Source organism: Colwellia psychrerythraea (genome assembly GCF_000764225.1).
Classification (GTDB): domain Bacteria; phylum Pseudomonadota; class Gammaproteobacteria; order Enterobacterales; family Alteromonadaceae; genus Colwellia; species Colwellia psychrerythraea_D.
The window spans coordinates 57,672-115,342 of record NZ_JQED01000029.1; the positions used below are offsets into that span (position 1 = coordinate 57,672).

Consider the following 57,671-nt stretch of genomic DNA (forward strand, 5'->3'; position numbering starts at 1 on the left):
GGCTTGCTTGCAGCAACGTGCATTGCAATGTGCTTAAGTGATTCAGCATCACCTTCACCAGCAACAACAACACCAATAGTAGCACCATGCTTGTAAGAAGCTAACGTAGTACCTTCAACATAAGCTACACGACGAACATTGATGTTTTCACCAATTTTAGTCACTAAAGCAATACGCTCTTCTTCAAACTTAGCTTGTAAGTCTTCGATAGAAAGCTTTTCAGCTGCAGCAACATCAGCAACTTTGTTAGCAAATGCTAAGAAGTTGTCATCTTTTGCTACGAAGTCAGTTTGACAGTTAACTTCAACTAATGTGCCATCTTTAATGATGATTTGACCTTCAGCAGCGATGTTACCTGCTTTTTTAGCCGCTTTAGCTTGACCGTTCTTACGCATATTTTCAATCGCAAGTTCCATGTCGCCGCCAGCTTCTACTAGAGCATTTTTACAATCCATCATGCCCGCAGCTGTGCGGTCACGTAGTTCTTTAACCATTGCAGCAGTAATTGCCATGAGTTAATTCCTCGGTGTTCAGTTATCCCCAATTCAGAATTTTCAAAAATTAGCACTGGGCATAAGTATTAAATAAGTTGCCACAAAAGCGTACTTTTGTGGCAATAGAAAATAAACGTGTTATAAACTGAAGTTATTCAGCTTCAACAAAACCGTCTTTTTCAGCTTGTACTACGATGTTTTGCTCACGACCACTTGTTACAGCGTTAGCAACAGCATCACAGTATAAAGTTACTGCGCGGATAGCATCATCGTTACCTGGAACAACGTAATCAACGCCATCAGGGTTTGAGTTAGTATCAACAACAGAAATTACTGGGATACCAAGGTTGTTTGCTTCTTTAATAGCAATGTGCTCGTGATCAGCATCAATGATAAATAAAACGTCAGGTAAACCACCCATGTTTTTGATACCACCTAAGCTTTTATCAAGCTTTTCCATTTCACGAGTACGCATTAACGCTTCTTTCTTAGTTAAAGCTTCGAAAGTACCGTCAGTGCTTTGAGATTCTAAATCTTTTAAACGTTTGATAGATTGACGAACTGTTTTCCAGTTAGTCAACATACCACCTAACCAGCGGTGGTTAACGTAAAATTGGTCAGACTTAATAGCAGCATCTTTGATTGCATCACTTGCAGCACGTTTAGTACCAACAAATAATACTTTACCTTTTTTCGATGAAACATTGTTTACAAAAGCAAGTGCTTCATTGAACATAGGAACTGTTTGTTCAAGGTTAATGATATGAACTTTATCGCGAGCACCAAAAATGAATTGCTTCATTTTAGGATTCCAGTAACGAGTTTTGTGACCGAAGTGAACACCTGCTTTAAGCATATCGCGCATTGAAACGTTTGACATTTTTCTTTTCCTTTATGGGGTTAAGCGTTCATACACCCAATATACACGACCCTTTTGTTTCGACTTCAAAGCCAAAAGCTGAGCACCCCGGTATACCTTTAATAGATGTATGTGAGTTTATAATAATGACTTATAATCCCAAAAACTAAAAAAGTCTTTGCAAAAACAGTCGATTTAAATTGTCACTTAACCAAGCTAAACAGCCTTTATCGTTTATAAAAAAGACAAAAACGGCTAACTAAAAATTAAGCGCCGCATTTTATACCATAAAAAAGATTATTTTGCGAGACAAAAATGATTTATCATCTAATGTCGATTTATAGTGGGATAATCTGACAAGGCAAGTTAAAATCAGCTGATATTTAAAGTCTTTGATCAAAATCATCAACATTTATAGAGTAAGTAATGGCAGCAGAATTATTTTTCATTTATGACAGTCACTGTCCTTGGAGTTATGCTACAACTCCTTTAGTGAATGCGGTAAACCAATCATTACCCGAAGTATCTCTGAACTTATGGCACTGTGCCTACTTTTCAGATGCCGACGGCGAAAATACAATCACTAAGCAACAAATACTACAAGTTAAAGAGTTATCTTCAGTGAGTTTTTCTCCTGATTATATGGCCAAATTATCACTTGGTAAAGATTCGACCCTTTGTGCAAACTTAATGACTTGGGCTGTAGGTAAAACACCTGAACTAGCATTACAGTTATTAAATGCCCTGCAAGCAGCTCACTTTTCAGCAGGTAACGCGCTCAGTGAGCAAGCTGAAATAGAAGACATCATCGAAGCATTCAAACTTTCTGTTCCAGCCAAGGTCTTTAATAAAACTAAATTAACAACTGATGCTGCCGCTCAAGTACATGAGATTTCTGCACTTCAAGAAATAATAGGCACTCAAGCAATACCCGCTTTATTACTTGCCATAGATGATAATCTTATTTTGCTTAACCACAACTTTTACTTACAAGAACCAAGTGCCATCATTGATGCGATAAAATTAGAGTTAAATAATCACGGTTAACTTGCTATCTTATTGGCAAGTTATTCATCTAATACGATGGAATTACAATTAATTGAAAGCTTAGTCGCAATGTTACTGCTGCTAGCGCAAACTTAAAAGAGAAAGAACAAGATGGCCATCACCATAAAAAGCCAAGATGAAATAGCAAAAATGCGTATTGCTGGACAGTTAGCTGCAGACGTTTTAGAAATGATAGCTCCACATGTAAAAGCCGGCATAAGTACTGATGAGCTTAATACCTTATGTGCTGACTATACTGAAAAGGTGCAAAACGCGATATCCGCCCCACTTAATTATCATCATTTTCCAAAGTCTATCTGTACTTCAGTAAATCATGTCGTTTGTCATGGTATACCTGATGACTCAGTATTAGCCGATGGTGATATTATTAATATTGATATAACCGTAATTAAAGATGGTTATCATGGTGATACTAGTAAAATGTTTATTATTGGTGAAGCTTCAGCTGAAGATAATCGTTTATGTCGTATTACCCAAGAGTCACTCTATTTAGCACTTAAAAAAGTAAAACCGGGCGCCACATTTGGTGAAATTGGGGCAACAATACAAAAGTTCATTAAAAAGTCGGGGCGTTACTCTATTGTTAAAGATTACTGTGGTCATGGGATTGGTAAAGAGTTTCATGAAGAACCACAAATTATGCACTACAAAAACAATGACAAAACTAAAATGGAAGTAGGCATGTGTTTTACCATTGAACCTATGGTAAATCTCGGCCGCGCTGGCACTGTTTTAGATAAAACAGATAATTGGACTGTTTATACTGTCGATGGTAAAAGATCTGCACAGTGGGAACACACCATTGTCGTTACTAAGACAGGTTGTGAGATTTTAACATTACGTAAAGAAGAAACAATTGCGCGTATATTACATAATTAGTATCGATTCCCGTGACTAATCTAGTTGCAAAAATTTCATCGGAATTAAATCTATTGTATATAAAGGCTATATACATAACCCTTTATGACTGGGTTATTTATCGCAATAGATATAGATTTTTTTCCTTTGATAAAGCGTTTAGGTAACACGTCTTCATCTTCACTGTGTTTGATAATAGAATAATCATTCGTTCATCACAGTGTGTTAAAGTGAAGTGATAAAAGCCCTATAAAATATGCACATGGATTATTGTTAGGTAAAAATATTTCGACACACAGATTATTCGCTATAGATAAAAGGTAAGCTCTTGACTAGTCATCCCGTATCCGTACATATAGTTCCGCCACACTTCATTGATAAGTTAGCCATCAGTGCTGACTTTTTATCTACCCGAGATATCTGCCAATTAAGCCAATCTTTTAACACCTGGTTAAAAGACGTTTTTATTGATAACGATATAAATGATTTACTCTCTGCACGAGCTGTTTTTGTTGATGCTATCTTGAAGAAACTTTGGTGCCAGCATCACCTTGATGAGTTTCAAATCACTTTAATTGCTGTAGGCGGATATGGCCGGGGTGAATTACACCCTCAATCTGATGTTGATATATTATTATTGACACAAGAAGAAGTAGATCTTGAACTTGAAGAGAAAATATCTAGCTTTATTACTCAACTTTGGGACATTAAACTTGATATTGGCCATAGCGTTCGCTCCATTAAAGAGTGTTTAAAACAAGCGGTCAATGAAGTAACCGTAGCCACAAATTTGATGGAAATGCGGCAAATAACCGGAAACGAAACACTTACCCAGCAGTTAACACCTTTATTAAGTGAAGATGTCTTTTGGACCTCTGAGAAGTTCTTTATTGCTAAATGCAAAGAACAAGAAGATAGGCACCAACAGTACCGAGGCGCAGCATATACGCTTGAGCCTAATTTAAAAGCAAACCCTGGCGGTTTACGTGATATTCAAACCATCGCTTGGGTAGCTAAACGCCACTTTTCAGCTGACTCCTTGGAAGAATTGGTAGAGCATAACTATCTCTACCCAAATGAATTTTTTGAATTGTTAGAGTCGCAAGATTATTTATGGCGTATGCGTTTTGCCTTGCATTTCGTTGCTGGCCGTAGCGAAAACCGACTTTTATTTGATTATCAAGCTGATGTTGCAAAAATGATGGGCTTTGGTGATGAAGGCAAAGCGCCAGTAGAACGAATGATGAAACGTTTCTTTCGTATCATTGCCCGCGTTACAGAATTAAATACCATGCTGTTGCAGCATTTTGAGCAGGCTATTATTAAAAAGCCTGAACTGAGCAGTATTAGTATTATTAACCAAGATTTTGAGCTGGTTGATAAACTAATCAATACCAGAAATGATCGTATATTTATGCGACCAGTCAAAATGATTGAAATGTTTTTAATCATTGCTCAAGAACCTGGTATTAAAGGTATACACTCACATACAATGCGACTATTGCGTAACGCGCGTAGACGACTAATTTCCGGGTTAATTGACTATGCTGAGTGTCGTCGAATGTTTATGGCTATTATTCGTCATCCGCGTGGTTTAGGACTAGCATTAACCTTGATGCACCGACATAGCATAATAAGTTCATACCTACCGCTATGGCGCAATATTGCGGGCCAAATGCAATTTGATCTATTTCATGCCTACTCAGTAGATGAACATAGCTATCGCGTCATCAAAAATTTACATCAATTTAGTCAAAAAGAACATAACCACAAATTCCCATTGTGTAGCAAAATAGTACAAAAAATTCGTAAACCCGAAGTACTTTACCTAGCAGGATTTTTCCATGATATTGGTAAAGGTCGTGGTGGTGATCATGCTAAATTAGGAGCGGTTGATGCGTTAACTTTCTGTATGTCACATCAATTAAGCAAACATGATAGTAATATGGTGGCCTGGCTTGTTGAACACCACTTATTAATGTCTGTTACCGCCCAACGTCGTGATATTAACGATGAAAATGTTATCAGAACTTTTGGCGAAATAGTACGAGATGAAGCCCATTTAAATTACCTCTATTGTTTAACAGTTGCCGACATGCGTGGTACCAATGAAAGCCTCTGGAATAATTGGAAAGCCAATCTACTTGAAGAGCTCTACTTTAATACCTTAAGTGCTTTTAGACATGGCTTAGAAAAACCCGTAGAAGTTCGTTCTAAAATCCGAGAAAATCAACAACAAGCTTTAAGTTTACTTAGCAAAAATAATGTTAATGAGCAAAGTATTAAAGCGTTATGGCGTGAATTTAGAATTGACTATTTTTTACGTTATTCACCTGAGCAAATCGCTCGGCAATGTGAAAACATTATCGAACACAACAGAGAGAAGCCATTAGTATTAATTAGCCCTATTCCTTATAGAGGTGGTACAGAAGTTTTTATTTTTACCAAAGAAAAGAATAATACTTTCGCCAATACCGTTTCATTTTTGGTCACAAAAAAGCTGTCCATCCATGATGCAAAAATTATCACAACGAAAACGGGGTACACGGTAAATACCTTTGTTGTGCTCGACAGCCGTAATAAGCCGTTAAGAGAACGTTTCTATACCAAGGAAATGAGTCAAACCTTAGTTGATAGACTGCAGCAAATAGATATTTGTGATCTTCCTGAGCCTAAATTAGCGAGACACATGAAAAAATTTAAGGTACCGCTACGCGTTAACTTTATTAAAATTCATGCGAAAAATAGAACCATGATAGAAATAATAGCCTTAGATAGACCGGGATTATTATCCAATATTAGCCAAGTTTTTCTAGAGGCAAAGGTTAATATCCACTCAGCAAAGATAACTACCTTTGGTGAAAAGGCTGATGATGTTTTTACCATTTCTACCGAAAAAGATGATGCACTAACCAACGAAGAGCAAGAGGCTTTAGCCCTGCGGTTAACGCAAGAAATTGATTGATTAACACACAGTCTTATAACATTTATAAATTTCAAATAGGAACACCTAATGACAGATTTAAAACATTTAGCCAGCGTAATTGAGCAAGCCTTTGAAGACAGAGCCAGCATTTCCCCAGCAACCGTTTCAAGTGATATAAAAAACGCCGTACTTGATGCTTTGGCAGCATTGAATAATGGTAGTGCCCGTGTTGCAGAGAAAGTAGATGGTAGCTGGCAGGTGAACCAATGGCTTAAAAAGGCGGTATTACTTTCTTTTCGTATATGGGATAACCAAGTAATTGACGGCGCAGAAAGTACCTTTTTTGACAAAGTCCCAATGAAATATGACGGTTACACACAAGCAATGTTTGAAGCCGATGGTGTACGTGTCGTGCCGGGTGCAAGTGTACGTACGGGCAGCTTTATTGGAAAGAATGTTGTCGTAATGCCAAGCTTTGTCAATATTGGTGCTTTTGTCGATGAAGGCTGTATGGTAGATGCTTGGGCGACAGTAGGATCTTGTGCGCAAATTGGCAAGAATGTTCATTTATCTGGTGGTGTTGGTATTGGTGGTGTACTGGAGCCGTTACAAGCTGGACCGACAATCATTGAAGACAACTGTTTTATTGGCGCGCGTTCTGAAATTGTAGAAGGCGTTATAGTAGAAGAAGGTGCAGTCATTTCAATGGGTGTTTACATTGGTCAAAGTACGCGTATTTTTGACCGCGAAACGGGTGAGACTCATTATGGACGAGTACCAGCTGGCTCTGTAGTAGTACCTGGTAACTTACCTTCAGCTTGCGGTACATACAGTTTGTATGCTGCTATTATCGTGAAGAAAGTTGATGCAAAAACGTTAGCAAAAGTTGGGATTAACGAATTATTACGCGCTGTTTCAGAAGAGTAATTATTATACGAATAATGAATAGCTAAAAAATTGACGCTATTTACTATTATCAAGCTCATTCAATCCTTATTCTTCTAAAAATAGGTATTGAATGAGTTTTTTTATGGAAAATGAAAATTTATTTTTTATTTTACTAGTTCATTTTAGTAGCATTTTCATACTATTATAATTTATAAAGTCCCTTTAATTATTGACACCTATTTTCTGGCATAACACTTGCCCTATTGATAGTAATCCAAACATATTACTCATCATCAGGTTTGTTATGACAGTATCTAAAATAGCAGTCAGTTTACTTTTTTGTCTCTTACTTGGAGCTTGTTCTAATTCCATGCAAGGAAAGTTCAATACTGAAAACGATCACTACTTTGCGAATGAATTTAGTCATAATGAATTTACAAACTATCAAAAAGACTCCATTAAGAAACCAGCATCTACTGATCAACAACTTCTGCTTTTACTACTTAACAGACCAATGCCTGAAGATCAGCGAATGATGTTAGCCTTTGCACAACGCCAAGCAAACTATTTTCCTGATAGCTCACCGATTGGTGTACAAATTAAAGGGGAAAAAGAGAGCCAGGCAAGTAATATAAGAGCAATATCACCATACGCTCAGGCAATTGCACAAGATAGCAATTCTGTTTCAATCAGTGCAATGCCAAAGTAAATTACTATTCGCTTTTATTTCTTACCTTGTATGCATAAAGGCTATTGAGTATAGGGCCTTTTTCTATTCATTCTGACGATTTGTTTCTCAATGAAGTATTAACGAATCCTTCCATTATTCACAGGTCACAACATTTCGTAAAACAAACGGTCATTGTTGTAACTAACCTTTAACTATAAGAATATTTTAGTGTTATAATTGCCCTTTAGCGCCCTTTAATACCAATCGAACTAATTTATTGATCACTTAGCGAGAATTAAAAGGCTTAGAGGCAAGGCATTAATTGAAGAGAATTGTTATTCACTTGTCAAAATTAATAACGCTGCATGTAAGCCTTTTAAACTCGCCCTTTGGGAGCTCATTAGCAAACTGATAACATCACAAAATGAATGAAATATAGACTAACTATGTTTAACTCGTTTTCTTGTTTTAAGCTCGCTAAAGTAACTCTAAGCTGACCAATAAATTAGTCTGTTTGGTATAAGGCTTATTGATACTCACTTTACTATTACCCACTGATATCCCTTTAAACGATAATAGTTTGGTAACAAGGCAAATAACATGACTCAAGATGAAATGAAAAACGCAGCCGCCATCAAGGCATTAGAATTCATTGAAAATGACACTATCGTTGGTGTTGGTACAGGCTCAACAGTTAACTTTTTCATTGATGCTTTAGCGTCTATGAAAGATAACATAACAGGTGCGGTTTCCAGCTCAGAAGAGTCTACCAAACGATTAAAAGCACACGGTATTGAGGTGTTTGATTTAAACAGCGTAGATGACCTAGATGTGTATATTGATGGCGCTGATGAAATTACGCAACACATGGCAATGATCAAAGGCGGTGGCGCCGCCTTAACCCGTGAAAAAATTGTTGCAGCTGTCGCCAAGAAATTTATTTGTATTGCAGATAATTCAAAACAAGTAAAGGTACTGGGCAACTTTCCATTACCTGTTGAAGTAATACCTATGGCGCGAAGTTATGTCGCACGTGAATTAGTAAAATTAGGTGGAGATCCAGTCTACCGTCAAGGAGTAACAACAGATAATGGTAATGTCATTCTTGATGTATACAACCTCGAAATCCTTGAACCTAAAGCACTAGAAACTCAAATTAACGCTATTGTTGGCGTTGTGACAAATGGCTTATTTGCACTTAGAGGAGCAGACATCTTAGTACTAGGTAGCCAAGAGGGTATTCAAGTTATCCAATAATTTATAAGTCACGCCTGTTTTTAAGTAAAAAATCAGATTTTGAGCATATTTATTCTATAAAGTGCTCAATAAACCCTTTAGAGTTTATACACTATATGATATGTTAAACCTCTATTTAGATATCTAGCCATCTAAACGAAAGAATATTTAGCCGTTTAATTTTGATAAGTGAAGCCAATTTATGATCATTGCCAACCAAAACTCATTAGCAAAAAGTAAGATTAAAATTTTATTACTTGAAGGCTTGCATCCAAGCTCTCTCGAAGAATTGAAGCTGAAAGGCTATACAAACATTGAATCACTTAAGACCTCACTTTCTGAAAGTGAGTTAATTGAAAAAATTGCAGATGTTCATTTTATTGGCATTCGTTCACGTACACAGTTAACAGAAAAAGTACTGAGTCATGCAAAAAAATTGGTTGCTATTGGTTGTTTTTGTATTGGTACCAACCAAGTTAATTTAACTGCTGCTCAAACTCGCGGTATACCTGTTTTTAATGCCCCCTTCTCAAATACTCGTTCAGTTGCTGAACTTGTTCTTGGTGAAACGTTATTATTACTGCGTGGTATTCCTGAGAAAAGTGCAAAGGCTCATCGTGGTGAATGGTTTAAATCAGCCGTTGGTTCAGTAGAAGCCCGTGGTAAAGTACTCGGTATTATTGGTTACGGTCATATTGGTATGCAGCTAGGTATTTTGGCTGAAACGCTAGGTATGAAAGTTCGTTTTTACGACGTAGAAACTAAATTACCACTAGGTAATGCAAGTCAAGCGCCATCGTTAGATGCATTACTTGGTGAAGCCGATGTAGTTAGCTTGCATGTACCCGAAACCGTGCAAACTCAAAATATGATTTCAACAGCCCAATTCACAGCAATGAAAGAAGGAGCTATTTTAATTAATGCTTCTCGTGGAACAGTTGTTGATATCCCTGCTTTAGCAGAAGCTTTGGATAGTAAGAAATTAGCTGGCGCGGCGATTGATGTATTCCCTGTTGAGCCTAAAAGCAATGATGAAGAGTTTATTTCGGCTTTACGCGGATTTGATAATGTTATCTTAACTCCGCACATTGGTGGTAGTACTAAAGAAGCACAAGCCAATATAGGTTTAGAAGTTGCGACAAAATTGGCTAAATATTCAGATAATGGTTCAAGTTTATCTGCAGTAAACTTCCCTGAAGTGTCTTTACCTGATCACGCTTTCCCAGGTCAAAAGAACACCAGCCGCTTATTGCATATTCACCATAACCAACCCGGTGTTTTAACACAAATAAACCAAGCATTTGCTGAACACAATATAAACATTGCAGCACAATACTTACAAACAGATGACAAGATTGGTTATGTTGTTATTGATCTTGACTCAGAAGACAGTACATTAGCATTAGAACAGTTAAAACATGTTGACGGCACTATACGCGCTAGAATATTACACTAATTGCTTACGGGGAAAGTTATCCTTCAGATTCGATTAAAAGCATAAAATAAAGCCCCGTTTATAACTATATAAACGGGGCTTTTTGTATTATCTAAGTGATTAATGACTTTCGTAAATACTATTTTAAATCACGGCTAATGCAATCCTTAGTTAAACTTACTCTTATCAACCAACAATAACTTAAGATTTCATCAATATATCTTGTCTAAATAAAGTTGATAGTTTTCGATTGCATTAACATTACCTTTATTACGCTGACAGACACTTTTTTGATATTGAAAATTGAATACATCAAACCATAAATCCAACAGATGAGCATTAGTCGCTTCACCATGCATATCTAAAACTCTAGCTGCCACCTCAGCGGTTGAAAATTGATGTTCGAGCTCAGTTTTTCTTACCGTATAGCGAGAATCCAAACCTACAGGTGATAACTGCCCATTGTTTTCATTTTGACAATGACCACTTACAGCTTCAACAGCCGTTTTAGCATCAAATGAAACCAGTGGAAATTTAGTTAAATAAGGGCTTTTTCGAAACATCTTTTTCGCTTCACGCCAACTGCCATCAAGCATGACAAACAAAGGTCTTTTACCATCAGGACAAATAACTTTATTAGTAAACACTTTTCGCCCATCATCAGCATATTCTTGTGGAAAAACAACAAGAGGAAACCATTTATCATCATTAAGCACATCAAGTAATTCAAGATTTTCCTGTGTTCTTGACCATAAAAAGGCAAAAGTATCAGGAATAAGGTCTGCAATGAGCTTTCCTGTATTACTCGGTTTTAAAACCTCAGTATCATACATTAATAACAAAAATCCTGCAGTGCTCTGCACTTGTGCTTTATCTGGTGATATTCCACAAATACAAAACTGTTTCGCAAGTTGGCATAACGGACAACGAATGACTCGTTGCCCCCGTGCTTTGTAGGTTGTTGTACTTATACTTTTACGGTATTGGTGTAATTGATGAACTGCGTGCATATATAACAAAATATAAAGATAAAAAAGACCCCGCAATTATAACAGTGCGAGGCCAGTGTGTTGAACAATATTCCCAGTTTTCACTCATAAGAGTAATTAACAAGGCTAAACACCCCTATGTCTGAAGCTATCAATATAAGGGTTACATTTTTGTCGGCTTAGGCTTTTCTTCATGGTGTGTCTGTGTCACGGTAAAAACATTAATTCGGGCGAGTGGTTCAATTGCACGTTTTAGTTGCTCTTCTAGTACATCAACCTCAACAATACTGCTACATAGCGCTTCTGCTTTCTTTTCAATTACAGCAGATCGGGTCGTCATTTCATGTTCGATATTTTCACCAAAATTTTCCATGCGCGTTTCAAAGTTTTCCTGATCACCTCCTGAAGCCATCATTTGTTGGCCCATAGCGATTAAGATACTGCCCATAGAGTTCAATACTGCTTTTTCAACTACCGACTCAATACGTTTATCAAAGTCTTTTCCAAGCAAGCCTTCACTTTCCAGACCTTCCACACCAACAGAAACGCCATTTTCAATGGATAAGTTAGTGGCGACTTGTTCTCGAATCAATGTTAACTCTGTCGTTAAATCTGCTGCAACTGCATTGCCCTCACCAAGTAAACCATTGAACGCAAGATTTACACCTTCAATAGCTAGATCAACACCTTCAATAGCTACATTTTTAACCTGAGGTACTAAGTGACGAATTTGCTCATCATATTTTTTTACAAGAGTTTGTTGCTCATCAGACAGTTTAACCTCTTGATTATTAACCAATAGTTTTTTACCATCATGGATACTATATAAACGACGTTCTTGTGTACCATCCTCTCCCTCAGCTTGTAAAAATTCAATCGAATTAGTTTGAATTGCAAAACCCGCCGATAAATTTACATTACATGATGTATTTGCGAAGACAACCGGTGATGCAAATGATACTGAAAGAATACTAGCGATTATTGTTGGGTGAAAAGAAGTCATGTTCTAATCCTTAAGTTGTATATTATTATTTGTCATTGAGTCAATGATTGCAATGAATGAACGTTATTACAAAAGCTAACTTACCTGTGTTGTAACTAAGAAAGTCAAACGCGTTATCATGTCAACGTTATAAGACTAGCTATGATTAACATAAAGGTTACAAGCATAATGCCAACTTTATTTATCATTATTTTTCAATAGGATAATGATTTCATGCAGTTTGGTGAATATGATATAAGCCACTAATTTAGTCAATTTGACGAGTTAATGATACTTTGTACAACCCCTTAACTTTGCTGCATTTCGATTAATCGCGACTGACAGCGCTCAAATTCAAAGCTGAGTTGTTGTCCTTGATAAAGTTCAAAAATGTCAACTTGAGCACTAACAATTAATTTAATGTTTTGATCGTAAAACTCATCAACTAACGCAATAAAACGTCTCGCTTCATCATCGAGTTGTTGCAACTCTCCCATTAAAACGCCACTGCGTTGATAACTATCCTCAACTCCTGAAAACACTGCTGGTACTAAGTCACCAGAAAACTTAGGCACATTTTCAATACAAACAATATCGAACTCTTTAGCAATGGCCATATAGTCTCGCTGACTTCGAGGGCCAGAGCACAAAGCAAAAAATTCAAAATATATAACTTTACCATGCTTAGCTATATAGCTTATTTGTCGATGATTAACTTTAATCTCACCGGCGGCTAACTCATCTGTGTTAGTCAAGGCTTGAAAACGTTCAATTAACTTTGTATTGCCATGGTTATTAAGCAAATAATAATTATTATAACAATTGCTTTTTATAAATTTTGCCCGTCGATGATCAACGTCACCATCAATAGAAACAACCTGACAATATTGATTGATTAATGCAATAGTGGGTAAGAAACGTTCTCTTTGCAAACCATTCCGGTACAGTTGTTCCGGTAGACAATTTGAAGTAGCAACAAGCGTAATACCTTGGGCAAAGAGTGCAGAAAATAGCCCACTCAATAACATAGCATCGCCAATATCATTTACATAAAACTCATCAAAGCATAATAAGTCAATATTTTTCGACCACTCAGCAGCTATATGACTAAGAGGCTCAGCTTGCCCGGTTAACTGTGCTAATTGTTGATGCACACTTTCCATAAAGTGATGGAAGTGAATACGTTTTTTGTTTTTGATGGCTAAGTGCTGATAGAACAGATCCATCAACATTGTTTTACCTCGACCGACCCTGCCATGAAAATATAAGCCAGGGATATTTTCTTTGAATTTTTCCGGCAACGCTTGCTGGGCTAACAATTGCTCAGATAACAACATTAAAGCATCTATAGCTTGAGTTTGCGCATTATCAAAATCAAGCTGCTTGTTAGCGAGCAGCTTTTGGTAGGCATGTTTCATCGATATATTTATTAAGTCATGGAATGAATCAAGGAACTAATTAGTTAAATGGCGAGCATTGAACGTACGACCTTTCATTTTACCTTTTGATAGTTTTTTCAAAGCTAAGTTTAAAGCGGCTTTAGTTACAGCAACATAAGCTTTGTTATCAAGAACGGAGATTTTTCCTACCTGCGATCCTTGTATTCCATTATTACCAGTTAGTGCACCTAGAATATCTCCTGGTCTTACTTTTTGCTTCTTACCGCCATCAATTTGAATAGTCGCCATTTTGGCTTGATGACGGTCATTTGAAAGCACAGCTAATGATGGCAGTGATTCAGGTGTTATAACAGCTTCAAGATAGTCTTCCAATAACCCTACTTTATAGCTTTCTTTGTCACTAAACAGTGAAAAAGCTATACCAGTGCTACCTGCTCTACCAGTACGGCCAATTCGATGTACATGTACTTCACTATCGCGAGCAATATGATAATTAATAACTAAATCTAAACTATCAATATCTAAGCCACGAGCTGCAACGTCGGTTGCAACAAGAATAGACGCACTTTTGTTAGCAAAGCGTAATAATGTTTGGTCTCTATCACGTTGCTCTAAGTCGCCATGTAAAGCTAATACGCTAAAGCCATCAAAATGTAAGCTTTCTGCGACTTGTTGAGTTTCTTTTTTGGTGTTACAAAAAATAGCAGTCGATTCAACGGGGTTATCTAATAACAATAAACGCAGTGCATCGAGACGTTCTTCATCATTGTTAACTTTAAAAAATTTCTGGCTAATCGTCGATTTATTTTCATTTGAGGCAACTTTAACCAACACGGGGTCTGTCATGATACTATCACTAATAGCCTTAATCTGCTCAGGGAAAGTAGCACTGAAGAGTAATGTTTGACGATCAAGTGGTGTACGCCCTACGATATTATCAAGTGCAGCTTGAAAGCCCATTTCTAACATACGGTCAGCTTCATCTAGCACTAATAAGTTCAAGTTTTCTAACGGCAAAGTGCCTTTAATAACATGCTCTTCGATACGACCTGGCGTACCTACAATAATATGTGCGCCATGCTCTAATGAGCCTATTTGCGGCCCAAATGGTGTTCCACCACAAAGTGTTAATATTTTTATATTATGAATACCACGCGCTAATTTTCGCAATTCTTTTGCTACTTGATCAGCCAGCTCACGAGTCGGACATAACACCATAGACTGAATTCTAAAGCGTTTAACTTCAAGTTTGTTCAGCAAAGCTAATCCAAAGGCAGCTGTTTTACCTGAGCCAGTTTTGGCTTCACCAATAACATCTTTTCCGTTAAGCAATTCAGGTAGCGTTTTAGCTTGAATGGGGGTCATTTGCTCATAGCCAAGCGATGATAAGTTTTTAACTAAATCTTGTTTCAAGCCCAACGAAGTAAAAGCTAATGATGAAGTAGTTGTATTTGTACTCAAAATAAACGCCTCTGAATTAAAGCGGCTTAGTAAAAACTAAACCAAAAAGAAGAAAGCTATCAAGAGAAAGGTAAGAAAACTTTCATGAGATAGATAATGCGCGCATAATAACAGTAATTATTGTACAACCCCAGTATATTCAAACCTATGATTACAGATTCAAAACAGTTATTAGTAGAGCAATGGCATACTTTACATAACAACCATGAAACTTATGAAAATTATGCCTTAATTATCAAGCTTGTTGCGACAATAGTCACTTTAATTGCTTTTACTTTTTCAGTTACAACTTTTGTTACACTATCCATATTAGCTATACTATGGTTACAAGAGGCTATATGGAAAACCTTTCAGCAAAGAACAGCAAATGCAATATTAACAATTGAAGATAAATTAGCACTACCTGAAGAAGAGCAGATACATGAGTCAAATAAACCGTATCTAGTTTATAAGCACTGGCGAGAAAATCGCCCTAAGACTAACGAGCTTATTACTGAGTATCTTCGAAGTTCAATAAAGCCAACGGTGATATACCCGTATCTTCCTTTGATGCTTTTGACGCTTATTTTTTAATGGTCTACAACCAAAACAATTTTAGTTTTGATACCGAGATAAACACATGAACAGAAAAAAGAAAATTAACAGCATTTTGAAAAAGAAAGCTAAAAAAGCGAATTCAAAATTACATAGCAGTAATAAACCTAAGTATGTCTCAAAAGCTGAAAGAGCTAAACTTGCTGAAGAAGAGAGCAAGCCAGATCAAGAATAAGCTATAAGCTTTAAAACCAATAACTAGCTTGGTTAGATATGAAAGTGAGCATGGTGAAAGGTAATCATTCCATGTTATATCTCCTTCATAATTATGATAAAGCAAAGAAATAAAAAGGGCACATATTATGTGCCCTTTTTTATTGTGCTTTCAGTCAACACTCTCTTAAGTGACGTCAGTTTGTCCTTTAAACTTCTCTCTCATTCGTTGTATCAATAGGTAGAAGTAAGGTACGAGTAAAGTTCCAAACAGGGTTGCAGCTATCATACCTGCGAGTACTGTGATACCCAAAGAAACACGACTTCCAGCCCCTGCCCCCGTTGCAAAAACAAGCGGTAAAACACCTAATATGAACGAGAAGGCAGTCATTAATACCGCTCGAAAACGCATTCTAGCGGCATTGAGTGCTGCATTCATTATCGTTTCACCAGCTGCTCTTTGCTCCATGGCAAATTCAACGATTAGAATCGCAGTTTTAGTCGAAAGCCCTATTAATAAAACCAAGCCAACTTGTGCATAGATATTATTAGCCATACCAACAGTGTATAGTGCTAACATGGCGCCAAATAATGCTAAAGGCACTGCGGCAATAACGGAGAATGGTATTGTCCAGCTTTCATACTGAGCCACTAAGAAAAGGTAAACAAAGATAATCGCTAAACCAAATAATATAGGAGCTAAATTACCCGCTTCAAGCTCTTGTTTCGACTGCCCTGACCATTCATAAATATAACCTTGAGGCAATGTGCTAGCTAACTCCTCCATGACGTCAATAGATTGACCTGAAGAGAATCCAGGAGCAGCATTACCTGTGATACTAGCACTACGATATAAATTAAAGTGACTTATTGTTGTTGGTCCTAAGATGGGTTTAACACTTGCTAAAGTCGTTAGTGGTACCATCTCGTCGTCTTTATTACGAACGAAGTAATATCGAAGATCTGAAGGCTCAGCTCTATACTTACTTTCTGCCTGAATCGTCACACGATACGTACGACCAAACTGACTAAAGTCATTAATATATAAGGAGCCTAACTGTGCTTGTAAAGTAGCAAAAATATCAGATAGTGCGACACCTTGTGCTTTAGCTTTATTGCGATCTACTTCTAAAAAGTATTGCGGTACATTGGCACGATAAGTACTAAAAACACGGGATAACTCAGGTCGTTGATTGGCTTCATAAATAAGGCCGTTCATCACTTGAGCTAATTCTGCCGGATCGCGACCTTCACTATCTTGCAACTTAAAATCAAAGCCTGAACTATTACCCAAACCAGGAATAGGTGGTGGATTAAAGACCATAATTTGAGCATCTGGCATAGTCCATAATTGCCCCATCAAACGAGGAATTATCTGCCTCAAGCCCAGCTCTGGTGTCGTTCTTTCTTCCCAATCTTTGAGGAGAATGATGGCAAGACCATTATTTGAGCCAGCACCACCAAGTAATGAGAAACCTGATACAGTGATAATATCATCTACGGCAGCATCATTTAAAATAGTGGGGGTTATTTTGTCTAATACAGCTTGAGTACGATTACTTGAAGCAGCATCTGGTAACTGAATATCGACAAAAAGATAACCTTGATCTTCTCCAGGTAAAAATGCCGTAGGAACAGCAGTGGTTAACCAACCGGCACCAATAAAAATTAAACCAACAAAAAGTCCAACTCGGGTAAGTCGTTTAAGCATAAAACCAACGGTCTTACTATAAACCCCTGTTGACTTAGTTATAAGGCTTTCAAATGGTACTAACCACTTGATTGGTTTCATTTTTTCAGCACTCAAAAGCACTGTACATAATGCAGGGCTTAAGGTTAGAGCATTTAATGAGGAAATCAGTACGGCAAAAGAAATAGTCACAGAGAACTGTTTATACAGTTCACCTGTTATGCCAGGCATAAAGGCAACAGGCACAAATACAGCTAATAAAACAAGAGTCGTCGCAATGATAGGACCAGAGACTTGATCCATTGCTTTGGTTACTGCATCTTTAATCGGCAATTGTTCTTCTTTTAATATACGTTCAACATTCTCAATAACAATAATAGCGTCATCAACAACAATACCGATAGCAAGCACTAAACCAAATAAAGTAATTGTGTTTATTGAATAGCCCATCAAGATCATAAAAGCAAAAGTACCGATAAGGGATACTGGAATTGCTAAGGTGGGAATAATAGTCGCTCGCCAATTTTGTAGGAATAAAAAGACCACTAAGATAACTAAAATAATTGCTTGAAATAAAGTAACAACCACTTCTTCAATTGAGCGATCTATAAATTTAGTAGTATCGTAGGGAATGACATATTCTAAACCGTCAGGAAAGCGTTCAGAGAGTTTTACCATTTCCGCTTTAACTAAAGAAGCAACTTCAGTCGCATTGGCATCAGGTAGTTGATAAATAACAAGAAAGGCCGTTTCTTTACCATTTAGTCTTGCTTGTGTTGAATAGTCTTCCGCGCCTAGCTCTAGACGTGCAATGTCACTTAACCTGATAAAGTTACCATTGCGCTGAGCTCGAATTATCGTTTGACCAAATTCTTCAGGTGTCTGTAATCGACCTTTAGCTTGGATGGAGTATTCAAATTGCTGATTTGGCAGGGCTGGGCTAGCGCCTAACTTACCCGCAGCAACAATCATGTTTTGTTCTTGCAGTGCTTGTTGCACTTCAGTAACCGTAATACTAAGTGATGACATCCGTTCTGGGTTTAGCCAAGCTCTCATGCTGTAGGTCATTTCCCCCATCACTTCAGCTGAAGCAACACCTTTAATCCGTCCAAGCGGCTCCGTTAGGTAGTTAGTTGCATAGTTACTTAAGAAGAGTTGATTGATACCTTCTTGCTCAGCAAACAAGTTAATACCTAACAACATAGAGCTAGATTTTTTCTTTACATCAACCCCTTGACGCGTTACCTCTGATGGTAATGAACTCGTAGCCAGCGCGACCCTATTTTGCACATTTACCTGTGCAATATCACCATCGGTACCAACTTTAAAGAAAACTGTAATTACAGCACTACCATTATTAGAAGCAGAAGATTCAATGTACATCATATCTTCAACACCATTGATTTGTTCCTCAATAGGCCGAATCACTGATTCTTCTACAATTTGGGCGCTTGCTCCAGGATAGACAGCTGATATTTGAACTTGGGGTGGTGTTATTTCAGGATACATGTTGACCGGAAGCACACTCATGGCGATTAAACCAGCGAGCGTAATAACGATAGATATTACAAAGGCAAATTTAGGCCGATTGATAAAAGTTTTACTGATCATAAAATCGTCCTTGATTACTTATCCGTTGTAGCACTAGGGTTAATTACTGGCTCAGTCACTTTTGAAGAGTCTACTGATTTATCATCAATATCTGATATGGTACCGACGAGTGGGTCAACATGTTTCTCAATGCCTCTAACTTCAATGCCGGGACGAACTTTTTGCAATCCTTCGATGATGACTTTTTCACCAATTGAAACCCCTTTTTCAGCAACCCACATAGCATTAATTCTTCTACCTAGCACTACATGACGTTGTTTTACTTTATTCTTTTCATCTACAATTAAAACAAACTTTCCTTGCTGACCTTCTTGTACTGCTGCTTGTGGAATTAATGCCATGTCTTCTTTACTTTTATTTTCAAGAATCAAGGTAACAAATAAACCCGGTATAATAATATTGTTAGGGTTAGGGAATACAGTTCTCAGCTCAACAGTACCCATGCCCTCTGAGATCTTAGTATCGGCAAAATCTAGTTCTCCACTTTCTGGATATTCTGAATTGTTTGGCAAACGTAAAGAAATATCAAACTCCCCTCCTTCTTCACTTGTCACTCCTTGATGGGATTGTTGATATGAAACATAGGTGCTTTCTTCTACTTGAAAACTAACAAAAATTGGGTCACGAACAATAAGAGTAGCTAAAGCTTCACTTGTAGGACTCACTATATTTCCCACGTTGTAATTTACTTTACCTATGAGCCCACTAAAAGGTGCGGTAATTGTGGTATAGCTTAAATTAAGTTCAGCTTGTTCAAGGGCAGCTTCTGCAGACTTTACTGCAGATCGTGCTTGTGATTCTTCTGTTGTTAATTTGTCAAAATCTGATTGAGAAATGTAACCATCATTAATAAGATCATTTGCTCGCTTTAAATTACGCTTGGCATTTTCTTCGCCAGATCTCTTAGAATTTAAATCCGCCTTTGCCGAGGTCAAGGCTGCTTCATAGGCGGCTGGATCTATTCTTAATAACACTTGTCCCTTTTCTACATAACTACCTTCACGAAAGCGACGCTCAAGTAACTCACCTTCAACTCTTGCACGTAAATTAGCTTCTTTCGAAGCTTCCGTACGTGCAACAAATTCACGATACCCACCGACAGACTTTGATTGAATTGAATAAACAGACACTGCTGGTGCTGGTGGTTTCGTTTGTATCTCTTCCTTACCACACGCGGCAAGTGTCAGAGATAAAAATCCAAGAAGAATAAATTTACTTGAAGTAGAATTAGATCGGGTAGTTTTTACTAAAAAGCGCTTGAGCATCAAATTATTCCTTTTAAGGTTAATGCCTTTATTATGATTACGTTGATTATTACACAGAGAGCATTTAATACAGTAATTATTTGTACTTAATAGAGAATAGTATAAATTTTTTGAAAAAAAAAAGCTGCGAACAAAGTTCAACAGCTTTTATATTATTAACACTTTCTAGCTTTAAGCTAAGTTCATTTCTTGAACTTTCTCATGAGCAATTTCAGGTGTCGTAGGATCCGGCTTAGTATGTAGATTGGCTTTTAGTTGACCTTTTCTATGCTTAAGCGCCGCGTCTAGTTTCTTTGCTGCACTAGCAATAGCTGGATACATTACAGCATCGGTGCCTGTGGCGGAAATTCGGCCCCCTTCATAAGTTGTAGTTAATTCAACTTGATGTTTATTGTGTTCTTTAGAAATAATTACGTCTAAGGCAATTAGCGTTGGAAAGTGGTTAGCTATTTTAGAGAATTTTTCTTCGATATGCTCTTTGATTGAATCAGTAACTTCTACATGATGACCAGAAAGATTTATTTTCATAGGTATTCCTTTTTTACTATTACATAAAGACTAACTTACCTAAATGACACTTCATTAAAACCATGTCACTTAAGAATAGACCTGAGGGCAAGTTTTGCTAAAACAAGTCGATGCGAAAAATATTTATAATATACTCACAACAACCGATTAGGGAGCATCACAAATCACCTAGCATTAAAAGTAGCGCAAATATGGCTAAAATACTATTGATCTAAAGTAAAGAAGTAAAGAAAACTGCAATGAAGAGTGAACTAGGAGCAACGGCTCTTTTAAGTGGCGTATGAATTCTAAGTAAAATAGATTTAAATTAACACGTAACTCAATGTTTATTGAGGGTTATCAGTCAGAACACTCACTTTTATATAGGAATTGTAGACTTGATAAGATCAGTTCGTTAGAAAATAACATGCATAATAGCGAGTGAAAATAGTCCTGCTAACACATCATCAAACATTATACCAAAGCCACCCGTCAGCTTTTTATCTGCAACAGATATCGGCCATGGCTTAGCTATATCAAACAGTCGAAATAAAGCAAAGCCAACTAAGACGCTCTGCCAACTGACTGGTATCATAAACATTGTTATAAAGAAACCAGCAAACTCATCCCAAACAATTGCACCATGATCGTGAACACCAACATCACTCGCCGCCTTACCACAAATATAAATCCCTGACAGACATATAACTACAACGAGCAAACCATAAAATAAAGGAGGCAAAGTACTCATTAGTAAAAACAATGGCACGGCGGCAAGGGTTCCAAAAGTACCCGGCGCTTTGGGTGCCAATCCACTACCAAAACCTAGTGCCAAAAACTGAATAGGACTAGCAAGGTTAAAGTTAACTTTTGTATTTTTACCCGACATATTGTAATTGCTTATTAATTAGTAAACTGTAATGAAGCTACTCGGAAAAGTGTTCAAAACCGACGGTATTAATTGGAATTGGCTTATTATTTAATGTAGTTGAGATAGTCTGAGATGCATTCAACTGCCCGATACAAGTTACCTTAGTACCAGCATGCGACATAGCTGTTTCCATGCCTACTTTATTATCTTCATTCACGGTAAATAACAGCTCATAGTCATCACCACCAGATAATGCCAAGGTAATAGCATCATCTGCAAGTAAACTATCACGCATAATAGTAGAGAGAGGGAGAGCATCCAAAACAATATTCGCACCTACATTTGACGCTTGACAAATATGTCCCAAATCAGCAATTAAACCATCAGAAAGATCAATTGCAGCAGAGGCATATTCACGGAGCGTTTGTCCTGCTAAAACGCGAGGTTTTGGGTAATCAAGTTTATTCTTTATAATATCAATAAACTGGGATTCGATTTCCACTTTTCCGGTTATTTGCTGTAAAGCCAATGCGGCATCGCCAAGTTCACCCGTTACATAAAGCCAGTCACCTGATTTGGCGCCTGAACGTGATAAATAACTGCCTTCAGGCGTAAGCCCTTGAGCAGTAATCGTTATACTTAAAGGCCCTTGTGTCGTGTCTCCACCAATGAGTTCTACATTATAAAACTCACAAAGTTCAAAGACACCTTCACAAAACTCAATTAACCAGGCTTCATCAATATTAGGTAACGTTATTGCTAGCGATAACCAACTTGGCTTAGCGCCCATTGCAGCAATATCAGATAAATTAACAGCAACAGCTTTGTGACCTATCGCTCTAGGGCTAGTCTCAAATGGAAAGTGTACTCCAGCAACTAATGTATCGGTAGTTACCACAATATTTTGATTCTCAATAGGTGATAAAACCGCACAGTCGTCACCAATACCACGCACAACATCTTTCCGTTTAACGGCCTGTTTGGTAAAGAAATGCTTTATCAACTCGAACTCTTTCATGCTAAACCTTTATATACTAATACTTTGATAATAGTAGGTTATTCTTCAGGGCGAATTAATTTAACAGCTTTATCTAAAACACCGTTAACAAATTTATGGCTATCATCTGCAGCGAACGATTTAGCTAACTCAATCGCCTCATTAATCACTACACGATAAGGCACATCTGTACAATCTTTCAGTTCAAACACTGCCACGCGCAAGATAGCCTTTTCCACTTGGTCAATATCATCAAGAGGACGGTCTACATAAGGAATAATAGCGTCATCTATTGAACCAACATTGGCGGTTACACCACGAAATAATAATTGAAAGTATTCAATATCAAAACGACGTTTACTGTTGTCTGTGATAAAGTTGACTTCAACATCATTTATAGGATTTTTACTAACTTGCCATGAATAAACAGCTTGTACTGCAAGTTCACGGGCTTTTCTTCTAGGAGAAGGTTTCACAATATGTTTCCACTTTTCTTAAGTTTAGAAATTAAATTTTATCTAATACATTAACCATTTCTAATGCACCAAGAGCAGCTTCAGCACCCTTATTACCAGCTTTAGTACCAGCACGCTCAATGGCTTGCTCAATAGAGTCGGTTGTGATCACACCAAAAGAAACTGGAATCTCAGCGTCTAAACAAACTTGTGCTAGACCTTTATTTGATTCACCAGCAACAAAATCAAAGTGTGGAGTACCACCACGAATAACGGCGCCAATAGCAATAATTGCATCAGACTCACCTTTTTTAGCAATTTTTTTCGCTACTAGAGGTAACTCGTAAGCACCCGGTACGCGAACGACAGTAATATCTTCGTCATTAACATTACCATGACGTTTAAGCGCATCGATCGCACCTTCTAATAAACTATCAACAATAAAGTGGTTAAAACGTGATACAACGATAGCAAACTTCTTACCTTTTGCTTCAAACGAACCTTCAATAATATTCATTTAATAATTCCAATATGGTGTGTATAAAAAATTGCCGCAATTCTAACAAATAGTTATCGGCATAGGTACTCGTTTATTCTAAAATTAGTCGATATCATCAAATTCATCGAGAAATGCATCTATTTCAGCTTCTTCAGCTTCATCAATGATGATGGGTGGATTGCCATCATAGAGTTTATAATTCATGTTTTGAAAATAGGCATTTTTAATAAATTCATAAGGATCTTCTGACTCGACAACTAATTGCTCTTGATCTCGCACTGCTGCTCTGCCTTCTAAGGCGAGTATTCCGAGACGGGCAATATTCGGCCAAAAATCAATAACCGCTAAAGGCCAATAAAGACGGTCCACATAGTCACCAACCTCTTCACGAACAGAGCTTGGTCCTAAACCAGGAACGACTAAATACGGTCCATCGCCAACGCCATATGTTCCCAAAACTTCACCAAATTCTTCTTGTTCACCTGACCAATCAAAATCACTAGCAGGATCATAAAAGCCGAATAAACCAATAGTAGAGTTCAGCACAAACCTGCCGGTACTCTTTGCTGCGGCTGTAAACTTTAATTGAAGAGCATTATTAATAATGCTTGCGGGTTCATTTAAATTTAGTGCCATATTATACAAACCGGTACGTAAAAACGGGGGAGTATAAGTGGTGTATACCTCAGATGCAGGTTTCGCGATATATTTATCTACATAGTCCCATGTAAACGTCCAAAATGGTCTATTGATCACTTCAAAGGGATCTCTTGGGTCACTGACATCAGTCGATTGAGTCACCTCTGATTGGGTCTGCTCTTCGGGTGTGGTAGAACACCCAGAAAGAATGAGAATAAAAACTAATATAATAAGTCGAAAGTATAGCGTTATAGCTGAGCTCACAGGGCTTAAATCCTTGCCGTTATATAAATGCGCAATAAAAAAGATGGCACTTTAACATATAATGCATAGTTGCGTGAATAACGTTTAACTACAGTTTCACTTAATTCATTACAATACATATTACTGGACGATCTTACTTGGACCTGGCACGTTGTTGGTAGACAGACATTAGCATTTCAACTTCTGCTCTAGGTAACTCGCATTCACTCATAATTTCTTCAATATCAGCCCCTTTCGCCGCCAATTTAAAAGCACGATTATAAAATTTATCCTGCCCTTGACTATCTTGCCATTGCGCTAACAATTGCTGTTGTTCGATAGATTGATTTTGTAAGCTTTTAATACGATGTTCTAACTGTTTTGATACTTGCTCATTTTCTGTAGCAAGCCGTTCATTTCGGCTCACCACTTCATCCAGTTCTTGTTGCAATTTATTATTCAGTGTTTGTAAATCATCCACCAATAAAGAAGTGCTTTGCATTTGTACATTTAGCATTTCCATTTTAGTCTTGAGCTTACTTAAATAAACAAATAGCAGTGTACTCGTGAGTAACACAAGAAAAAGGGCTAACACTGCAATAATTGGAACCGCTAATAATGACATTAAGAACTGTTGCCTTAAATAAAACTAAATAAATAATTACACTACGGCAAAAAACAAAGCCCGAAAATAGACTTTCGGTCGATAATTACAGAGCCGAAGCTATAGAATTAGAACTGTTTAAGCTCATCCCACTCATCATCAGAAAGTAACTTGTCTAGGTCAACCAAAATGAGTAACTCACCTTCACGATTCGACACCCCCTGAATAAACTGAGCGCTTTCTTCATTTCCAACATTAGGGGCTACATCAATTTCTGATGATTTTAAGTAAACAACCTCAGCAACACTATCAACAAGAATACCTATAACTTGCTTTTCTGATTCTATTACTACTACACGGGTATTATCTGTAATATCACATGGCTCTAAACCAAAACGAGAGCGAGTATCGATAACAGTAACGACATTTCCACGTAAGTTAATAATACCAAGCACATAAAGTGGTGCGCCTGGGACTGGAGCTATTTCACTATAACGTAAAACTTCTTGAACCTGCATCACGTTGATACCGTAGGTTTCATTTTCTAATTTAAAGGTTACCCATTGCAATACCTCATCATTAGCTTCAACTTTATCACTTGCACTTCGTCTTTCATTTGACATATCTTTTGCCTCTCAAATAACTTATTTTATAAGTTCCCTACAATCTAAATAGGGATAATTTACTATTTTTGATTGATATCACTACCTTTATTAAGTAATTCAATCAAAGCACTTACATCGAGTAAGGCACACATTTTTTCTTTAACTAAACCAGCCAACCACGGACGTTTTTCATTAGAGTCTAACCATTTAACTTCATCTTGTGACAAAACGACAGTATCAACTAACTGTTCAGCCATCAGCCCCCAAGAACTATCATTTAGCATAATAATATATTGGTAATTTAATGAGTCTTTTAATGCTTGATCACATTTCTCTGGCATAACCCATAAAGCAGTATCGACAACATTAATTTTTTCATCTCGATAAAGCATTACCCCTTTAAACCAATCAGGTTTACCCATTAAACTATTAGTTTTATCAACTTTATGAATGCCGCCCAACTCAATTAAGGGGACAGCAATAGTTAAACCTGCGACTTCAAAAAACATAGCTTGGAAGTCACCTTGTCGATAACTTTTCTTTGGTAACTTTGATACTAGCGAAAGATTTTCTTCAGAAGAAGTTGGTAATAGCTCAACCTCAGTTGAGTCGTTGATAGTAACTTCTTTTGTAATCTCAGCTTGTTTGGGCTCACTTACCGTTTTTAATAAACTTTCTAAAGAATGGTTTTCTTTTTGCGCTAAAGGCCTAGTGATTGTTTTCTTAACACTCCTTTGTTGAGGCAATTCTACAGCTACCTCCGGCTCTGATAGTAGTTCAGATAAGTAATTTTTCATTATCTTTTTACTAGCCGTTAATGATTTACCCATTTAGCGTCCAACCTCTTTGTACTGCATACTTTTCTTAACCAAATAGTTTAATAAACTTTTATAAGCTAATGTACCACGTGAATTAGCAGCATAATGTGACGGAACTTTTTGCTCACAACTTGCGTTTCTAAAATTGGTATCAATTGGAATCACACCAGGCCATATCTTATTAGTATAAACTTCCTGTAGTTTTTTAAACGCCAGTATGGAGGCTTTTGTTCTTTTATCAAACATCGTTGGTACTATTGTATATTGAAAAGGAGTATCTTGTTCACCTTGCATTATTTCCAAGGTTCTTATCATTCGATCTAACCCCTTTAACGCCAAAAATTCTGTTTGAACTGGAATAATAATTCGATCAGCTGCAGCTAAAGCATTTACCATAAGTACACCGAGTACGGGTGGACAATCCATTAAGACATAATCATAACTTTCTGCAACTTTTTGTATTGCTTTTTTTAACACTAAACCCATACCACCTTTACTACCCAAAGAACGGTCTAGGGTAGCTAAGCCCATCGTAGCTGGTAAAATATCAATATTGGGGTATTGAGTTGGACATAACGTTTGTAGAATTTGCTCCCGGGACGATAGCTGTGTAAACAATTCATAAACACTCAGATCCAAATCTTCAGACTCAATACCAAAATAATAACTTAACGAAGCATGGGGGTCAGTATCAACTAATAACACCCGATGCCCCTGTTCAGCTAAAACACCAGCAAGTGCTATCGTGGTGGTCGTTTTACCAACACCACCTTTTTGATTTGCAACTGTCCACACTACCAAGAGCACTACTCACTTATTATTAATTAATTATTCTGAATTGTTTTACTACTATTTGCTCTTTAACTAAATCTCGACATCACAGTACGTTTTTATTCCAGATCATCAACAGTATTATTTTCATTTCGAGTTGTGATACGAATACCACCATTTTTCAATCTAATGACTTTAATACTATTAGTTGCATCTGTTTCTTCTACAGCTGTTGCCCCTTCTAACTTAACTTTTTCAACATCTTCGACAGTAATAGTGGGCGCTTGCAGTAGATTGGCTTTTTCAAGACCATACTTTGAGATAGCCACAACGACTTTTCTGTTTTTTGCTCTTCCTTCAGGCGTTAAATTATCGGCACTAGGATAATATTGTCCATAACCTTCAATGGCCATACGAGCAGGGTTTAGTCCCAGCTTTTCCAAAACCCGCAAGATAGCTGTAGCTCGAAAAACAGAAAGTTCCCAATTTGAAGAATATATCTCGGTATTAATAACTTGGTTATCTGTATAACCTCTTATTCGGATGAAGTTACTTGCTTGACCAATCACATCATAAATCACTGTCAAAATAGCTTCAGCAGAGAGGGTGGCTGATGATGAACCACTAGGAAATAACAAACCACTATTTAATTCAATTTCTAACCAGTCGCCATCGACTTGAAGCTGAGCAAAACCAGACTCAACAAGATCATACAATGCAGTGTGGAGTTCTTTTTCCAACGAACTTAAATTGCTACCCACTTTTGAATCAGAGATATTAGACAAGTTTTTTTCGTTATCAACTAACTCTGGACCAGCAACATCTAGGATACCATTACCATATAACTTCACATTCGTCTTACTGGTATTAACCATTAAAACACTATCGCCATGACCACGATTTTTAGTTTCCTCTTCTGATGCTTGAAATACTCGCCCAAAAGACTCTGTAATACTGTCAAAAGGTTTTTCGTTTACCATTGCCATGGCGTATAACACAACGAAAAGAGCAAACATCAGTGTCATATAATCTGCATAAGAGACTAACCAGCGATGAATATTATCATGCTCTACCGCGGCTCTTCTGTTACGCAAACGGTTCATTGTTCTAACCTAAAAGCTGATAATTTATTCTCTATCGCATGGGGGTTCTCTCCATGGGCAATTGAAACTAATCCTTCACAAATCATTTCGCGATACATGGTTTGTTCGTGGACTATTGCTCTAATTTTATTCGCAATAGGCAAGTAAAATAAGTTGGCAAAACCAACGCCGTATATTGTTGCAATAAACGCGGTCGCTATACCCTGCCCCAATAATGCAGGTTCTGTTAAATTGCTCATTGCATGAATTAAACCAAGTACTGCACCTAGAATGCCGATAGTAGGACTATAACCTCCCATCGCTTCATAAACATTAGCAGAACGTAAATTATGTTCGCGATATATATCTAAATCTAACTCTAAAGCGACTCTAAAATTCTCCAGTTCAATACCATCAACAAGTAGATTTAAACCTTTTTGAGTATAACTATCCTCAATTTCTAATGCTGTATCTTCTAATGCTAAGTAGCCTTTTTCTCTTGCCTTAGTCGACCAAACAACAATCTCGCTAATGCCTTGTTCAATATCATATTTAGGCGGTAAAAAAACCCACTTAAGCAATGACATTGCATGGGTAAATTGTCCTATGGAAGATTGCAGCATAACGGCACCTAAGGTGCCGCCAAAAACAATAATAAACGCTGGCAGTTCAAATAAAGCTGATAAATGGCCTCCATCTAAACTAAACCCGACATATACAGCGAGGATAGCAATGGCAAGACCCGCAATACTCAGCTTATCCACAACTGACTTCCTTTACCACTGAAGCAGCCATAGCATCTAATGAAAGCGATAATTCAGATATGCCTGCTTTATCAACAGCCTGAGGCATACCATAAACGACACAAGACTGCTCGTCTTGTGACCAAATAGTTGACCCTTTAGCTTTGAGCATTCTTGCTCCTTCTTTACCATCAGAGCCCATTCCCGTTAAAATAACCCCAAGAACTTTACCTGTAAATGTCTTTGCTGCTGAGCCAAAACTAATATCAACACTCGGTTTAAAAGTTATCTTAGGTGAGTCGTCATCGATAACTTTGAGTTTTGCTGCATTCTCACTTCCTGTGATGATCATTTGCCGTCCGCCTGGAGCTAAATAAGCACAGCCAGGTTTCAATACATCGCCATCAGCAGCTTCCTTAATAGATATTTTACATAGAGAGTTTAAACGACTTGCAAATGCTGCTGTAAAGGCTGCCGGCATATGCTGCACGATTATAATAGGTAACGGAAAGTCAGCCTCAAGTTGTACCAATATTTTTTGTAGTGCTACGGGGCCACCTGTAGAAGTACCTATGGCCAATAGCTTATAGTGTTTTCCAGATTTTCGAGCAATCGAAGTTACAGGTCTTCTCTCTTGCGTGACTGTAGACGTTGATAATGTCGATGCCTTAGTTTGCTCTGCAATCAATCTTGATGGTTTTGGGCTAATGTTACTCGCTGTAGGACGAATACGTGTTCGCGGCCTAGCGTGTTCAGATTGTCTTGCTATTTCAATAACTCTCTGACGTAATAAACTGCCGGCTTCATCGCTATTTTTAGCTATTTCACTAAACTTCTTAGGTAAAAAGTCCAATGCCCCCGCGTCAAGAGCCTCTAACGTTGCTTTTGCTCCTTGATGAGTTAAAGAAGAAAACATTAATATCGATGTCGGAGAGCGGGCCATAATTTTTCTAACAGCCTCAATGCCATTAAGAATTGGCATTTCGATATCCATCGTAATGACATCAGGTTTAAGCAACAGAGCTTTATCTACAGCTTCTTGGCCATTAACAGCCACATCAATAACATCTAACTTTGGATCTTTATTAAGGATGTCGGTGACTCTACGTCTAAAAAAACTAGAATCATCAACAACAAGTACCTTGTAGGCCATTTAATCTCTCTGCTTATACTATTTATTTTCACACCAACTATTCACACTATTGTCATATATTTACGTCTTTTAATTGTGAGTAACTAATTTCGTAATCTTTTATTAACGGGTGACTTTTTCGCATAAAACTTAAGCATGTTTGCTATATCTAAAATTAAGGCAATACCGCCATCACTTGTAATAGTAGCGCCTGCCATCCCTGGTGTTCCATGCAATAACCTATCAAGAGGTTTAATAACAACTTCTTCTTGGCCAATTAAACTATCAACGACAAAACCAACTTGTTGATTGCCTAGCTGTACGATAACTACATGACCTTTATCACGAGATTTTTCAACAAAATCACGCACTAACCATTCATCTAAATAAAACAACGGAATTGCTTTTTCTCGAACAATAATAGTTAATTGTCCATCAACACTATTGGTATTAGATAAATCTAGATGGAAGATTTCATTAACTGAGGCCAAAGGTAAAGCAAAAGTTTGCTTGCCAACAACAACCATTAATGTAGGTAATATTGCTAAGGTTAATGGAACTTTAATTTCGAGAATTGTGCCAACACCAAGCTCAGAATCAATATTTACCGTACCATTAAGCTGTGTAATTTTGGTTTTGACAACATCCATGCCAACACCACGCCCTGATACTTCTGAAATCTCAGTTTTGGTAGAAAATCCAGGAGCAAAAATAAGGCTGTAGGCTTCTTTATCGGACATTCGAGCTGCAGATTCTTCATCAAGTACACCACGATCAATCGCAATGCTCTTAAGTTTTTCAGCATCCATTCCAGCACCATCATCTTTGATGGTTAACAGGATATGGTCACCTTCTTGCGAAGCTGATAAAAGTACCGTACCTTCCCTTGTTTTCCCCATTGCTTCTCGTGTATCAGGGGCTTCAATACCATGATCTACTGAGTTTCTGACTAAATGTACCAAAGGATCCGCGAGTGCTTCGACTAGATTTTTATCTAAATCGGTATCTTCCCCTTCTAATACCAATGAAATATCTTTATTCAAGCTACGAGCTAAATCACGAACAACACGAGGAAAGCGGCCAAATACTTTTTTAATCGGCTGCATTCGGGTCTGCATGACAGCACCTTGAAGGTCTGTCGTTACCGCATCTAAATTGGTAACCGCCTTGCTTAGATCTTCATCGTCAGATACTAATCCTAAACTTGTTAATCTATTTCTTACTAAAACGAGTTCTCCGACCATATTCATAATTTGATCTAATCGTTTTGTATCAACTCGTACTGTTGTTTCACCTTGAGGTGCAGGGGCTGGAACGGCTTTTTTCGCTGCTGTTTTGTCAGGCTCGACTCTTGCTTTTTTCTCACTTGTTTTTTTCGGAGCAGCTGCCGTTGGTTGTACTTTCTTCTCAGGGGGAGGCGTTGGAATGCTAGCACTCTCAGTGACTATAGTCTTTTCAACAGCTTTAGGTGCATTACCCTTACCATGTAGTTCATCTAATAGCTTTTCAAACTCCAAGTCATCAATATCATCACTGGCTGTATTTAAAGCACTGTTTTCTGTCGCGGTGGCGTCAACTGAAAAGGCGCCTTGTCCGTGTAGCTCATCTAACAAAGATTCAAATTCATCATCCGATATTTCATCACTTGAACCATCAGTGATCGAATTTGCAGGTGCCTCAGATACTTTTTCTATAGGAGGTGTAACTGCTGCCACACTACCAGAACCATGCAATTCGTCTAATAATCTTTCAAATTCATCTTCACTCATTTCATCGTTTGAGTTTGAGTCTTCATCTTTATCAATAGGTTGCTCAACCACTTCACTAATAACTGGGCTTGCTATCTCAGGAGTACTGAGTCGGGCAAGTTCAGCCAGCAGGTTAGGATCTGCAGGCTCAAGTGGCTCTTTATTTTGTACCAACACAAACATATCATTAACAGTATCTAGTGCTGATAAAATGGTATCCATGAGCTCAGCATTAACTGAGCGCTTTCCTGTACGCAATAAGTCGAATATATTCTCTGCACCATGACAGACATCAACCAACTCACTGAGACTTAAAAACCCTGCTCCACCTTTTACCGTATGAAAACCACGGAAAATGGAATTCAGTAGTTCATCATTATCTACATCATTTTCAAGTTCGACTAATTCCTCTGAAAGCGATTCTAAGATTTCACCCGCTTCAACTAAAAAGTCCTGTAAAATTTCTTCATCTGCTTCAAAAGACATGCAGTAATTCCCCTTAAAATCCTAAACTTGATAAAAGATCATCGACATCATCTTGATCTTCTACTACATCATCTCTGTTTTCTGCATTTACAATTGGTCCTTCAACAAGGTTCTCACCTACTTTAGGGATTTGTTGTCCTTGCACTTTTTCTGCAGACAGACCAAAAGCTGTCAGCATATTAATTAAACTTTCTTCTACTTCTCTAACTAAATCAATGACTTTACGAATGACTTGACCTGTTAAATCTTGAAAGTCTTGTGCCATTAACACATCTGTCATTAAGCTATGGATATGCTGAGTTTCTTTGCCTGTATTCTTTAACAAGGTATCTATATCAAGACATAAAGATTTAAACTCTTTCAAGTCCAAATCGTTATTCATTAACTTAGTCCAGGAAGGATTAACAGTCGCTACCTGCTCCGCAATAGTATCTACGACAGGAAATATTGCTTCGACGGCGTCCATGGTCTTATTGGCAGCTTCTTCTGTACTTGTAATAACAAAATTCAAACGCTCTTTAGCATCGGGAATATCTGTTGTAGCGAGATCATTCAGCCTAGGGTCCACTTGAAAATTTGTCAAAGAATCATGGAGTTGTCGAGTTAACTTACCAATTTCTGCAAATAATTCTGAATTGATTGGGTTTTGAATTTCAGCAATAATCGCATCCGCTTCGTCTTGCTGATCAGACTCCAAAAAAGCAACCAAAGATTTGGCTTGCTCTAATGAAATCCGCCCTGTCATAGCTATACTCATGCAAAGTCCTTAATAGAATATTTATCAACACCTTAATTTAGCTAACAAATTTATTGCTAGCTATGCCTTCACATTAAGCTAAGCGTTCAAAAATTTTATCCAGCTTAGTTTTTAATGTTGCGGCTGTAAATGGTTTAACAATATAGCCATTAACACCTGCTTGAGCAGCCATAATTATTTGCTCTTTTTTAGCTTCGGCAGTAATAAGTAGTACAGGAATATGCGATAGATTTGCATCTGCACGAATCGCTTTTAGTAAATCGATACCTTGCATACCTGGCATGTTCCAATCGGTAACAACAAAGTCAAAATCACCACCTTGAAGCATGGGTAACGCGGTATTGCCATCATCAGCTTCTTGAATGTTGGTGAAACCTAAATCACGTAACAAATTTTTAACTATACGTCTCATGGTTGAAAAATCATCAACAACAAGTACTTTCATATTTTTATCCAAGGAACTCTCCGGCAAAACATTTAATTTTAATTATTTTTCTAATGGATTCATTATCCACCAAACAACCCACTACCTTTAGCGTTACATATCAGTAACTTAATGGTAAATCAATTTTGCCAAGATTGCATTCTTGCTTTTAAACGATGCATTGCTTGACTATGGATTTGACTTACCCTTGATTCACTTACATCGAGCACTTGCCCTATTTCTCGTAAATTTAATTCTTCATCATAATATAATGACAGTACTAAAGCTTCCCTTTCTGGTAAAGACTTAATGCATTCGGTTAAGCCTTTTTTAAAAGCAATTCGCTCAATACTTTGATATGGATCATCTCCAATATAGTCATCACTTGGCTTCATAACATCTTCACTGACGCCGAGATCATCAATACCCAGTATTTTTCCTGTACTCACTTCACTTAATATCTGATGATACTCTTGAAGTGAAATATCTAACTTTTCAGCAACTTCAACATCGGAAACATCTCTACCTAGTTGCGCTTCAAGCTCCTTTATCGCTGCACTTATCATTCGGCTATTTTTATGAACAGATCGTGGAGTCCAATCACCCCGACGTATTTCATCCAACATAGCGCCACGGATACGAATGCCCGCAAAAGTTTCAAAACTTGCGCCTTTGCTGTTATCAAAGTTATTTGCCGCTTCAAATAAGCCAATCATTCCTGATTGTATCAAGTCATCAACTTGAACGCTTGCAGGAAGCCTTGCCAAAAGATGATAAGCAATACGCTTAACTAAAACAGTTTGTTGTTCAAGAAGAGCTGCTTTATCAATTTGATTATTATAGCTATTCGCTTTTACCACGTAATATTACTCTCACTGAAGTAATGCTAAATTGAACAGTTAATTAGCCAACAACTGCTCAATAAAAAATTCTAAATGCCCTGACGCTTGTCTAGGTATTGGCCATTGACTCACCTTATTTGCTAAATCAATATAAGCCAATGATGCAGGCGACTGAGGGTAAGCTTCCACTATAACTTGTTGTTTACGGACAGATTTTCTCATGTTTTCGTCGTATGGAATGACAGCGACCAACTCAAGTGCAACATCTAGAAATCGGTCAGTAACTTTCGTCAACTTCGCAAAAAGTTGCTGTCCTTCTTTAGGGCTACGCACCATATTGGCAACAACTTTAAATTTGAAGACCCCATGATCTCGGCTCAATAATTTCATTAGAGCATAACAATCAGTAATTGAAGTCGGCTCATCACAAACCACTAGCATGACATCTTGAGCAGCACGAGTGAAGCTTAATACCATATCAGAGATACCAGCCGCGGTATCAACAATAAGCACATCAAATTGCGTTCTCATTTCACTGAAAGCTCGAATTAGCCCAGCGTGTTCAGACGGTGTTAAATCCACCATTGACTGTGAACCAGAAGTGGCAGGAATAATTTTTATGCCTGCAGGACCGTCAATAATAATATCGTCAAGTTCACACTCTCCTGATAAGACATGTGATAGGTTACGTTTAACTCGTAAGCCTAACATTACGTCAACATTTGCAAGACCTAAATCGGCATCGAGCACTAACACTCGTTTACCTAAGTGCCCTAGTGCAATAGCTGTGTTCAATGAGGTATTAGTTTTACCTACGCCCCCTTTGCCACCAGAGACTGCCACCACTTTAACTTGTTGTAAATCTTGCATTTTTCTTAAGCCGCTCGCTTGATCTATCATTTAATTATTACTTCTAATTATTACTTCTAATTATATGTACTGCGTTGTTAACATGCATCTTATATCGTTGCAGCGGGCACAACAGGCATTGGCCTCAATACAGTGACATTATTATTTACTGACTTAGTTGCCATCTTATCAGCAAGGGTAACTAATTTCTCAGCATTTGCAACTTTAATATCTTCTGGAACTCTTTGTCCATCAGTAAGATAACCTATTGGTAAACCATTTTGAATCGAAGTTGTAATTATTTCACCAATACTGATACTTTCGTCAAGTTTAGTATAAATACAACCCGATAATGGTACTTTTTTAAAGCGATCTACATTTTCTTGCATGACCCCTTGTTGGGCATTTGCCGCTAACACTAAATAATTTCTAATTCTTACTCGAGCATTTGATACTAACGCGGTTAATTGCTCTGCTAAACGCATATCTCGTTGCCCCATGCCCGCAGTATCAATTAAGATTAATTTCTTTTTTGAATATTGCTGTAGAAGAACATCTAATGCTTGACTGTCTTTTGCAAGGCTTACTTGACAACCAATTATCTTTCCATAGGTTGCTAATTGCTCAAATCCAGCAATACGGAATGTATCAGTTGAGATAAGTGCAACTTGATCGCTTCCATGCACTTGTGAGAAACCAGCTGCAAGTTTAGCAATTGTTGTTGTTTTTCCTACCCCCGTAGGTCCAACTAAAGCAACCACTCCACCACGATTGATTATATCATTCTGCGTCGTATTAATTTGTTGAGAAATAAGTTGTGTTGCTTGTAGCCAAGCTTCTTTCTCATGTGCTTGCTCGGGAACATAACCAGCAATTTGGTCGGCAATTTGTTCATTTAACCCAAGCGCAAGTAATCGATTTACTAATACTGCTCGTTGAGGATCTTTTTGCGCCATATCTTGCCACATTAAGCCAGATACTTGGTGCTCTAACAAAGAGCGAATAGAAGCCATTTCTTGCTGCATTTTAGCAAAGTCTTGTGTTGAGACTTGTGCATCATCATTTACTCCAACGGCTAAAGGGCTGGAAGATGACATATTGTTAGATACATTAGCAGTGATTTGGTCACTATGAAATTGCTCAGCTGCTGGTTTTGCTACTTGTGGCAATGTATTCGCCATTGCCTCAGGAGTTGAGTGACTAAGACGGTCGGTAAAATTCTTTAATTGTTGCTCAATACTTTCTTCGCCTAAATGAGTAGACTCTTGTTGCGAAGACAACTGTTGAGGGGCTGGCTGTTGTACTTGTCGGTTAAGCAAGGCTGATAAACTATCTGCAGGAGCATGCTCACCCGTACTTTCATTGTTAGTTGTCATGGCATTATGATTTACCGGCGCTTGTTGCCCAAGATTCACTACATCATTGCTTATCTCTCTAGCACTTGGCAAATCTTGTTGCGCATGAGTTTGAGGAGGGTTTTCTTCTGAAAAATGTGCCGGTGGTACTGCCTGGTTATAATCAACAGCAGCCATTAATTCCACACCTTCAGGAATTTTTTTGTTGGACATAATCACCGCATCAACGCCAAGCTCTTCTTTTATCTGCGCTAAAGCAGTGCGCATATCTTTGGCAACAAAACGTCTAATTTTCATATCCAACCTCTTTTTAACTCTACGTTACAACGATGCATTGCATTCGTTTAACAGATTGTTACTGCCCAATGGCACTAACTATTTTAATTTGTTTATCATCAGGTATTTCCTGATATGAAATCACACGTAAACTTGGAATTGTATATTTAACAAACTTAGCCAAAACATGACGTAAAATTCCTGACGTTAATAATATGGGAGTATCTCCAGCCATTTCTTGCTGATTTGCCCCATCAGTCAATGATTGTTGTAAGCGTTCAGCTAAGCCGGGTTCAATACCAGCACCATCATCACCTGCCATTTGCATAGACTGATGCAACATCTGTTCCAATTCAGGAGCCAAAGTTATGACGGGTACTTCTTGCGCACTTCCGACAAGGTCTTGCACAATAAACTTACGTAGACTAATTCGTACTGCAGCAGTTAATACTTCCGGATCTTGGCTCTTTGGTCCATATTCTACCAAAGTTTGTACGATAGATCGCATATCCCGCACCGCGACCCCCTCATTCATCAAACTTTGTAATACTTTAACAACGGTTCCTAAAGATAAAGTATCAGGAACAAAGCCCTCAACTAACTTAGGATAGTTTTTGGCCAGTAAATCTAATAAATTCTGAACTTCTTCGTGACCTAATAACTGCGCAGCATTATTTGTTAATATTTGACTTAAATGAGTTGCTAATACCGTTGCCGAGTCAACTACTGTATAACCAAGGGTTTGTGCTTGCTCGCGTTGACTTTGATTAATCCAAGTAGCATCAAGACCAAAAGCAGGGTCTTTAGTTGCTACCCCTTCTAATTGACCAAACACTTGTCCAGGGTTGATAGCAAGCTCTTGATCATGTCGAATTTGTGCTGTGCCTACCACAACACCCATTAATGAGATTTGGTAACTGTTGGGATCTAAGTCTAAATTATCGCGAATATGCACTGCTGGTACCAAGAAACCAAACTCTTGTGAAAGTTTTTTACGCACGCCCTTGATTCGGCTGAGTAGTTCTCCGCCCTGCGCTTTATCTACTAATGGAATTAATCGGTAACCAATCTCTAAACCAATAACATCAACGTGATTAACATCATCCCAATCCAGTTCCTTCACTTCCTCTTCTTTTTGCTGGTGCTGAACTTGCTCATCTTGTGCAATTTTTTCGAGTTCAACCTTTTGCTTGATTTTATTTCTAGCACCAAAAAAGGCTGCGGCTGCAATTACTGCTGAAAATAACAAAAAGACAAAATGAGGCATACCAGGGATAACGCCCATGACAAACATCACAGCCGCCGCAATATATAGCGATTTTTCTTGACCGAGCTGGCTGCTGACCTGCTCCCCCATGTCTTGCGCAGTATTCTGACGCGTTACAACGATTGCAGTACCAATTGATAATAATAAGCCAGGGATTTGTGCAACTAAACCATCACCAATCGTCAGTAGGGTATATATTTCTACTGCGCGATCAAAGGATAAATCATGCTGGACCATACCAATAATTAAGCCGCCAATAATATTAATAAATAAAATTAATATCCCAGCAATTGCATCGCCTTTTACAAATTTACTCGCACCATCCATGGAGCCATAAAAGTCAGCTTCGCTCGTGACTTCCGTTCTTCGCTCTTTAGCTTGTTCTTGTGTAATAAAGCCAGCATTTAAATCAGCATCAATTGCCATTTGTTTTCCTGGCATTGCATCCAAAGTAAAACGAGCTGTTACTTCAGCTATACGTCCGGCACCTTTTGTCACAACAACGAAGTTAATAATGATCAAAATAAGGAAAACAACTAAACCAACGGCATAATTACCACCAATAACAACGGATCCAAATGCTTCGATGACCTGCCCGGCTGCTTCAGGCCCCTCATGGCCTTCAAGTAAAACCACCCGAGTACTCGCGACATTTAGTGCCAATCTCAAAATAGTAGCAACCAACAAAACGGCAGGGAAAGAGCCAAATTCAAGTGGCTTTAGGGTGTATACGGTAATCAAAAGAACAACGAGAGCAAGTGCGATGTTAAAAGAGAATAAAATATCTAATAACCAAGCAGGCATAGGTAAAATGATCATACCTAGTGCTGCCATGACCAATAAGGGTGTCCCTAAGCCAGTTAAGTGACTTAATTTAGATTTATCAAACTGATTAAAATAGGCGGCTAGTTGCATTTATACTTCATGATATTTTTTTGACAGTTGTCTTGATTTAGCAATTCTCATACCAAAATATGACGGCAATAATTATTTCCGATGATACTTTAGGAATCATCAGGTAGTTGAAAAAAGAGTTTAACATTAGTGAGTAGAGAATACTTAAATTCTATCAGCTAATACCTAAATTCATCAGGTATCGGCAGTTCTTTAGCAATTGGTGTAGGCTTTTTAGCTTTACCCTTTTTATGTTCGTTAAGTTGAAAAATAAAGGCTAACACTTGCGCAACCGCAGCAAACAATTCCTCAGGAATATCATCGCCCACTTCAGCTGTATAATAAAGTGAGCGTGCTAAAGCTGGTGATTGAATGATTTCGATTTGATGCTCTTTAGCAATGGTACGAATATGTAAAGCCATTTCATCAACACCTTTTGCAGACAGCACTGGCGCGCCACCGGCATCAGCATCATATTTAAGCGCGATAGAGAAATGGGTTGGGTTAGTAATAACCACATCAGACTCAGGTACGTCCTGCATCATGCGTCGTTGTGACATTTCATATTGAGTTCGGCGAATTCGACCTTTAATTTCGGGACTCCCTTCAGTCCCCTTGTGTTCATCCTTAATTTCTTGTTTGGTCATCTTTAACTGCCGGTTGTGATTCCAAACTTGGTACGGTGCATCAATAATTACAATAATTCCAATTGATAAAGCTAGCACCAAAAACATCCACTGCAGCATAGTGATGGCATGTTCAAAATTAGTAGGAATAGTTTCACGACTTAAACCTAGAATTTCTTCGAACAAGCCACTAAGCAGTAAAAAAGCGACAACAAAAACAACAAAGAATTTTAAGATTGATTTAATAAGTTCTACTGCTGCTTGTACGCCAAACATACGTTTAAAGCCTGATATCGGCGATAATTTACTCGCTTTGGGCATCATAGCATCACCAGAAAAGCTCATTCCCCCAAGCAGTGTATTACCAACAAACGCCGCAAGCATGACGATTAAAAAAATCCAAAGTAATGGGGGTATAACTTGGAAAACACCATCATTGATAACTTTAAACAACGCATTAACATCCATTGCTTCTTCACGACTCAAACTAAAAAGGTGACTCATCATATTAGCCATAGAGTTAGCTAACGCTTTTCCCATCAACAGCATGGCGCACGCACTTCCTACTAGGACAAAAAAAGTGCCTAGATCTTTAGAGCGAGCAATTTGGCCTTTCTTACGAGCATCAGTTAGCTTTTTTGCCGTGGGTTCTTCAGTTTTTTCACCGCTATCAGAATCAGCCATTTACGTTGCCTTACAATCAATAAGATAACAACTGAAATCAAGTGCACGTTGCCACTGTAATTCAAAGTGAGTAAAAAAATTACCAAAGGTCAGCCACATAATAAGTAAACCAGCCATCATGGTAATAGGGAAACCAATAGCAAAAATATTAAGTTGAGGGGCGGCTCTTGTCATGATACCAAATGAAAAATTGATTAATAGCATGGCAGTGATTGGTGCTAATGAAAGTGATAATGCGGTCGCAAACATCCAACTGCCCCATTCAACAACCTCGCGATACTTAATGCTCGATAAATGCTCTGTCGGAATGGGTAAAGTATCAAAGCTGGCAACAACAAACTGCAAATAGGCAAGGTGGCCATCCATTACCCAAAAGAGTAATGAAGATAAGATGAGAAAAAATTGTCCAATGGCTGGGACATTCATACCACTTGCAGGATCAACTAACGAAGCAAAACCAAGCCCCGATTGCATTGCAATAATTTGCCCGGCCAGCGTAAATGTATTTACTACCATAATAGTAACAAAACCGAGCATCACACCAATTATCATTTGTTGTCCCAATAAAATAGCGGTATTGAGGGACATTAGATTCGTTACACTAGCGGGGGGAATTGCTGGCATCACAGCAACCGTAACACTGATACATAAAAAGACTTTTACTCGTCCTGGAATGGTTTTTGAACTAAAACCTATCATTGTCATAATCAACGCCGAAACACGACTAAAAGGCAGAATAAAATCTGCCATATACTGATTAATAACTGACTCAGTAAATTCCATCAAACAGCTCTAGTCATTAAGGTGCCTATGCACATAACTAAACAATCACACTGGGAATACTAGCAATTAGCCGGATAGTATAATCCATCACTTTTTGTACTAACCAATGCCCGCCAATAATTAATGCAAGCAAGGTAACAATTAGCCTTGGCAAGAAACTCAAGGTTTGTTCGTTAATAGATGTTGCTGCTTGAAAAACAGCCACCATTAAACCTACGGCTAAACTCGGCAGGATAATAGCGCATACTAGAATGATCACAAGTAATAATGCATCGCCTAGCATATCTACATAGATTTCTGGTCCCATAACTTACTCTCTTTTACTTAATTCGTTTTGTACTTCATCAAATAAAACCGCGGTAATTACTTGTTAATTACCCATTCCGTAGCTAGTAGCGATAGTGCCAATAACTAAATTCCAACCATCAACCAAAACAAATAACATCAATTTAAAGGGCAAAGACACAATCATTGGTGAAAGCATCATCATACCCATCGCCATTAAAATACTAGCAACGACCAAATCTATGATCAAAAAAGGGATAAAGAGGATAAAACCAATTTGAAAGGCAGTTTTTAGTTCACTAATAATAAAGGCAGGAATAATAACTGTCATGGGCAAATCAGTAGGTTTATCGACAGTATCAATACCAGCCATTGCTGCTAAAGTATCAAGATCTTTAACCCTTGTCTGCTCAAGCATGAAAGCCCGTAAAGGTACTTTACCCAAGTTTATCGCTTCAGTAGAAGTTAATGTTTCAGATAAATAAGGTTGAATAGCTGTTCTATCTATTTGATTATAAACAGGCGTCATAATAAAGAGAGTCATAAAGAGGGTTAAACCAATAATTACTTGGTTAGATGGGGTTTGTTGCAGACCAAAGGCTTGTCGTAAGATTGCCATCACCACAACAATACGGGTAAACGAAGTCATCATAATAACAGCCGCTGGGATAAAACTCAGCGCTGTCATAAAAATTAAAATCTGTAAATTTACCGAGTATTCCTGTGAACCATCAGGGTTTGTTGTGAGCTTTAATGCAGAGAGAGATAAATCCTCAGCAAACGCACCAAAACTCAAACTAACTAAAGTAAGTGCAATAATAGTGAATAACGAAATTCTTTTCATGGTTTGTTGTTAATCCCTAAAAAACCTGATTTTTAAATAATGGTATTGAAATTTTTATTAAAGAATATGCTTTTTACACTACGACTTTTTTGCCGAGAGAAAAGACATCATGCTTTTTGGTAACTCAGTTGCTTTCATCGTTTGTGTCGCTAATGGCGCTTCTAGTCGTTCAATTAAAGTCACTTGTTGCGCGGTAACACCTAAGAGCAATTGTTGCTCCCCCGCTTGAATCACAACCACACGTTCTTTCGCTCCTAAGGATAAACTCGTCACCAACTTTAACTGGCTAACACCTTGTTGTGTCAAGTTAAAACGTTTAAGCACAAAAGCACAAATGACTATTAATGCTAACACCATTAACAAAGAAAGTATCATGCTACCAGCATCCATATTTTCCATTACACGCCTACCGACTTCGGGGTTGTCGTTATTGAGTTCTTGTGAACTAGAGACTTGTTGAGTTAATCCTTGCTGGATTGGAATGCTATTTTGCTGAGATATCACTTGCTCAATGACGACATTTTCACTAACAGCAGGCTTAATTAACGTGCTCTGAGAACTATTTTCTTGTGCTAAAACCATTGTAGATAGTAAACAACAACTAAAAGTCAGTAATATGCGTAGTGTTTTTATTATCATGTTGATTTTATATCTCTATTTACTTCATCTTCAATAAATTGCTTTATTTTAACTTCTTAATACGTTCAACTTGACTAACAACATCCGTTAAACGAATACCAAACTTATCATTAACAACCACGACTTCACCATGGGCAATTAGCGTACCGTTAACTAATACATCAAGTGACTCGCCTGCGACTCTATCTAGTTCAACAACCGAGCCTTGGTTTAACTGTAATAAGTTTCTGATACTAATATTACTTCGACCTACTTCCATTGAAATAGTCACAGGGATATCTAAAATAGCATCGAGCTTTCTTTTTTCATCACCAGTAATTGGGTTGTCATCTGGGGTTAATTCTTCGAGGTCTACAGTTTTAGCAGCACTTGCTTCCGCTTGCTCATCTAATGCCTCATCCCACATACTTAGGTCTTCATCTTTATCGTTACTCATACCACTGGCCTCAATTTATAATTTTGTTCAAATAGATCAACTTATACCCGCTCCACTTGAAGATGCTCATTTCAGGAAGTCTGAGCGATACATAATCAAGGCGCATTTTCTTATTAAGGGTTATTCCCTTAAAAAGAAATGCAACGCTGAGTATGATTTGCTCAGCCGTCCCCAAGGGGCAGGTTTAGAAACGCTTTATACTGCGTTATTGATTTCGACAATAGAATAACTATTCTCTTCAATCAATGCATTGCCTAAAGGCGTTTCTAATTCCAGCTGAATCATGCATCTTCAAGTGGAACGGGTATTACAAGTCATCTTCTAACAGGTGAAGTTCTGCATCACTATCAAGGCGTTTACCACCTTTGGTTAAAATAGTAAGTTCAGATTTAGCTGACTCTGGTCGCCTAATTTTCGATTCGATTTTTAATGCTACATTATCTCGACTACGGCCCAACTTAGCTCTAAAAGTTGGTAAGTCTTCAATTAGCACAGTAATATTATCAGGCATTTCAATCGGTATAATATCTCCCGCCTGTAACTCCATCACTTGACTTAAGGAGATATCTACCTCAATAAACTTAGTATTTATGTTAACAGGGACATCCATAATTTCATCACGTAACGCTTTCGACCAACGCATATCGGTGTCTTCTTTATCACTTTGCACACCAGCATCTAACAACTCACGAATAGGTTCGAGCATAGAGTATGGTAAGGCTATGTGGAAATCCCCGCCGCCACCATCTAATTCAATATGAAAGGAGCTAATAACCACAACTTCCGTGGGACTAACAATATTTGCCATTGAAGGGTTAACTTCTGAGTCTAAGTATTCAAAAGAAACATCCATCACTGGTGACCACGCTTCTTTATAATCTTCGAAAACAAGCTTTAATAGCATCTGAATAATACGACGCTCTGTTGGTGTAAACTCACGACCTTCTATTTTAGCGTGATAACGACCATCACCTCCAAAGAAGTTATCTACTAAAATAAACACCAAACGTGCTTCCATAGTAATTAATGCTGTCCCTTTTAAAGGACGAAATCGCACCATATTCAAGCTAGTCGGTACAAATAGAGTATGTATATACTCACCAAACTTTATCATTTGGATACCATTAATAGAAACTTCTGCGGTTCTGCGCATCATATTAAATAAGCTAATCCTCATATGACGAGCAAAACGTTCATTAACCATTTCCAGCGTCGGCATACGGCCGCGCACAATCCTATCTTGTGAAGAAAAATCATAATCAGAGGTGCCATCGCGCGATTGTACGACATCCTCAACTATTTCTTCTTCTTCAACATCATCAACACCATGTAAAAGGGCATCAATTTCGTCTTGGGATAATAAATCACTCACTCGATAGTCTCTTCTTATTTACTTTGCTTAATGTTAACTAAAACAATGGGCGCTTCGGCCGGTAAACTTAACTAATTATTGCATAACAAAACCTGTGAAAAGTACTTTTTCAACGGTTTTATCACCTTCTACATCTGTCATGATTTTTTGCACTGCTGCCAACGATTGCTGCTTTAACGCAACTTTTCCAGCACTAGTAGCCAGATCATCGGCATTAGCTTGTGAGAACACACCTAACAAAGTACTTTCTATTAGTGGAATATGCATCTTTGCATTCTCTTCGTTGTCACCACCGCGAACGAGTAGTTGCGCCCGAATTTCGACAAAACGATCTCTAGCAGCTCCGGGGACATTAAACCGAAAAGGTCTTGGCATAGGTACATACAGAGCAGATCCTAACTGTGCCCCCGAATCAACTTTAGCTACCTCACCAGAATTACTATCTAATGCAGCATCCAATTCTGCTTGACTGGCACTATCATCGCCACCACCCATTAAGAAAAAATAAGCACCTGCACCGCCACCGAGTAAAATAACAACAGCGATAATGATGATCATCATCTTTTTCTTTTTACCTGAATTATCTAGCTCTAATTCGCCTTCTTTACCAGTATCTTTATCATCTGCCATGAGAACCCTTTAAATTATACAGTCACAAATAGTGATAAGAATAAGTGACTAATTAATGACATAGTGTTTATGAATAGACTATATCCTTGAATAGTCTTTGAGCCAATGTGTTTTCATCAATTAAGCATAGTAATCTACGCCAGTTGCAGAAGAATCGAACAATTGTGCTGATAAAACATGCTCTACCTTGTCCTCGTCATTGTTAGCGTCATTGGCAAGCAGAGAGCCGTTGTTATTATTTCTTTCTAAGCTCTGTTCATTTGCACTCTGTTGCTGATCTTGTTGTTCAACATTAGCTCCACCGACATCAACACCTTGCTCCGACAGCATATCTTTTAATTTATGCATATTTTGTTCTAAAGCATCTTTTGCTTGCTGATTTTGTACCACAAAATTAACGGAGGCTTGCTCGCCTTGCATGTTGACACGTACTTGCATATTACCAAACTCTGGCGGATCTAACGTTATATCAAATTGCTGCATCTTTTGATTAATGGTTAGCATTACTTTATCTTTTACCGCATCAGCAAAGTCTTTTCTAAAAATTGAAATTGTTTCTTGCTGAAGCTGGATATTATTTTTCTGTATTTGTACAGTATCACTGGCGACATTATGATTTAATACTTCAGAGACTTGATGTTCAAAATAGGCAGCATTACTTTGTTTTGCTTGAGTTGCTTTTACTGTTTGAGCTTGTAGGTCTGCAGCTGTACGCATGGTAATATTATCAATTACCTTACCTGTGGTTTTTACACTCGGCTCTGAGGACTGACTCTCAGCAAAAATAGCTGAGTCAATAGCTTCCTCACCTGCTTTATCTACAACTTGCTGTTCACTGCTCGCTGCCTCTACTTTTTTTTGTACTTGAGCTTGTTGTAACGCTTGTATTTGAGCTGTGGTCATCTCAGGTTGTTTTTCTTTAAGCGCTGCTGACTGATTTTTCAGACTAGGCTCAATCAATACTGCATTTGCGTTTAATGCGCGCTCTACATCTATTCTATCAGCATTGACCTTGCTTAATGGGGTGGTTGCAGTCTCACTATTATTCAAATTTTCTTTTAAGGGTGATTCTGAGTTAATAACAGTGCTTACCGTCGATTCATCAGCAACATTATCTGTACTTTCTGCTAATTCAACTGGTATATCACCTTTAAACTGAACGGCTTGACTCACTTTGTTTTTATCTTGAGTTAATTCGGCTTTACTAACAGGTTTATTAGTCGAGAGCGAAAGGTCTTCAGCTATTAATTCTCCCTCAATGTTAGCTTCAGCAGACAATGGATATAGCTCTGCATCACCTTGCTCTGACAGTTGGCTTTTATTGGCCTGTGCCGCTCCCGCTGCCAAGTCAGTTATTTTGTTTTTTGCTTGAGCTGTAACTAGTTGAGCATTAACTAACTGTTCGCTCGTAATGCTTTGACTCTTAGTCGTGTTTTGCTGTGCTTGTAACAACAATTGATAATCTTTTAATATTTGGTCATTTGATTGCGTTGCCACTGCATTATTACTTTTGATCTGCGTCCGAGCCAAAAGCTCCTCTTTTGAAAATGCACTTAACTTATGTTCAGTTGGCAGAGCTACGTTATCATCTTCAAAATTTTCCCCTGCAACGGTTCGGCTACTGGCCTGATCATCAACCAGTTTATTTTTAACAGGTATCTCAGTATTATTAACAGCAGCATTACTCGATACATCTTCACGAATCGCCTCAGATTTAGCTAAGGTTTGGTCGCTGTTATAAAGTAATGAAATAAACTGCTCAGATTCAGCTAAAGATCCATTTTTTAATGTCGAAGTCGTATCTATATCACTTTCTTTTCTCTGCTTTCCATCTAATGCAGTGTCTTCGTAGGCAAGGTTTACATCGGGTGACTGTTCAACGTCACTTTCTTGGCGATTATTAACCTCGATCACATCACTTTGTTCTTGAGCGGCAATAGTATTAGCCTGAGTTGCCGCTACAGTTTTCTCTGTTACTGTCGACTTTGTTTCATTAATCGCTTTATTTTCTTCAGGAAAGTGTTGCTCAACTAAACTAGAAAAGTCAGTTTCTTTATTACTACTCTCAGAAGAACTTGATGAATCTTTAGCTTTTAAATCAGTCTCTTGTGATAAAAAAATAGGTAAAGCATTCACTTTTTGCATAATAATCTCAGTAACTTAAATCAATTAAATCCGAAAATTAACACCGCATACCATGGGTACGGCGAATATTAAAACTCTCAAGCATTCTTTTTAACTATAGAAAATAGAGCAAAAACCATTCCACTTTCTTATCAAATGCCTGTAGATAACTCAATTTATGGAAGATTAGCGAGTTGGTCGTCGAATATATTGCTGTATGGCTATTTCATCAAACATTTTTTGTTCGGTTTTGTCTGCAGCGACAGCAATTTTTGCCAAACGTTTATCTCGTAATAGTTCAACTGCCTTTACTTTTTGTCTTTGCTTTAACCAAATACTCTTACTCTGTTCTACCAGTGCTTTGGCTTGTCGTGTCGCTATTTCAACTTGTTCCGACGCGGTATCAAGTTTGGCGATAAAGGCATGGTAATGGCTATATGTCGCACTATCTAAACCCTCTTGTGCTCTTTGACTTAAACGCTTCATGTATTCTAACCGGTAATCCGCAACTCCCTGTAAACGAGAAATATTCTGTTGATATTCATTTTCAGCTATCTTTAATTGATCAGCGCAGCGTTGCTCGTTATCTTGTTCATACTTTAAAATGGTATCAAGTTGCTTCATTGGCATATAGAGAACTCTTTATATCACTCGTTTAAATTCAATGCTTCTTTTCAAAAGTGCATATTTCAATGTTAACTTATTGATTATTATGCGCGTGTGCTGCGGCAATAATTTCTTTTAGCTGCGCAATACTTTGATCATAGGGAATAACTTCATCAATTTTTTGTTGTAAGAAAAAATTAATGACCGGTAGCACATTTATAGCTTGATCAATACGAGGATCATTACCTTTGGTATAAGCACCAATAGCAATAAGATCTTTATTTTGTTGATAAAGGGCATACATTTGTTTTAATTGTTTCGCTAACTCTTGATGATCTGGGCTAGTAACCATTGGCATTACCCTAGAAATAGAGCCTTCAATGTTTACCGCTGGATAATGCCCTGCATCGGCTAATTCTCTCGATAAAACAACATGACCATCTAAAATAGCGCGGGAGGCATCTGCAACAGGATCTTGCAAATCATCACCTTCTGTTAATACCGTATAAAAAGCCGTGATCGAGCCTTGCCCTTCACCGCCATTACCTGCACGTTCAACAAGTTGCGGAAGTTTAGAGAAAACTGAAGGCGGATACCCTTTTGTAGCTGGTGGCTCACCAACAGCTAAAGCTATTTCTCGTTGAGCTTGTGCGTAGCGGGTTAATGAATCAAGCAATAGCAATACATTTAGACCTTGGTCGCGAAAGTACTCACTAATCTGTACTGCCGTTTCACAACCTTTCAGGCGCATTAAAGGTGAATTATCGGCTGGTGCAGCGACAACAACGGCGCGTCTAATCCCTTCTTCACCTAATATTTCTTCAATAAACTCTTTTACTTCTCGGCCACGTTCACCGACAAGACCAACAACAACCACATCAGCAGTTGTACCACGGGTCATCATCCCCATTAACACACTTTTACCAACGCCTGAGCCTGCAAAAAGCCCCATACGTTGACCTTTACCAATACTTATAAAACTATTAATCGAACGAACCCCCACATCAAGCACTTCAGTGATAGCCCGTCGTGATAATGGGTTAATAGGTTTACTATCATGATGATAGTCATCATCTGCTTTTATCGGGCCTTTATTATCAAGCGGTTTACCAACGCCACTAATAACACGGCCAAGTAATCCCATTGATAAAGGTACTTTAGCTTTACTGGAAATAGGTAGTACTCGCGCACCAGGCATAACACCGCGAAGGCTTTCTTCGGGCATTAAATAGGTAATATCTTGAGCAAAGCCTACAACTTCGGCCAATAAATCACCATGAGCTGTTTCAACAAGGCATTGGCTGCCAACATGTGCTTTTACGCCAACGGCTTCAAGAGTTAAACCAACAACTCGTACTAACCTTCCAGCGACTGGCGCTTTAAAATCATGAATAAATTGTTGATTTTTTTTTAAACGCTCGGATAAGCGTGAGCTATCAACCATGGTGTTTAATTACCTTAAAAAGTACGAGGCTAAGAATGTAAAACTCAGAAAGTCCCTTGAGATTATGAGTGTTGATGCAAAGCATCTTGCATAAAAGGTTCAAGCACTTGCTTTAACCTAGCTTTCATCTGTAAATCAATATTTGAAGTACTATTTTCTATTTGGCAACTACCAGGGGGAAACTGTGGGGCCGGTAATAAACGCCAGCCCTGTTGTTGTATATGTGCAGCACCAAATTGGGCTTCAACCAGTTTAATATCACTTGGGTTTAAACATATTTGTGTTTGAGCATCACTGCTGGGTAAACTTTTAATGCCGGTAGTGATCGCAGTCATTAAAATGTCAGGGTTAGTTTTTGCTTCGTGTAAAACTACCGCTTCAGTTAATTGCAAAACTAAATTAAGTAACTGCTCTTCTACATTTTTTTCTACGCTCGCAAGTGGTTGATGCAACTGTTCAATTAAATGTTGCCAAATAGCACTTTGCTGATCAATACGTTCTTTGCCTTGTGCTAAACCTTGTTCAAGCCCCTCTTCAATACCTTGTGCCTGACCTTCTTCTAGACCTTTCGCCTTTCCTTCTTCATACCCCTTAGCAAAGCCTTCTTCTTTACCCTGACTAAAACCTTCTTCACTTGCCGCTTGTCGAATTTCTTCAATCTCTTGTGCTGTCAAAGGTTGTGGTTCAACTTCTTCCGGCTCTGGCGGCTCATATACCCAGTTGCTTTTTTTACCTAAAGCGTTTGTTTTTTCTTGCTCTTGAGCTGTGGGCTGATTTTGCACATCAGGCAAAGACCACAAATCAGTCGTTTCTTCAGATGCCTTGATAATACGAATAGTTGATTTACTCATTAAAATACCTTTTCATACCACACGAATTAATTATAAGAACTCATCGCCACCGCCGCCGCCGCCCAGCATAATCTCACCAGCATCCGAAAGTCGTCTAGCAACGGATAATATTTCTTTTTGTGCCGCTTCAACTTCACTTATACGAACAGGGCCCATAGCCTCTAAATCATCAGCCATCATTTCTGCCGCACGTTTTGACATGTTACTCATTATCTTGTCTTTTAATGCTTCGTCTGTACCTTTAATTGCCTTCATCAATGCTTCTTGCTGTACTTCTCGTAAGATAGCCTGCATACCTCTATCATCCACATCGGCAAGATTTTCAAAGACAAACATTAAGTCTTGAATTTGCTGACTCATCTCTTCATCATTTTCACGAATTGAGTCCATCAACATACCTTCAACATTAGTTTCCAGATAGTTCATAATATCTGCCGCGGCTTTTAATCCACCCATTTTCGCAGCTTGTGCACCCGCTTGGCCAGCAAACTGTTTCTCCATAATCTCATTCAATTCTTGCAATGCTGCAGGTTGTACTTCTTCTAAATTAGCAATACGCATCATTAAGTCTAAGCGTACCTTATCGGTAAACTGTCCCATAATCTCAGCAGATTGTTCTGGTTCTAAATAAGAGAGTACAATTGTTTGAATTTGAGGATGCTCATTACGAATAATATTGGCGACTTGTTTAGAGTCCATCCACTTCAATGAGTCTAATCCCTTAGCGCCACCGCCCATAACGATTTGATCAATTAAGTTACCTGCTTTATCTTCGCCCAAGGCTGCAGTTAGCGCTCTGCGAACAAATTCTTCACTTTGGAAACCAATAGTAGAGAAGTTTTGGATTTCATGAATAAATAACTTATGCACAGCGGTGATTTTTTCTTGAGTGAAATCCTCCATCGCAGCCATAACAGTACCCACTTGTTGTACTTGCTTTGGTTCTAGGTGTTTAAGAATTTGCGCGGCATCTTCTTCAGACAAACTAAGCAGTAAAATTGCTGCTTTTTCAGCGCCTTCTAATTTTTCTACATCAAAGCCTGCAGGAGCTGCGGCTAATTCACCGACTTCATTTTCATCACTCATCTTCGTTCAACCAACTTTTAACTACTTGCGATGATAGTTCTGGCTCATTTGCGACTAACGCTCGAACCGCTTTTAAGACATCTTCATCTCGATGAAGGTCGGGTAATTGCAAACTACCATCGGCAGCAAAACCAACTGCACCCGCATCAAAATCAGACGTTAGCATATCCATCGTTTCATCGCCTAAGTCAATATGACCATCTAGGGATTTATCACCATAATCATCCGGCGTCTGCTCTGGGTAAATTAAACGTTTCAACATCGGACGAACAACCGCTAAAATTAGCACGATAATAACCAAAGCACCCAAAACTAATTTAAGTACCTTGATAAACCAAGGTTGTTGCCACATAGGTAATACTGTTTCTACGCCATAATCTGGACGATTAAATGGAATAGTGACGACTTCTAATACATCACCACGTTGTAAATCAAAACCAATACTACCTTGTAATAGTCGACGAATACTGGCCGTTTCAGCTGCAGTGCGTGGTACATAACTTACTGCTGGCTCATTTGCGGCACCATCAACAGGTGCAGGTGCGGTCCCTGCCACATAATCAAGCGCTACCGAGACACTTACACGCCGTACAATGCCAGCTTGTTGTTTAGTATGACTAATAGCTTCATCAAGTTCATAGTTCTTAGTCGATTCAGAGTGTTTTCTGCTAGGCATGCTTTTCTTTTGCCCGCCTGTTGCATCTTCTGGAATAGCAGAGGCAATGGGTGGTTGGTTTGTTAAAGCTCCAGGAATACCACCAAGTGCACCACCAATGTTAGTACTTTCAACGCTCATTTCACTTCGTAGTGCCGGTAAGTCTGAATTATAACGGCGTTGTGTTTCTTCGACATTGGTGAAGTCCATTGTGATATCAACTTGCGCAGTATAGTTACCTAAACCAACAACAGGAATAAGGATACTGTCAATCTTATCCATGTACTCTTGTTCGCGTTTTTGTTCAATCTCAAATTCTTTTCTTGAGCGAGATGAAATAGAGTCCTGTGAGCCTGAGTTAAGTAAACGACCATTTTGATCAGTAACGGTAACACGATTAGGACTTAATCCTTGTACTGCTGAGGCCACAATATCAACAACAGCATCGACTTCTTCTTCCGAAAGAATCTTGCCTCGTTGCATAGTAAGAACGACTGTCGCTGATGGATTTTTTTCTCGACGGGCGAATATATTTTCGCGCGGGATAGCAAGTAATACTTTAGCCCTGCTTATACTTTTTAACTGTTCAATGGTTTTAGATATTTGCTGTTCTCTGCCAAACTTTAATCTTTCTCGCTCTAGTCGCTGGCTCACACCAAAGCCCATATCTTTCATTAGAATATCTTCACCTTGTGAAGCTTCTTCGGTTAAGCCTTCTCGAGCTAACAATAATTTTACATTTTGGTATTCATCTGCTGGCACAGAAATAGTATTATTTTCTTGTTGATACTCCACTTGGTTGGCATCTAGAAAATCCATAGTGGTAATTAATTGTTTGGTTGGTAATTTTGCTAGCACCCGATATTCTGGTTCATTAGCCAACATAATAACAAATATTGCTATAGCTAAACAAATAGCCAACGCAACAACTATGGTAATTTGGCGTAAAATATCAACACTACCTAATGAGGCAGCAAAACCTGATTTTTGCTCACCGATCCCCGCACCTTCCGCTTCGTTGGCGATCATATCGCCACCACTATCGGCAGTAACCATTGCGTTTGTATCAGACACTTTACTTCTCCGCTGTACTGTTTTTTAAGACAAAGTTTACAAAATAATCAAGGAAAGCTATTTTTACATACTCAAGTTGAACTGTGAATCAATCGTTGCGAACAAGAGGTTTAATTGATGATTCGCTAACCTATTCTGCTATTTACCTTATAATTAAAGCATCACCGCAGAGTTAGTTTGTTGAGCTATACAGGCATACTCATTATTTCTTTGTATGCTTCAACAAATTTATTTCGTATTTGCACCGTCGCATCCAAAGCGACACCTGATTTAGAAGAGGCAATCATGACTTCAGCGAGTGTGACATTACTATCACCCATTTCAAAAGCTCGCTTTTTTTCGCCAGACTCTGTTTGCAAGTCATTGACGCCCTTCAGGGCGCTGGTAAGCATATCGCCAAAATTACTGGTAGATTGATTAACTTTACCGACACTATTGCTAGCAATACCGTTAATAACATCGGCATCAATTACTGGTGGCTTGTTACCCATGGCCTGTAGCGACATATTTTGCATTTGGCTATAAAGAGAATTACTTTTGATATCCATGGGACACTCACTTTTGTCAATTTTTTAACGTTAAACAAGATATAACGGTGATTATGCAAACATAGTGCCAAAAGAATAACTAGGTGATAAAGCTCGCGTTATAGCTTGAGTATTATCTTAGGAGAGGTGCTTTCCAGGTTATCGTGATTGATAACCTGGGGATGTGACTTTATTAAGTAGCTTAATTAAATAATTAGGCAGGTATTTCAATACCTGATTCGCGCATTTTAGCAATCTTGTAACGAAGAGTTCGTGGGCTAATTCCTAAACGCTCAGCTACATCTTTTCGACTGCCATGACATGCTTGTAGGGTATCAAGAATAATTTGATGTTCTTGCAATTTAAGTTCACTACCGAGCTTATCTTCACTAGTAGTCACCTTCTCAGGCTCTGTTACTAATGCAGTATCAAAGTTTTCAATCAGTAAGTCCCCAGCATCAATCACCTGATCGGCATGTAAGATAAGTGCTCTTTGTATAACATTATCCAACTCACGAACGTTACCAGGCCAATGATAAGCATTAAGTTTACTTCTTGCTGCGCCAGAGAATTCAGGAATGGTATCGCCACTTTTTTGACAATGCAGAGAAACTAAATGTTGCGCTAAAACGAATATATCATCAACTCGCTGAGCTAACGGTAACCAAGAAAGTGGGAATACGTTAAGTCGATAATATAAATCCTCACGAAATACCCCTTCATTTACTGCATCTTTTAAATCCCGATTACTCGTAGCGATAACACGCACATCTAGGCTTATGGTTTTTCGTCCACCTAAACGTTCCACTTCACGCTCTTGCAATACGCGTAATATTTTTGCCTGTAATCCCAAGTCCATTTCAGTAATTTCATCGAGTAAAATTGTGCCGCCTTGTGCTTGTTCAAACTTCCCAGGACAAGCTTGAATTGCCCCGGTAAAAGCGCCTTTCTCATATCCAAAGAGTGTTGCTTCAAGCATATTTTCAGGAATAGCTGCACAGTTAATTGCGATGAATGGTTGGGCACTTCGTTTCGAGCGGTTGTGTACATACTGAGCTAAAACTTCTTTACCTGAGCCACTCGGGCCAAGGATCATCACAGAGGCATCGGTACTGGCTACTTTTTTAGCTAAGGTCAACAATTCTAAAGATCGTTTATCTGCAACGATAGGGTCGTTTTTATTAATTATTTTTGGCGGAATATATTGGCTAACCATATTCAGCAGTACTTGCGGAGCGAAAGGCTTAGCAATATAGTTACATGCACCATCCTGCATTGCTTGTACTGCATCATCTATGGTACCAAAGGCAGTCATCAATAATACAGGTAGATTAGCGTACTGACTTTTAATACTTTTGAGTAATGATAAACCAGACATTCCCCCCATTTGTACATCACTAATAACAATATCTACTTGGTTGCTTTTTAAAGCTAATAAAGCTGCTTCGCCCGAATCAGCCTCTATGCAAAGATAATCGGCTAAAGAAAGCGTATCCACTAACGCTTCACGTAATCCTGCATCATCTTCAACAACGAGAATTTTATATTCAGTCATGCGCAGTCTCCTCTGAAGTATTTTTTCTCTCATTACTTTGCTCTAGCAGAGGTAACTTGATAACAAAATGAGCACCTGAATTTTTACCGTTAGTATTAGTTTCATTCAGTAAACTCACCTCACCTTGATGCGCATTTACCACGGACTTAACGACTGCTAAGCCAAGGCCAGTACCTTTACTACTAGAGGTATAAAATGGCTGAAAAATTTTATCAGCCAATTTGGCATCAATGCCAAGGGCATTATCCTTAACACTTATATATAAATCATTGGTTTGACTATAAACCTGGATGTTTATCAGCGGCTCTTTGATGTTATTAACACTGCTGGCTTGCAAGGAGTTATGCAATAAATTTTGAATGGCTCCTGTTAAAGCATTTTTATTACCTAAGATTTGAAGATCATTTTCTGGCAACTGTACTTTGACCTTCATAGTGCCCTTATCTAACAAAGCCTCCATAGAACTAACCGTATCACTTATTAGCTCTCTAATATTGACAGGTGCAACTACCTGCTCTTTACCACTTTTAGAAAACAACAACATATCATTTACTTGCTGTTCTAAATCGTGTAATCGTGCATTCAGTTTTGCTTGGAACTTCACACGTGCAGGTTCTGCTAGTTTATTCGTTGATAAATTTTCACTATATAAAATAGCAGCAGATAAAGGAGTACGTATTTGATGAGCAAGCGTTGATACCATTTTCCCTAACGAAGAAAGTCGTTGCATTTGCGCTAACTTATCTTGCAATAGCCGTGTTTCCGTTAGATCAGTGATCATGATCAATTGGCCGGGCTGAGACCCTAAACTCGTAATTTCTAATTTAACTCGGCGACCATCTTTAAGGGATATTTCATGCCAATCATCTTCTCTCGGCTCGAAAGAGCGTGCGATAACATTAAACCAAGGCTGGCCAAGAATAGGTTCATCCAGTAAGTTTCTCGCAACTTGGTTTATTTTCACAACAATACCGTTACCATCAAGCATTACTAAGCCTGTAGGCATCACTTCGATTAGTTTATCTGCTAATAGATTGTAACTGAGGGATTGTTCATCCGACGACGAACAAAGAAGTTGGTGAGTACGGGCGATTGAACGTGGAGTAAAGTTATGTTTGGCACTTTGCGATGCTTGTGCTCTCAAAGCAGCTAATTCGCCAGGAAATGCTTCATGTTCAAGCAAAGAAGGCCTATTAGCCCCAACTTTATTAACTGAATGAAAGGCTGCATTAGCGTTTGTTTCAATAATGCTTGGGACTACTGTTGGTATTGCTTGCGACATAACTTGTGCCATACATAAGTACTCAATAAAAACTATCTAGTACTTACAAAGCATTTACCATGCCATCATTTATACAAGTTAAATCAACTACTTAAATAGGTTAAAATGTAAAACCATGCTTATATGTAGTGTCAATCTATTGACCTAAGCGACTAACCCCTCTCGATTACTCACTTGGTTTTTGCAAATCATATTTACGCATTTTTTCTACTAAGGTTGTTCTGCGCATACCTAGGGTTTCTGCTGCTCTAGCGACCACATAATCATGTTTAGTTAACGATTGTTTAATTAAAGAGACTTCAAGGTCTGCTAAGTGTTCCTTTAAGTTTAAACCGTCATCAGGTAATAGCGCGGCACTGTTAGAGCTCTGCTCACTATTAATATTACTTTCGACTGCTAGCTCTTCTTGCTCTTCACCATTTTCATCGTCATAATCAAAGCCACCAAATAGCTCGTTGATTGCATCATGTTCTTGCAACTCTTCAGGATATTCAGGGCTATACGCTTGCACGTCAATATGCTGATATTTATAAGGAAGCTCCGTAACATCAACTATTTGATCACCGTACATAATTAACATACGCTCAATTAAGTTTGATAACTCTCGAACGTTACCCGGCCAAGGGTGTTCCATCAATGACTCTATGGCTTTTTCAGTAAAGCGCACCGTTTTATTCTGTTCATGCTCAAAACGAGAAAGCAGCTCTTTTAATAGCAGCGGAATA

55 protein-coding genes (2 of these 55 cut by a window edge) are annotated in these 57,671 nt (G+C 38.2%); 9 read left to right on the forward strand and 46 right to left on the reverse strand.

The window, feature by feature from the left end; all coding sequences use genetic code 11:
• On the reverse strand, positions 1–512 hold the 5' portion of the coding sequence (gene tsf, locus ND2E_RS10460) for a translation elongation factor Ts (RefSeq protein WP_033093966.1). Its footprint begins 325 nt before the window's first position; only the first 512 of its 837 coding nucleotides appear in the window; it begins with the start codon at positions 510–512; its stop codon lies off the left edge, out of view.
• A gap of 133 nt (positions 513–645) precedes the next feature.
• The gene (rpsB, locus tag ND2E_RS10455; RefSeq protein WP_033093967.1) at positions 646–1,374 is read right to left on the reverse strand and encodes a 30S ribosomal protein S2; all 729 of its coding nucleotides are present in this window, start codon (positions 1,372–1,374) and stop codon (positions 646–648) included.
• Between the two features lie 405 nt (positions 1,375–1,779).
• Between rpsB and ND2E_RS10450 the strand changes: the two genes are divergently transcribed.
• From ND2E_RS10450 to serA, 7 genes are all read left to right on the forward strand, one after another.
• On the forward strand, positions 1,780–2,400 hold the full coding sequence (locus tag ND2E_RS10450; RefSeq protein WP_033093968.1) for a hypothetical protein: 621 nt from the start codon (positions 1,780–1,782) through the stop codon (positions 2,398–2,400).
• 111 nt (positions 2,401–2,511) lie between these two features.
• The gene (gene map, locus ND2E_RS10445; RefSeq protein ID WP_033093969.1) at positions 2,512–3,300 is read left to right on the forward strand and encodes a type I methionyl aminopeptidase; all 789 of its coding nucleotides are present in this window, start codon (positions 2,512–2,514) and stop codon (positions 3,298–3,300) included.
• Positions 3,301–3,607: 307 nt separating this feature from the next.
• Entirely contained in the window at positions 3,608–6,244 is a 2,637-nt protein-coding gene (gene glnD, locus ND2E_RS10440; protein ID WP_033093970.1) for a [protein-PII] uridylyltransferase, read from the forward strand.
• Positions 6,245–6,292: 48 nt separating this feature from the next.
• The gene (dapD, locus tag ND2E_RS10435; protein WP_033093971.1) at positions 6,293–7,132 is read left to right on the forward strand and encodes a 2,3,4,5-tetrahydropyridine-2,6-dicarboxylate N-succinyltransferase; all 840 of its coding nucleotides are present in this window, start codon (positions 6,293–6,295) and stop codon (positions 7,130–7,132) included.
• A 265-nt stretch (positions 7,133–7,397) separates the two neighbouring features.
• Positions 7,398–7,802 carry a hypothetical protein gene (locus ND2E_RS10430; RefSeq protein ID WP_033093972.1) on the forward strand — a complete coding sequence of 135 codons (405 nt, stop codon included), beginning with the start codon at positions 7,398–7,400 and terminating at the stop codon, positions 7,800–7,802.
• A 561-nt stretch (positions 7,803–8,363) separates the two neighbouring features.
• Positions 8,364–9,020, forward strand: coding sequence for a ribose-5-phosphate isomerase RpiA (gene rpiA, locus ND2E_RS10425; protein ID WP_033093973.1), 657 nt, complete (start codon positions 8,364–8,366; stop codon positions 9,018–9,020).
• Between the two features lie 181 nt (positions 9,021–9,201).
• Positions 9,202–10,455: a phosphoglycerate dehydrogenase gene (gene serA, locus ND2E_RS10420; protein ID WP_033093974.1), complete on the forward strand. Its 1,254-nt coding sequence runs from the start codon at positions 9,202–9,204 to the stop codon at positions 10,453–10,455.
• A 191-nt stretch (positions 10,456–10,646) separates the two neighbouring features.
• Here the strand turns inward: serA and ND2E_RS10415 are convergent, their stop codons facing one another.
• The 4 genes from ND2E_RS10415 to dbpA all read right to left on the reverse strand — a co-directional run bounded on the left by ND2E_RS10415 (position 10,647) and on the right by dbpA (position 15,266).
• The gene (locus ND2E_RS10415; RefSeq protein ID WP_033093975.1) at positions 10,647–11,444 is read right to left on the reverse strand and encodes a tRNA-uridine aminocarboxypropyltransferase; all 798 of its coding nucleotides are present in this window, start codon (positions 11,442–11,444) and stop codon (positions 10,647–10,649) included.
• A 142-nt stretch (positions 11,445–11,586) separates the two neighbouring features.
• On the reverse strand, positions 11,587–12,426 hold the full coding sequence (locus ND2E_RS10410; protein ID WP_033093976.1) for a DUF2884 family protein: 840 nt from the start codon (positions 12,424–12,426) through the stop codon (positions 11,587–11,589).
• A gap of 287 nt (positions 12,427–12,713) precedes the next feature.
• The gene (gene zapE, locus ND2E_RS10405; protein WP_052056546.1) at positions 12,714–13,823 is read right to left on the reverse strand and encodes a cell division protein ZapE; all 1,110 of its coding nucleotides are present in this window, start codon (positions 13,821–13,823) and stop codon (positions 12,714–12,716) included.
• Positions 13,824–13,859: 36 nt separating this feature from the next.
• On the reverse strand, positions 13,860–15,266 hold the full coding sequence (gene dbpA, locus ND2E_RS10400) for an ATP-dependent RNA helicase DbpA (protein WP_033093978.1): 1,407 nt from the start codon (positions 15,264–15,266) through the stop codon (positions 13,860–13,862).
• 147 nt (positions 15,267–15,413) lie between these two features.
• On the opposite strand from dbpA, the gene ND2E_RS10395 reads away from it, so the two are divergent.
• Both ND2E_RS10395 and ND2E_RS22695 read left to right on the forward strand, forming a co-directional pair.
• The gene (locus tag ND2E_RS10395; RefSeq protein ID WP_033093979.1) at positions 15,414–15,839 is read left to right on the forward strand and encodes a hypothetical protein; all 426 of its coding nucleotides are present in this window, start codon (positions 15,414–15,416) and stop codon (positions 15,837–15,839) included.
• 46 nt (positions 15,840–15,885) lie between these two features.
• Positions 15,886–16,035, forward strand: a complete 150-nt coding sequence (locus tag ND2E_RS22695; RefSeq protein WP_081962042.1) for a DUF2986 domain-containing protein — start codon at positions 15,886–15,888, stop codon at positions 16,033–16,035.
• A 165-nt stretch (positions 16,036–16,200) separates the two neighbouring features.
• Here the strand turns inward: ND2E_RS22695 and ND2E_RS10390 are convergent, their stop codons facing one another.
• The 40 genes from ND2E_RS10390 to ND2E_RS10195 form a co-directional block, all read right to left on the reverse strand.
• On the reverse strand, positions 16,201–19,314 hold the full coding sequence (locus tag ND2E_RS10390) for an efflux RND transporter permease subunit (protein WP_033093980.1): 3,114 nt from the start codon (positions 19,312–19,314) through the stop codon (positions 16,201–16,203).
• A gap of 14 nt (positions 19,315–19,328) precedes the next feature.
• Entirely contained in the window at positions 19,329–20,579 is a 1,251-nt protein-coding gene (locus tag ND2E_RS10385) for an efflux RND transporter periplasmic adaptor subunit (RefSeq protein ID WP_033093981.1), read from the reverse strand.
• A 171-nt stretch (positions 20,580–20,750) separates the two neighbouring features.
• Positions 20,751–21,107, reverse strand: a complete 357-nt coding sequence (gene hpf / locus ND2E_RS10380; protein WP_033093982.1) for a ribosome hibernation-promoting factor, HPF/YfiA family — start codon at positions 21,105–21,107, stop codon at positions 20,751–20,753.
• Positions 21,108–21,501: 394 nt separating this feature from the next.
• Complete coding sequence (locus tag ND2E_RS10375; RefSeq protein ID WP_033093983.1) at positions 21,502–21,975, reverse strand: phosphatidylglycerophosphatase A family protein; 474 nt, start codon at positions 21,973–21,975, stop codon at positions 21,502–21,504.
• Between the two features lie 37 nt (positions 21,976–22,012).
• A complete protein-coding gene (gene thiL, locus ND2E_RS10370) occupies positions 22,013–22,975 on the reverse strand; it encodes a thiamine-phosphate kinase (protein ID WP_033093984.1) in 963 nt (320 codons plus the stop codon).
• 38 nt (positions 22,976–23,013) lie between these two features.
• Complete coding sequence (gene nusB / locus ND2E_RS10365; RefSeq protein ID WP_033093985.1) at positions 23,014–23,430, reverse strand: transcription antitermination factor NusB; 417 nt, start codon at positions 23,428–23,430, stop codon at positions 23,014–23,016.
• Positions 23,431–23,461: 31 nt separating this feature from the next.
• A complete protein-coding gene (ribH, locus tag ND2E_RS10360) occupies positions 23,462–23,926 on the reverse strand; it encodes a 6,7-dimethyl-8-ribityllumazine synthase (RefSeq protein ID WP_033093986.1) in 465 nt (154 codons plus the stop codon).
• A gap of 84 nt (positions 23,927–24,010) precedes the next feature.
• Positions 24,011–24,811 carry an MlaA family lipoprotein gene (locus ND2E_RS10355; RefSeq protein ID WP_052056548.1) on the reverse strand — a complete coding sequence of 267 codons (801 nt, stop codon included), beginning with the start codon at positions 24,809–24,811 and terminating at the stop codon, positions 24,011–24,013.
• Positions 24,812–24,944: 133 nt separating this feature from the next.
• Positions 24,945–25,415, reverse strand: coding sequence for a DUF2802 domain-containing protein (locus ND2E_RS10350; RefSeq protein ID WP_033093987.1), 471 nt, complete (start codon positions 25,413–25,415; stop codon positions 24,945–24,947).
• Between the two features lie 107 nt (positions 25,416–25,522).
• Positions 25,523–26,017 (reverse strand): chemotaxis protein CheW, encoded by a 495-nt coding sequence (locus tag ND2E_RS10345; RefSeq protein ID WP_033093988.1) that lies wholly within the window; start codon positions 26,015–26,017, stop codon positions 25,523–25,525.
• Between the two features lie 62 nt (positions 26,018–26,079).
• The gene (locus tag ND2E_RS10340; RefSeq protein WP_033093989.1) at positions 26,080–26,829 is read right to left on the reverse strand and encodes a chemotaxis protein CheW; all 750 of its coding nucleotides are present in this window, start codon (positions 26,827–26,829) and stop codon (positions 26,080–26,082) included.
• Positions 26,830–27,618, reverse strand: a complete 789-nt coding sequence (locus tag ND2E_RS10335) for a ParA family protein (protein ID WP_033094165.1) — start codon at positions 27,616–27,618, stop codon at positions 26,830–26,832.
• 89 nt (positions 27,619–27,707) lie between these two features.
• Positions 27,708–28,691: a flagellar motor protein MotB gene (locus ND2E_RS10330; protein WP_033093990.1), complete on the reverse strand. Its 984-nt coding sequence runs from the start codon at positions 28,689–28,691 to the stop codon at positions 27,708–27,710.
• Positions 28,688–29,434: a flagellar motor protein gene (locus ND2E_RS10325; RefSeq protein WP_033093991.1), complete on the reverse strand. Its 747-nt coding sequence runs from the start codon at positions 29,432–29,434 to the stop codon at positions 28,688–28,690. Before ND2E_RS10325 ends, ND2E_RS10330 begins: the two co-directional genes overlap by 4 nt.
• Complete coding sequence (locus tag ND2E_RS10320; RefSeq protein ID WP_033093992.1) at positions 29,427–30,566, reverse strand: protein-glutamate methylesterase/protein-glutamine glutaminase; 1,140 nt, start codon at positions 30,564–30,566, stop codon at positions 29,427–29,429. Before ND2E_RS10320 ends, ND2E_RS10325 begins: the two co-directional genes overlap by 8 nt.
• An 83-nt stretch (positions 30,567–30,649) precedes the next feature.
• Positions 30,650–32,779, reverse strand: a complete 2,130-nt coding sequence (locus ND2E_RS10315) for a chemotaxis protein CheA (protein WP_033093993.1) — start codon at positions 32,777–32,779, stop codon at positions 30,650–30,652.
• A 13-nt stretch (positions 32,780–32,792) separates the two neighbouring features.
• Complete coding sequence (locus tag ND2E_RS10310) at positions 32,793–33,536, reverse strand: protein phosphatase CheZ (RefSeq protein WP_033093994.1); 744 nt, start codon at positions 33,534–33,536, stop codon at positions 32,793–32,795.
• A 73-nt stretch (positions 33,537–33,609) separates the two neighbouring features.
• Entirely contained in the window at positions 33,610–33,993 is a 384-nt protein-coding gene (cheY, locus tag ND2E_RS10305; protein ID WP_011042356.1) for a chemotaxis response regulator CheY, read from the reverse strand.
• A gap of 107 nt (positions 33,994–34,100) precedes the next feature.
• Positions 34,101–34,820, reverse strand: coding sequence for an RNA polymerase sigma factor FliA (locus ND2E_RS10300; RefSeq protein WP_033093995.1), 720 nt, complete (start codon positions 34,818–34,820; stop codon positions 34,101–34,103).
• A 39-nt stretch (positions 34,821–34,859) separates the two neighbouring features.
• On the reverse strand, positions 34,860–35,702 hold the full coding sequence (locus tag ND2E_RS10295; RefSeq protein ID WP_033093996.1) for a MinD/ParA family ATP-binding protein: 843 nt from the start codon (positions 35,700–35,702) through the stop codon (positions 34,860–34,862).
• Between the two features lie 59 nt (positions 35,703–35,761).
• The gene (gene flhF / locus ND2E_RS10290; RefSeq protein WP_033093997.1) at positions 35,762–37,303 is read right to left on the reverse strand and encodes a flagellar biosynthesis protein FlhF; all 1,542 of its coding nucleotides are present in this window, start codon (positions 37,301–37,303) and stop codon (positions 35,762–35,764) included.
• Positions 37,304–37,361: 58 nt separating this feature from the next.
• The gene (flhA, locus tag ND2E_RS10285; RefSeq protein ID WP_033093998.1) at positions 37,362–39,464 is read right to left on the reverse strand and encodes a flagellar biosynthesis protein FlhA; all 2,103 of its coding nucleotides are present in this window, start codon (positions 39,462–39,464) and stop codon (positions 37,362–37,364) included.
• Positions 39,465–39,622: 158 nt separating this feature from the next.
• A complete protein-coding gene (gene flhB, locus ND2E_RS10280) occupies positions 39,623–40,753 on the reverse strand; it encodes a flagellar biosynthesis protein FlhB (RefSeq protein WP_033093999.1) in 1,131 nt (376 codons plus the stop codon).
• Entirely contained in the window at positions 40,754–41,536 is a 783-nt protein-coding gene (fliR, locus tag ND2E_RS10275; protein ID WP_033094000.1) for a flagellar biosynthetic protein FliR, read from the reverse strand.
• A gap of 37 nt (positions 41,537–41,573) precedes the next feature.
• A complete protein-coding gene (fliQ, locus tag ND2E_RS10270; RefSeq protein WP_011042349.1) occupies positions 41,574–41,843 on the reverse strand; it encodes a flagellar biosynthesis protein FliQ in 270 nt (89 codons plus the stop codon).
• A gap of 63 nt (positions 41,844–41,906) precedes the next feature.
• Complete coding sequence (gene fliP, locus ND2E_RS10265; RefSeq protein WP_033094001.1) at positions 41,907–42,665, reverse strand: flagellar type III secretion system pore protein FliP; 759 nt, start codon at positions 42,663–42,665, stop codon at positions 41,907–41,909.
• Between the two features lie 78 nt (positions 42,666–42,743).
• Positions 42,744–43,304 carry a flagellar biosynthetic protein FliO gene (gene fliO / locus ND2E_RS10260; RefSeq protein ID WP_033094002.1) on the reverse strand — a complete coding sequence of 187 codons (561 nt, stop codon included), beginning with the start codon at positions 43,302–43,304 and terminating at the stop codon, positions 42,744–42,746.
• A gap of 43 nt (positions 43,305–43,347) precedes the next feature.
• A complete protein-coding gene (fliN, locus tag ND2E_RS10255) occupies positions 43,348–43,740 on the reverse strand; it encodes a flagellar motor switch protein FliN (RefSeq protein ID WP_033094003.1) in 393 nt (130 codons plus the stop codon).
• Between the two features lie 307 nt (positions 43,741–44,047).
• Complete coding sequence (gene fliM / locus ND2E_RS10250) at positions 44,048–45,112, reverse strand: flagellar motor switch protein FliM (RefSeq protein ID WP_033094004.1); 1,065 nt, start codon at positions 45,110–45,112, stop codon at positions 44,048–44,050.
• Positions 45,113–45,187: 75 nt separating this feature from the next.
• Positions 45,188–45,742 carry a flagellar basal body-associated protein FliL gene (fliL, locus tag ND2E_RS10245; RefSeq protein ID WP_033094005.1) on the reverse strand — a complete coding sequence of 185 codons (555 nt, stop codon included), beginning with the start codon at positions 45,740–45,742 and terminating at the stop codon, positions 45,188–45,190.
• Between the two features lie 120 nt (positions 45,743–45,862).
• The gene (locus ND2E_RS10240; RefSeq protein ID WP_033094006.1) at positions 45,863–47,887 is read right to left on the reverse strand and encodes a flagellar hook-length control protein FliK; all 2,025 of its coding nucleotides are present in this window, start codon (positions 47,885–47,887) and stop codon (positions 45,863–45,865) included.
• A 165-nt stretch (positions 47,888–48,052) separates the two neighbouring features.
• Positions 48,053–48,496 (reverse strand): flagellar export protein FliJ, encoded by a 444-nt coding sequence (gene fliJ / locus ND2E_RS10235; RefSeq protein ID WP_033094007.1) that lies wholly within the window; start codon positions 48,494–48,496, stop codon positions 48,053–48,055.
• 70 nt (positions 48,497–48,566) lie between these two features.
• A complete protein-coding gene (gene fliI / locus ND2E_RS10230; protein WP_033094008.1) occupies positions 48,567–49,916 on the reverse strand; it encodes a flagellar protein export ATPase FliI in 1,350 nt (449 codons plus the stop codon).
• A gap of 62 nt (positions 49,917–49,978) precedes the next feature.
• Positions 49,979–50,767: a flagellar assembly protein FliH gene (gene fliH, locus ND2E_RS10225; protein WP_033094009.1), complete on the reverse strand. Its 789-nt coding sequence runs from the start codon at positions 50,765–50,767 to the stop codon at positions 49,979–49,981.
• Between the two features lie 30 nt (positions 50,768–50,797).
• Complete coding sequence (gene fliG, locus ND2E_RS10220) at positions 50,798–51,853, reverse strand: flagellar motor switch protein FliG (protein WP_033094010.1); 1,056 nt, start codon at positions 51,851–51,853, stop codon at positions 50,798–50,800.
• Positions 51,846–53,537: a flagellar basal-body MS-ring/collar protein FliF gene (gene fliF, locus ND2E_RS10215; RefSeq protein WP_190277832.1), complete on the reverse strand. Its 1,692-nt coding sequence runs from the start codon at positions 53,535–53,537 to the stop codon at positions 51,846–51,848. The genes fliG and fliF overlap by 8 nt, the downstream gene beginning before the upstream one ends.
• A gap of 230 nt (positions 53,538–53,767) precedes the next feature.
• On the reverse strand, positions 53,768–54,130 hold the full coding sequence (fliE, locus tag ND2E_RS10210; protein WP_033094011.1) for a flagellar hook-basal body complex protein FliE: 363 nt from the start codon (positions 54,128–54,130) through the stop codon (positions 53,768–53,770).
• Between the two features lie 193 nt (positions 54,131–54,323).
• On the reverse strand, positions 54,324–55,664 hold the full coding sequence (locus ND2E_RS10205) for a sigma-54-dependent transcriptional regulator (RefSeq protein ID WP_033094012.1): 1,341 nt from the start codon (positions 55,662–55,664) through the stop codon (positions 54,324–54,326).
• The gene (locus ND2E_RS10200; RefSeq protein WP_033094013.1) at positions 55,657–56,958 is read right to left on the reverse strand and encodes a sensor histidine kinase; all 1,302 of its coding nucleotides are present in this window, start codon (positions 56,956–56,958) and stop codon (positions 55,657–55,659) included. Before ND2E_RS10200 ends, ND2E_RS10205 begins: the two co-directional genes overlap by 8 nt.
• A 154-nt stretch (positions 56,959–57,112) precedes the next feature.
• Positions 57,113–57,671, reverse strand: partial view of a sigma-54 dependent transcriptional regulator gene (locus ND2E_RS10195; RefSeq protein WP_052056550.1) — the final stretch only. Its footprint extends 962 nt past the window's final position; the window shows 559 of its 1,521 coding nt (coding positions 963–1,521); the start codon falls outside the window, past its right edge; it ends in the stop codon at positions 57,113–57,115.

Coding starts and splice junctions, on each gene's coding strand:
- rpsB (WP_033093967.1), bottom strand. CDS start 1,374: ATGTCAAACGTTTCAATGCGCGATATGCTTAAAGCAGGTGTTCACTTC.
- ND2E_RS10450 (WP_033093968.1), top strand. CDS start 1,780: ATGGCAGCAGAATTATTTTTCATTTATGACAGTCACTGTCCTTGGAGT.
- map (WP_033093969.1), top strand. CDS start 2,512: ATGGCCATCACCATAAAAAGCCAAGATGAAATAGCAAAAATGCGTATT.
- dapD (WP_033093971.1), top strand. CDS start 6,293: ATGACAGATTTAAAACATTTAGCCAGCGTAATTGAGCAAGCCTTTGAA.
- ND2E_RS10430 (WP_033093972.1), top strand. CDS start 7,398: ATGACAGTATCTAAAATAGCAGTCAGTTTACTTTTTTGTCTCTTACTT.
- rpiA (WP_033093973.1), top strand. CDS start 8,364: ATGACTCAAGATGAAATGAAAAACGCAGCCGCCATCAAGGCATTAGAA.
- serA (WP_033093974.1), top strand. CDS start 9,202: ATGATCATTGCCAACCAAAACTCATTAGCAAAAAGTAAGATTAAAATT.
- ND2E_RS10415 (WP_033093975.1), bottom strand. CDS start 11,444: ATGCACGCAGTTCATCAATTACACCAATACCGTAAAAGTATAAGTACA.
- ND2E_RS10410 (WP_033093976.1), bottom strand. CDS start 12,426: ATGACTTCTTTTCACCCAACAATAATCGCTAGTATTCTTTCAGTATCA.
- zapE (WP_052056546.1), bottom strand. CDS start 13,823: ATGAAACATGCCTACCAAAAGCTGCTCGCTAACAAGCAGCTTGATTTT.
- ND2E_RS10395 (WP_033093979.1), top strand. CDS start 15,414: ATGATTACAGATTCAAAACAGTTATTAGTAGAGCAATGGCATACTTTA.
- ND2E_RS22695 (WP_081962042.1), top strand. CDS start 15,886: ATGAACAGAAAAAAGAAAATTAACAGCATTTTGAAAAAGAAAGCTAAA.
- ND2E_RS10390 (WP_033093980.1), bottom strand. CDS start 19,314: ATGATCAGTAAAACTTTTATCAATCGGCCTAAATTTGCCTTTGTAATA.
- ND2E_RS10385 (WP_033093981.1), bottom strand. CDS start 20,579: ATGCTCAAGCGCTTTTTAGTAAAAACTACCCGATCTAATTCTACTTCA.
- hpf (WP_033093982.1), bottom strand. CDS start 21,107: ATGAAAATAAATCTTTCTGGTCATCATGTAGAAGTTACTGATTCAATC.
- ND2E_RS10375 (WP_033093983.1), bottom strand. CDS start 21,975: ATGTCGGGTAAAAATACAAAAGTTAACTTTAACCTTGCTAGTCCTATT.
- thiL (WP_033093984.1), bottom strand. CDS start 22,975: ATGAAAGAGTTCGAGTTGATAAAGCATTTCTTTACCAAACAGGCCGTT.
- ribH (WP_033093986.1), bottom strand. CDS start 23,926: ATGAATATTATTGAAGGTTCGTTTGAAGCAAAAGGTAAGAAGTTTGCT.
- ND2E_RS10350 (WP_033093987.1), bottom strand. CDS start 25,415: ATGTCATTATTAGCGGTTCCAATTATTGCAGTGTTAGCCCTTTTTCTT.
- ND2E_RS10345 (WP_033093988.1), bottom strand. CDS start 26,017: ATGTCAAATGAAAGACGAAGTGCAAGTGATAAAGTTGAAGCTAATGAT.
- ND2E_RS10340 (WP_033093989.1), bottom strand. CDS start 26,829: ATGGGTAAATCATTAACGGCTAGTAAAAAGATAATGAAAAATTACTTA.
- ND2E_RS10330 (WP_033093990.1), bottom strand. CDS start 28,691: ATGAACCGTTTGCGTAACAGAAGAGCCGCGGTAGAGCATGATAATATT.
- ND2E_RS10320 (WP_033093992.1), bottom strand. CDS start 30,566: ATGGCCTACAAGGTACTTGTTGTTGATGATTCTAGTTTTTTTAGACGT.
- ND2E_RS10315 (WP_033093993.1), bottom strand. CDS start 32,779: ATGTCTTTTGAAGCAGATGAAGAAATTTTACAGGACTTTTTAGTTGAA.
- ND2E_RS10310 (WP_033093994.1), bottom strand. CDS start 33,536: ATGAGTATAGCTATGACAGGGCGGATTTCATTAGAGCAAGCCAAATCT.
- ND2E_RS10295 (WP_033093996.1), bottom strand. CDS start 35,702: ATGATAGATCAAGCGAGCGGCTTAAGAAAAATGCAAGATTTACAACAA.
- flhF (WP_033093997.1), bottom strand. CDS start 37,303: ATGAAAATTAGACGTTTTGTTGCCAAAGATATGCGCACTGCTTTAGCG.
- flhA (WP_033093998.1), bottom strand. CDS start 39,464: ATGCAACTAGCCGCCTATTTTAATCAGTTTGATAAATCTAAATTAAGT.
- flhB (WP_033093999.1), bottom strand. CDS start 40,753: ATGGCTGATTCTGATAGCGGTGAAAAAACTGAAGAACCCACGGCAAAA.
- fliR (WP_033094000.1), bottom strand. CDS start 41,536: ATGGAATTTACTGAGTCAGTTATTAATCAGTATATGGCAGATTTTATT.
- fliQ (WP_011042349.1), bottom strand. CDS start 41,843: ATGGGACCAGAAATCTATGTAGATATGCTAGGCGATGCATTATTACTT.
- fliP (WP_033094001.1), bottom strand. CDS start 42,665: ATGAAAAGAATTTCGTTATTCACTATTATTGCACTTACTTTAGTTAGT.
- fliO (WP_033094002.1), bottom strand. CDS start 43,304: ATGATAATAAAAACACTACGCATATTACTGACTTTTAGTTGTTGTTTA.
- fliN (WP_033094003.1), bottom strand. CDS start 43,740: ATGAGTAACGATAAAGATGAAGACCTAAGTATGTGGGATGAGGCATTA.
- fliL (WP_033094005.1), bottom strand. CDS start 45,742: ATGGCAGATGATAAAGATACTGGTAAAGAAGGCGAATTAGAGCTAGAT.
- ND2E_RS10240 (WP_033094006.1), bottom strand. CDS start 47,887: ATGCAAAAAGTGAATGCTTTACCTATTTTTTTATCACAAGAGACTGAT.
- fliJ (WP_033094007.1), bottom strand. CDS start 48,496: ATGCCAATGAAGCAACTTGATACCATTTTAAAGTATGAACAAGATAAC.
- fliI (WP_033094008.1), bottom strand. CDS start 49,916: ATGGTTGATAGCTCACGCTTATCCGAGCGTTTAAAAAAAAATCAACAA.
- fliH (WP_033094009.1), bottom strand. CDS start 50,767: ATGAGTAAATCAACTATTCGTATTATCAAGGCATCTGAAGAAACGACT.
- fliG (WP_033094010.1), bottom strand. CDS start 51,853: ATGAGTGATGAAAATGAAGTCGGTGAATTAGCCGCAGCTCCTGCAGGC.
- fliF (WP_190277832.1), bottom strand. CDS start 53,537: ATGATCGCCAACGAAGCGGAAGGTGCGGGGATCGGTGAGCAAAAATCA.
- fliE (WP_033094011.1), bottom strand. CDS start 54,130: ATGGATATCAAAAGTAATTCTCTTTATAGCCAAATGCAAAATATGTCG.
- ND2E_RS10205 (WP_033094012.1), bottom strand. CDS start 55,664: ATGACTGAATATAAAATTCTCGTTGTTGAAGATGATGCAGGATTACGT.
- ND2E_RS10200 (WP_033094013.1), bottom strand. CDS start 56,958: ATGGCACAAGTTATGTCGCAAGCAATACCAACAGTAGTCCCAAGCATT.